The following is a 57,671-nucleotide window of genomic DNA, read 5'->3' as shown; positions in this document are numbered from 1 at the left end:
TGGCCTGGCAATGTGCGGGAACTGATTAACCGGGTTAGGCGAGCGATGGTTATGTCAGAAGGCCGTTTTATTTCACCGGGTGACCTTGGGTTGGATGTGGCTGACGAGATCCTGCGGCCGCAGGCAAAGCTGGAAGTTGTTCGCGCCGAGGCCGAAAGAAGAGCGATTGAAACAGCGTTGCTGCATTCCCATAATAATTTGTCGCATGCAGCGCGAGAACTCGGTATTTCACGTACGACTTTGTACCGTATGATGGATAAATTCAGCATCCATACCTGAGCAAAAGAGCCTTAGACACTATTCCATATTGTGCCAGCTTATTGCACTAAGGTGTTTGCTGCTGGTTATTGCTTAGTGGCCAGCAGCCCTTCCACGGTTTTGCGAAAAACATTATAGCCAACCGCTCCGCGAATCATCTTCTCGCCCTTGACTGAGTTGCCGTTATCTAAGGTGAAACCAATGACGAAGCTGGGGGTTCCCTTTACGCCCAGTTTGCGCCCGTCACCCATATTGGCATTAACGCGTGCTTGGTGGCTATTACCCGATAGGCAGGCATTGAATTTTTCGGTATCTAGGCCGATCGCTTTGGCATGCGCTGGTAGTTTGCTCTTGCCAAGCGCGCGCGGGTTTTTGAACAATATATCGTGCATTTCCCAATACTTACCCTGATCGCCGGCACAGTGAGCAGCGTATGCGGCCACGGTGGCGTTTTTGTGAAAGGATAGCGGGAAATCACGTAATACATAACGTACCTTGCCGGTATCAACATAATTTTTGATAAGCAAAGGTAAAACGGATTTGAAATGCTTTGCACAGTAAGGGCATTGGTAATCGACAAATTCAACTATCGTCAATGGCGCTGTTTTATTTCCTTTGGAGGGTGCTGCTGAAATATCTAGCACTTGGTTAACATTGCTGACTTGTTGAGCTCTTTTTTTGGGCTGAAGCAGTTTCTTAATGTCTGCCAAATCTTTGCGAATTTCTGCCTGCCCCGCCTTCAGCGCCTCGATTTGGGACTGTGTTGAAACGGGTTCTTTTATGGCCTGTACTTCATTAGAAGCCGTGAATGTGATGAGTAAACCTAATACAGCAATATTGAAATAGTGTTTCATTTTCTGACACTCCCTTCCATTGATGCGTTGAATTGTTAATTAACTCCCCCTGCACCCAGTGATATTGGTACAGAAAATCATCACTGTCAATGATCATTTAAAGTATTAATGCGTTTTGGCTAGCCAGCCGAGTTGGGCATTCAAACCAGTTTTCTTCTCCATAAATTAATTAAAGTGCACGGCACACAACGAGAGTATGTTCTGCACAACTGTCCATAATTGAAACAAATTTGAACAGTTAATTTTCTCCTTAAAAACAATAGCTTGCTGAGTTGTTGATGAAAGCTGTATTGCAACTGTTACAGCTAGCCAATGAGTTGTTAGGTTAGTCATTCAATTTTCCAATAAAAAACAAAGAGTTACAGGTTTGGCATGCTCCGTGCTCTGCGAACAGTGTGCGGGCGCTTTAGTTTGTTGCATTGTGTTTTGAATGCGGTTGTCTATTGCAACAAGGTATTTCAAGTATCCGCACAGGGACTCTACGTCAACGTAGAAACCTATGGAAATGGAAAGCCATGCCTTGCGATCTTTTCTGTTATTGGTCGTCTGATAGGTGATGGCAAATCTATAGCAGAAAAAACAGCAAGGAGAAATATCATGAAAAAGTCATGTAGTAATTCATTTATTAGCACGGCCTCGGCTTTTATGCTGGGGCTGTTGCTTTGTATAGGGATGGCCGCAACACCGGTGTGGGCGGTGCATAATATAGGTCTGTTTGAACTCGAAGGGAATACAACTACTGAAGGAGTCGATGACTGGGATACCCTGCATGGTGGTGGTGGTAATGCCAATCTATTCGAGTTTACTGGGATAAATCCAGACCGGAATGGTGTGGATGATGTCTTTACCGGTGGTGGATCAAAAGACACGCGGGATACCGCGACGGGCGGTGTGAGCAGTTCGGTTTGGTTGCATAAAACTGTCACAGACGCATCGCCACCAAAGGACGATATTACCAACGCATATGCCGCAGCTTATACCTGTCCGGCAGGTTATACCTTCGGGGTTAATGGCTGTGATGATGGCGACCTGATTATCTATTTTGGTCTCGATCGATTCAAAACCGACGGCACTGCGCAGATGGGTTTCTGGTTTTTCCAGAATGATGTGCAGAAAGCCAATGGCGGCGTTTTTAGCGGCATCCATAAGGCTGGTGAGGTACCCAGTAACCCAATGAATACAGGTGATATCCTCGTGTTGGTGGAGGTTGCAAAGGGTGGTACGGTACCACTGATTAAAGTGTTTGAATGGGTTGGATCCGGTGGTGACGGCAAACACGGCGGAACACTGAATACTCTCTTCGCACCTGGTTCAGCTGAATGTACTGGCGGTTCCGACGATGTTTGTGCTGTCACCAATGGTGGTTCGGCAACGCCGAGTTGGCCTTATTTGGACGACGATGGCAATACCAGTTTCCAAGCACAGGCTTTCTTCGAGGGTGGTGTTAACATTACCCGGTTGCTCGGTAGCACACCTTGTTTTTCTGCATTCTTGGCAGAAACACGCTCTTCAGGTGCGCCATTAACTGAGACCGCGCAACTTAAGGATTTCAGTGGCGATGGTTTTCCACTTTGTGGTGTAGACGCTACGAAGGCTTGCTTGGCTGATCCGGTCGCATTGCAATGTGAAGACGGTAGCTCTTGCACCGACAACGGTGATTGCGTAGGTGTTGGTTTTAGCGAAAGCTGTGCGGACACGAATCCACGCATTGATGATGACGGCGCAACCTTCGTTGTGCAATTCAATGTAGGCATCACGGCGGATGGCTTTGGCGCGTTGCATGATCCTGTAATTCGAGAAGACATTACCTATGTAGGAACGAATGTACTTGCCGACAACCCCGGCAATTTGGAAGAATGTTTCATCACGGCAATTGGGGGCACGAGTGTTACGCCCGAATACTTGCCCAGTGGAACGTATGTCGAGCTCGATGACGTGGGTACTTTTGGCGGCGCAGCCGTGCCATATATTGATGCAGGCGATACGCTCAATATCGAGGTTACCTGCGACACGCCGCGAGAATTGGCCAACATTGTGACTGTCGGTGTTAATGTCACTGATGAGGTTGATAGCTCACGAATCACGGAACAGGCTGTAATGCAAAGTGGTGTTGATACCTGCGGGTTGGCCCCAGCGGGTAGCTTGATAATCACCAAAGACTGCGTTGAAACGCGTCTAATGGCTGAATCCGGTTCGGGTCCATTGGTCGTCGAGACTATTGTTGAATTTACCATCGAAAATGATGGCAATGAATTGTTGCAATCAGTCAAGGTGACGGATGATCAAATCTGCTCGGGTCCTACGGACTTTTGTATCACTTCAGGCGATACACTGTTACCTGGTGACATTAAAACGTTTAGAGCCGCTTATATGCCTTCGGCTCCCACGACAGGGACTATTACAACTTGTCAGGGAACGGATGATGTTGGTGAGGCTTGCGACGTTGATGCGGATTGCAGAAGTAATGGTCTGCCCCACGAGGAAGCAGGTGTTTGTTTGTCGACGACTGACAAGTACGTGGCAAGTAGTGCTGCCTTCTTAGATACGGCGTATCTTCAAGGTACGGGCGCGCTTTCCAACGACATACTTGGTGACAACGATAACACCAACGGTGGTGAGGGCATGGACATTATTTCGGACACTGCGACTTGTCCGCTTTGTCCTGCAGATGAAATTTGCCAAGATTAGTTAGTATTGGCAACCCCGCCTTGTGCCTTACGGCATAAGCTGAAAGACACAAGGCAATAACTTGGAGCGATGGGTCTTTCCCCATCGTTCCTTTCTTTTTTTAGCAGGTTGGCTCTGTTGGTCTAAGGAAGCAATAGTATTATGATGGAACATCAGAATTACCCCGCCCCGTCCTTTTGAGAAAGAGGTTTTTATGAAGATAATGAGCGAATTTGCCGTTGCCTTGTTGGTGGTTATGCAATTGATTTCAGTCCCAATAGCCCATGCTGATAATGGTCAAACTGAAGGGTTGCTCCGCGGTTTGCTCGATCCTTATAAATTCTTTATTCAACGCATCGAATTACCACCTGACGAGGATGCAGGTGTCCACGACCATGACGGCCACGAGATTATCTACGTGCTCGAAGGCAGTGTTACGTTACACGTTGGGCAAACCGTGCGCACGTTAAAGACCGGCGAGGTATTTCATGTTACACCTGGAACCGTGATGGGTGTTGGCAATCCAAACAAGGAGACAGCGAGTCGGGTTCTGGTTTTCTACCTAACTGAAAAGTAAGGTCATTGCTGGTTGCCTGTCGACGCAGTTTTACAGTAAAGAAAAGTTTCTAATTTACTCTACAGAATCATGGTGCTTGATCCTTCTAAAGGGCCTTAATAAAAAAAGGCCCTACTGGGAATGAGTAGGGCCTGTGATTGGTATGGTCTTTGAGAGACTACTTACCGCCTTTGCCGCCGCCTTTACCACCGCCTTTGCCGCCCCCGCCATCGGAAGACTTCTGTAATGCAATGGTGACGGTTGCGGTTGTTATTGCGATACCGTCACTAATGGCATACGTGAAGCTGTCGTTGTTCTTGAAGCGCCGGCCGGGAATATAGGTCAGGCTGCCGTCGTTATTAATAGCGACTGTGCCTTTAGTGCCCTGAGATAAAGTTTCAATCCAGATGCTGTCATTGTCTGGGTCCCAGTCGTTGTTGAGCACGTTAATCACCACGGGTTCTACCTGTAGCAGGGTGGCGCTGTCGTTGACTGCCACCGGTGCGTTATTGGCCGGTGTGCCACCGGTGTCTGCACTGACTACGTAGGTGGCAATGGCCGAATCGCTATAGTTAGCGGCGCTATTGCTGGTACTGATGTCAACGTTGTAGAAGCCATCGGCTGCGCTGTTTGATGAAGTAACAGTCAGGTTGCTTGTAACGCTAGCGCCAGGTGCGAGAATTAAGGTGGAATCGGCAAAGTTTGCTGTCCAGCCGGTTGGTACGCTGGCCGTGCTATCGAAGCTGGCGTCGGCGCAGGAACCTCCATCGTTGTTGGTAACCGTCACGGTATAAGTAACGGGCATTCCTGGTTCAACCCAGGGGCCTTCGGCTGGCGATAGTGCAATGCTTGGGTTAGCGCGTAGGCAACTTTCTGAGTCAAAGTTTACGAGCACCGTGGCGCCGCTGCCATCCGACCAATCGGTCTTTATCGTAACACCCGTTACCGGGTCGGTGTAGCTCTGCCCAATGGTTAGTGCTGGGTCATAAAGATCTTCAAATGAACCCGTTGGGTTGCTGTCGGGGGTCATATCCAGCAGGAAGCTGCTAGATCTGTCACCTTCTGTGCCTAAGTGGAATACCACGCCGTTCAGTATATTACCCTGATCAAGCTGGGATGAACTTCCGATAGGGCTGTCGAAGCCGAGTGCTTGCCTGTATTCAAGATAGAACCAACGTTGCTGACCAGTCGTTGGATCGGGGTCGCGTGCAATCCGTAGAGCAAGCGGGGCATTACCGCCTGTTGTATAAGGTGCGATCTGGTAGCTACCGCCTGTATTAATTGTTGTGATCGGTGGTGATACGTCGTAATCCAACCAACCCAGTAGTTGTTTTTGGAAGCTGTTGATATGCAGAGCCACGCTACCCATGATGTCTAAGCTGTCGCCATAATCGAGCCATGGGCATCCAGAGCCGACCACAGTTCCGGTGCAGTTCATGCCGTGAGAATGCATCAGGCCAAAGTTGTGTCCTAGCTCGTGGCCAATGATTTTCAAGTTTAAATATCCCGCGATGAAGGCGCGTGATGGGGTGCCGCCCACGGTGGCTTTGCCGGCATAAAAACAGTTGTAGCGGGGATAAATGTAGACGATGCGATTATAAGCAGAAATGTCTATACCTTGGTTGCTAGCTGCTGTATCGGCCTCGTTTTGTATCGTCGTGGTGCTACAGGTGTTGCTCCCCACGGGAAGCGTAACCCAGTTATGGACATCACCAGTGAGCGAGGTTTGCTGGTAGGAGTTTTCGATGTAGAAATCGTTGACAGTGCCGAACACTAGGTCACGTACTTCGTCCACTGTCCACGGCATGTTGTTGGGGTCGTCCTGGAAATTAACCAGTAAAACGACAGTGTGCTGTTCGCCGAGGGTATTGGGCGTCGGTGCCGGTGTGCCGCCGTTACTGCCTCCATCGGATCCGCCGCCGGCGGCTAGCATTAAAATATTTTCGCTAGATTCCAGTGCTATAGAGCCGTCTGTGCCATCAGCACCTGCGAGATAGATTCCGTGCGCAATCACCGAATTACCGCTGAGTAGACCAGCTGGATTGGTTTTGAAATATAGCGAGATAAGTTCATCGTCAGCCTTGAGGGAGTGACGCAGGCGATGGCTGCCGTCTGTGTAGTCCTCATATAAAACTTCTAGTTCGCCTTCGAGTTCTAGCCGTTGCTCGATAAAGCTGGAAACTTCATCAGGCATACCGGCACGAACCTGAGCGGGTATAGCGACCCGCAGTACGGCGCCGGGATCTTCCTCAATCAGGCTGGAGAGCAGAGCGTGGCGTTCGGCGGCGACGCTGAGTAGTTCGTCTAGCGCATTGGCTTGGGCATTGGCTGCCGCGTGTTGATAGGCCTTATTGAGTCCGACCAATGAATGGGTCAGTGCTTCGGCCTGAGTAAGTGCGTTATCGTTGTTGGCCAGTGCTGGGCTGGACATTGACGCAAGCCCAAGCATGAAAATAAGCAAGGTAAAAAGGATGCCGTTAACGCGGCGTTTGGACGCTTGTCCTAGCTGTGTTTGGGCTGAAGTTCTTGATTCAGTGGCGAAACAAAAACGGTTGTTGAATTTAGCGTGTGTAAAATTGATATGTTGCATAGATATCCTCATCTCGGTTGATGAAAGATCCCCATGCTAATGGAAGGTCGTTTTCTCTCCTTCGGCAGTCTGGCAGCCCGCTGTAGGCGGGTCCGTGGCTTTGCGTCCCTCGATTACTCGGGGTTTGCTATTATCGGGATGAGATCTTTCTAATTTTTAATCGACGGGTGTGCGAGTAGGCACAGCCTCCAAGGTTGTGGTTAAAAAAATACTGCGCGCGCGCAGCAGTTAGCAGGTAATTATTTACTTGCATGTTCGGCCCCTTTATTCTTTGAATTATTATTTATTGTTCGACTTATTTTGGTACTGAAACTAACTAATCTGGCGTACAACTTTGAAATTATTGTTATGACCGCCAAGGTAGCTGGCGCACATACTAACATAAGTTTTTGATATTTCAAGCTAATATTTTGAGTGGTGAAAAACATAACAGTGTTGTGTTGCGATCCGTTGGTAATGACTAATGAAATAAAGTTTAGGCGAGGAGGCTTAATTATTTGTGAACTATGTCTCAATTCATTGGTAATGAGGCGAAATGGTAAGCTTGGCAAGTGTGGTTTTTGAATTAGGTCAGAACTCTTGTTTAATTTTCAATGTTCAATGAAAGGGACTAGGTGGCATGGAAAAGAGATGACCTGATATTTTAAGTCTTTCCAAGATACCCAAATGGTCGCGGGAGTAGGGGAACGAACTCTTTTATCTGCAGCCCCTTGCTATCATTTATTTAAGCAAATATTGATGAGTGGGTACTTTTATGAGCTTTTGAACGTCAGTCCTGTTTGGGCCTTGTTTTATTTATGTGCTCAGAGTCATTTCTTGATCCATATCTTGAATATCGGCGAGCATATATACAAAAACAGGCTATTATCAATGTAGGCTCTATATAAGAGGCTTATATGAAAGAACCTTTGCTACCAAAATTAACGAAAGAATCTCAGTCTGCTGTTTTAGAGATTGTCAGTGATGGCATATGGGATTGGGACGCTAATAGCGGCTATGTTTATCGAAACCCTGCTTGGTACTTGATGCTTGGCTATGACCTGAATTCTTTTGCAAACACGGTGTTCACTTGGGAGAATATCATACACCCAGATGATTATGCTCGTGTAATGGAGCACTTTGATCGTTATATTACCCATAAATCTGATGCTTATAAAATCCAGTACCGTTGTCGAACCTCCAGCGATGACTACGTTTGGGTAGAAGATAAAGCGCTAGTAGTTGAATGGAATGAAGACAATACGGTGGCTAGAATGATCGGCGCTCACCGTGACATAAATACTGAAAAATTACTCGAAGAGAAAAACAAACTGGAAAAATTATCTCTACAAGCGCTCATTGATGTACGGACAGATGAGCTCAATCAAGTAAATGAGGAGCTTAGGCAGAAGATGCTTGAGGTCGAAAGGTTGGTAAATACTGATGCACTTACATTGTTATCAAGTCGGTATTTTTTCGACAAAAAGATGACAGAAGAAAAAGCAAGGTCAAGGCGCTTTAATGAACCGTTATCCTTAATTGCTTTCGATCTGGATAATTTTAAGCCAGTTAACGATACTTACGGGCATGCGTCAGGTGATTTGGTTTTAACTAAAGTTGGCGACTTAGTGTTGAATAACATTAGGGAAGTGGATATTGCTGCTAGATGGGGTGGGGATGAGTTTGTGGTGTTATTACCAAATACAAGCGTGAGCAAAGCAGTTTTACTTGCTGAGAAACTTCGTGAGTTAATAAGTTCTCAGCCTGGTATTAAAGAGTTTTCTGTTACCGCAAGTTTTGGTGTGACGCAGTTATTAGATAAAGATGACTTGAAAGCATTTATTAAGCGAGTAGACGAAGCACTATATACCTCGAAAAATTTCGGGCGAAATCAAGTTAATTCGATGTAGAGGCTATTAAATGTAAAACGTTGTTGATTGTTGTCGGGTGGTTTGTATTAAGTTTCATTGTAAACTGGGCGTGATTTTGAATCGCGTTGTCGATCACCATCCCTTAGTTAAATTGATGTCTTTTATTCGAATTAACCATTACGCTGCTCTCTATAACTGGCTAATTCCTAATGGGTTGTTGTCTTAATTAAAGTCACCGTCTGTAGTTACAAGCTCAATTCCATTAGAAAAACATCATCAGCAAACCCATTTTTACCGGCATAAACAGTGAGCTCATCTACCGCATCTTCGAGCGGGCGATTAGTGTCCTGAATTAATGATAGCAAAGACTCAAGTCGTTTCATGCCATATGCTTCTCCGGCCTCAGAGACGGTTTCAAATAGGCCGTCTGAAAAGGAATAAATTTTGTCTCCGCTGATGATGGGCATGGGCTCATTAGCTGTGTCGATGGGAATTATTTCAAGCACGCCTAACATCGTTTCTTTTGAGCAGATACGTGATAAAAGCCTGTTGTTTCTATAATAAAATAATTCAGGGAAGCCAAAGTTATATACTTTCAGCTCAGATGTTTCTCTTTGATAAGCTATAAATGCGCAGGCCATAAATATTCCTGCAGGTAGTTTTTCCCATAAGGCATGGTTGATGCGCTTAATAATGCTTTCTAGGCTTTCTCCATTGGCGGCTGCCTCGTAGAAAATATGGGATATCAAAGGTCCGCCCACAGCGGCGGGTAGACCATGGCCTGTGAAATCTCCCATTAGCATGTATTGAGTTTTATCATCAGTGGCCAAAGTGGAAAGGAAAATATCACCATTTGTTGACTCTAGTGGGAGGATGATTTGTCGAATGCCTTCAGAATAAAAATTTTCAGCTGTTCTCATTCGCAAAATAATATTTTCTACAGTTTCTCTTTCATTTCTTAATAAGTCGTTTTGCTCAATAACCGTTTGAAGTGCATCACGCAAACTGAGATGTGTTTTTACGCGTGCTAGTAATATGGGTTTATGGATAGGTTTAGTTAGGTAGTCAACGGCACCTAATTCGAGTCCTTTAGCTTCATCATCGACATCATCTTTTGCCGTCGAGAAAATGATCGGGATGTCTGCTGTTTGTGGATTAGCTTTAATGATTGTGCATAGCTCATAGCCATTCACCTCTGGCATAATAATATCAAGCAAGATAAGGTCAACGGCCGAATTTTCTAGGTGTTCAAGTGCAGCTGAAGCGTTTAATGCGCTTAATAGACGGTAGTCATGTTGTAAGGCTAAGTTCAGTAGCGTTATATTGACCTGCTCATCATCAATAATGAGAATGGTTTTTAATGATGACGTCATGTTGATTTCCCTCTTTTCCTTGTTCCATTTGTATGATTATTAACATCTAACTGGCTAATATATTGCTCATTTTTCTGAGCGTGAATAGCATCGCTGTTTTTAATGTGCAGTCTTATTAATTAGTAGTTTGGCATGTTGTAAAAAGTCAATTATTTGTGCCCGTCCTCGGGCTGTTGAAGGGGCGTGCTGTTTAAGCTATTGCCTTTTTTCCACTTTTCATACCATGTTAATAGCTCAGACCCTTTCATCGGTCTGCTGATATGGTATCCCTGTATTACATCGGCCCCTAATTCTAATAACAGGTTGAGTGTTTCCTCATCTTCAACGCCTTCTGCGACTGTTTCCAAGTCCAGCCGTTTGGCGAGCAAAATACTTGATTCTAAGATGACCCTTGCTTCTAATTCTTTTGTGGCTTTACTGACGTAACCCAGGTCAAGTTTCATTTCACCAAAGGGGAGTCTTTGCAATTGCTCCAGTGTGGCGTAACCCGTGCCAAAGTCATCAATGGATAGCCCGAACCCATACAGACGAAGGCGGCTTAAAATTTCCATAACGATAGAGATATTGCCTTCCAAGGCGCTTTCCGTTAACTCGATAACAACCTGCGAAGGCTGAAGGTCACAGTCTTCAGCAATATGTTGAAGCTCTTCTGTCAGCTCAACATCATCCAGTGTTTTCATTGAAAAGTTTACCGATACCCTTGTTTGTAACCCCGCTTTTTTCCATTGAGCGACCTGTGTGAGCGATTGCAGATAGATTGATTCGGTCAGCTTTTTGATCAGTCCATGTTCTTCTGCGAGCGGGATAAATTGACCGGGTGATACGAAGCCAAACTCGGGGCTAAACCACCTTGCCAACGCTTCAACGCCGACTAATTCTCCGGTTTTAGCGTTCACTTGTGGTTGGAAGTGGGGCACTATTTCTTCATTGTTTAGGGCCGCGAGTAAATCTTCTGCGGTTATCTCATCGTTCTTAGCGTTTGTTTCATCGCTATCAGATAAATACTTGAAATTATTGAGTGCGTTTTTAAGTTCTTTAGCTTGTACCGGTTTTTCAAGCGCAGCCAGTAGGTTTAATTGATGGTTTTCCACCAAGCTTGCAACTGTTTTTAGAATTTTCTTATCTTCTCCGCTGATAATGATAATTCCTCCACTGAACTGACGTTCAGCTAGATGCCTTAAGAAGGCAATACCATCGACATCCGGCATATTGATGTCAATCACCATGATATCTACGTTAAGGTGTGCATTATCCAATCTCGTTAACACGTTTTCTGCTGACTTTGCCGTATCTACCTGACTGATACCAAACGATTTTAGTAGGGAAGAAAGGTGCGTCAGTACTACCTCATCGTCATCGATTAAACAGAGTTTGAGACTGTTGAAGTACGTATCGTTAACGATGGATGTTTGCTCAACCGAATTATCTTTCTCGTCGAAATGTTGTTTAAAAGCTTTTATGTACTCACTCAGTAGCTTTCTTATAGGCTGGCTTTGTTGTAAGGCGGCGTCTATATCTCTTTCTTTTCCCGCACATTCAATTTGCAGCACATGCTCGGCTAACTTAATGGCACCAACAGATTTTGAGGTGGACTTAAGTTTATGACTCTCCTGAATAATGTCGTCCCAAGATTGCGTTTCTATTGCCGCTATTAGCGTTTCAATATTCGCCGGTGCGGACTCCAAGAAGGCAGATATTAATTCTTTGTGCGCAGTGATGTCATCGCCTATATAGGCTGAAATAACAGAAAAGTTGATATCCTGCTTATTGCTGTTCTGTTTATCAGGTGATGATTCTGATTTAACAGGCGTTGCTGAGTTTGCTTTTTCGGTATCAAAGGGAGGGCACCATTCATCCAAAACCTTTGATAACTTAGAGATAGAAGTGGGCTTGGTGATGACCGCCGACATGCCAACGGCAAGGCATTTGTCCACATCACTGGGCATCGCATTGGCGGTAATAGCAATAATGGGAATGCGTGCGCCGCCTTTTTTTTCTTCAAGGCGTATTGCCTGAGTCATGTCATACCCGTCCATCACGGGCATCAAGCAATCTGTCATGATGAGGTCGAACTGTTTATCTCGCCACATTTGTAAACCTTGTTCACCATCTTTAGCAATCTTCAAATCAAAGCCGAGGTGAGCGAGTTGACGTTCAATCAGTAATTGATTGGGGCGATGGTCTTCAACGACTAAGATGCGCTTCGTTTGAACATCAGTCTTGGCGTCAGCTATGGGGAGAACCCTATCGTCCACTAACGTTTGCGCTAGTTCGGGTGGCTGTTTTAAATCAATAATGTCAGTATCTGCTCGATTGAGATCAAACAACTCGTTCGTCGGTTGAAGCAAATGTATGCCGACATTTTGCGCTATGAATTCATAAAAGTTAGCGAGGGCGGCGTCGTCCTCTAAGATAAGAACGGGGTATGATTCGGGGTGATGTACTATATTTAAACGCTCAATACAGTTAGTCAGCTCCAACGTATTAACAGGCTTTGTAATAAAGGTATCGCCTTTTGAACGGATGGTTTTCAGCTTTGATAGGAAGTCATGTTCACTGGTTATAAACACCATTGGGCAGGTTAATTCACCGTTATTTTTCAGTGATTTAACTGTATCAAAACCTGCATTGGGATCGTTGGGGGTAATGATGTCGACAATAAACAGGTCAGGTTGAAATTTTTTAAGAGCTGCTGACGCTTTTTCTGTGCCATCGGTTGCGTGAACCTGATAGCCATGATGTTTAAGAGTTATTTCCAGCAAAGACCTTTGATCAACATCATCGCCGGTCAGTAATATTTTTCTAATTTTATGCTGCTTAACGGTAGAACGAGGTATTACGGAAACGGCTAGGTTCGGTAAGGTTTCTGTCTGCGGCGTTTGAATATCATTCATTTCGTGCAGCTTACTATCGCAGTAAATGTAAGTCGTTCAATTGGTGTTATCAACATAAGTTTGCTCGTTACTTTTACCGTAATTAAGATGCGTTCTTTGCCTTACTGTGGGTTGTTAGACCAGTCTAGACTACTTGAAGCAGGGAGCCATAAACTAACGAGCTATAAAGTGACTAAAGTGGTTAATGCTAAGAATTTTAGGTGTTAACCTTTTTGACAATACTAAGGAATGGTAAAACTAGAAAACAATAATAAAAAGGGATAGCTAATGAATAAATCTTATTTAATTTATTAGCTAAAAAGGTTTGTATCATTCATTTATTAGTAGAGGTAGAGATGGGGAGCTCAGAACTTGGGTATGTGAAACGAGCAGAGGTGACTCTTGCAGATGAAAAGTTGGCTGTTGAGGCCTTTGCAAGGGATGTAGAACAGCAGGATATGGCAGGGGTCGTGTTTTTTTGCTCTGCCGACTATGATCTAAAAAAACTGGCGGATGGGCTGAAAGGTCGGTTTTCTTGTCCGGTGATTGGTTGTACTAGCGCGGGTGAGATAGGCACAAGGTATCAGAAGGGCGGCATGGTAGGTGCTAGCTTCTCGAGTGAAGTGTTTCGATTCCATACCGTGGCTATCCCGTCGTTGAATGAATTTGACGAAGAGCAAGCCCAATGTATTGCCGCTGAACTGGAAGGTAAGCTGGAATTTTCGGATCAACTGGATAGCGAGAAAATGTTTGGGTTAAGTCTCATTGATGGCTTATCAATGTTGGAAGAGCAAATTGTTGGGCCGCTTTATCACGCCTTGAGAGGCGTCTCCATTGTCGGTGGTTCAGCTGGTGATAGCTTGAAGTTTGAAAAGACACATGTTTATACCGGAGATGGTTTTTATTCTAATGCAGCAGCCTTTGCTTTGATTGAAACTAAAGTGCGGTTTCATACGCTCAAGTTTCAGCATTTTGAGCCAACTGGCATGGATATGGTTATTACTCGGGCTGACCCATTAACGCGTACCGTTTATGAGATTGACGGTGAACCGGCCGCTGAAGCGTACGCCAACCTACTGGGGCTGAACGTTAAGCAACTAGATCAAAGTGTCTTTTCACAACACCCTTTGATGATAGAAATGGGCAATGAGTGGTTCGTGCGTGCGATTAAACGGGCGAATGAGGATGGCAGCCTAGCTTTTATATGTGCAATTGATAATGGGCTACCGTTGACCCTTGCGAAACCCCTTGATTTTGTTGATAGCTTACGGCTGGGAATAAGTAGGTTAAAAAAAGAATTTCAGGGGGATACTATTGAGTTGGCACTGGGCTTTGACTGTCTGTGGAGACGGCTTGAAATGAAGGCGCTTGATGTACAAAAGCCGGTGGAAAGATTGCTCAAAGAGATTAATTTTCTCGGTTTCAGCACCTTCGGTGAACAATTCAACGCCAATCATGTGAACCAGACACTGACAGGTGTTGTGATTGGTAAAGGTCGCTGATGTCGTTGAGAGAAAAGCTACACGCTCGAATAGAAGAGCTTGAAATAAAGCACGAGAAACAGATCAAAATTATTAGCTCGCTGAAGGAACGGGTTAAGAAGACTATCCGCAACAGTGGTGATGCCTATTCTGTATTTGAGCGAAATATCGTTTTAAAGGAAGAGGTGAACCTTCAGAAGATTGGCCGTACTCATGCAGAAGCAACGGGTTTAGCTAAAACTCAATTCCTTTCCAGTATGAGCCATGAGTTACGCACCCCAATGAATGCGATTATAGGCTTCGGTGAATTATTGAGCCTAGATGAAGGTTTGAGTGTTTCTCAAAAGGAAAATGTAGGTGAAATTGTTAAAGCCAGTGACCACCTGATGGAACTTATTAACGAAATTCTGGACTTGTCTAAAGTCGAAGCAGGAGAAATGGAGCTCGTGCTAACCGCGGTAGAGGTAGACCCTGTTATTCGAGAATGCATGATGCTGATCGGTAAACAAGCGATGGAGCGGGGTATCTGTATCAAGCACAATGAACAGTCAACGGTATGCATTTATGCAGACCGAACTCGCTTCAAGCAGGTCATGTTAAATCTTTTGAGCAACGCAGTTAAATACAACAAAGATGCCGGCGAAATCATCGTTAAAAGTCACATAGTCGATCAATCGTATCTTTGTATTGAGGTGACGGACACAGGCCATGGTATCTGTACTGAACAATTCAAAGACCTCTTTAAACCATTTCGCCGTCTGGGTAAGGAGTATTCTAATGTCGAAGGCACCGGTCTTGGTCTCATGCTAACCAAACAGCTTGTTGAACTTATGAATGGCACGGTAGAGGTGCGAAGCGAAGTTGGAAAAGGCACCACATTCGGTATTAAGTTACCCCTAAGTAGCAGGCCCTTATAGTTTGCGGCAAAGTAGCCTTGATAACTTTTTCGACGCGCTCGTTAAGTGGTTGAATTTACCGGTGATTGAATCAATTGATCAACTGAGGAAGTATCACCAAACGAAAGTGCTGAAAACGGCTTAACCCTCGACTTTTAACCTCGATTATTCATGGGAGATGATAGTTACGTTAACGACTTTAGCGGCTCCAATCAAGGTTTGGTTTCGAAGGGGTGAAGAGTTCACGATGTAAGTTGAAAGAATAACAGCTAAACGTGTTACGTCAAAGAAATAGGAAAATCTAAGGTGAAGGTTACTCTGGCCCCAGTTGTTTCTTCGAGCGGAATATAATCCATCAAGAAAGTACGGGGGTACTTAACGTAACTAAGCATGTGCCCTATACGAATGTGTGGGATTTTGACACGGTGCGATGGTATGAGGGCAAGCACCCCTGTGAAAAACCGCTGGATTTAATGGAGCATATTATTAAAACCAGTTTGTTACCGGGTGATGTTGTTTTTGATGGTTTTGTGGGTAGCGGATCAACCGCGCTGGTTTGCCGATCTACTGGCCGCACGTTTATTGGTTGTGAAATGGGTGAGGCTGAATTTGAGTTGGCGGTTGGGAGGTTAGACGGGGGCGGCTGTTGATGGGGATTTAATCATTTCCATGGTGAGGTTTAATTCACTTTCGCTATAAATCATTAAGCCGAAACAGTCTTGTGCTCTTGATAATAAGCGCTCTTCCCAAGCTTTTTGTAAAATAGTACTGGCCAGCTTTGGTTTTAATTCTTGAAAGATCATCAGGAGCAGGTTCATATTGTTCTTTATTGAGTTCAGTTGGATTTTTTTGACTTTATCAATGTGTTCTGCCGGGCTGGATTCCATTAGTACTTTGATTCTTGCTAGATTGTGCTCAATGGTGGATTTATCGAGGTGCGTGACATTATAGAGCAGGTCGTACAGGCTATATTGGATGTGATTAAAGTTCAGGTAGTCATGGTTAATTAATTCATCAAATGTTTTTATAATCCGTTCGGCATTTTCGTTTAGTTGGCTAAGGTATAGGTCGTCTTTCAGTGCTTTTTGCTGTGCTAATTGACCGGCTTTTATTAAGTTTAGCTCGTTTTTGCTTGTTTCTACTTGTGCCTCCATAGCTGCTTGGCTGGCCTGTAATGCCTTTGTGCTATCGCCTAGTTCTTTCATTTGTATGTGAATGGAAAAGATCAGGAGTATGACGGTGGCAAAACCGAGTATTGGATTAAGTATGCCGCCTATGTAATCACCAAATTCACCAAACGCGGTTGTTCCACCAAGGCCATAGCCTTTGCTTATTGAGAACTGATACATATAAATAAAAATGACGCCGCACACGCAAAGGACGACAAATATTGCTATTACCTTTACGAGGCCGCTAAATTTTGATTCAGTCATTTTGTGTAATGCTTTGGTAGCTTCATGTCTTTTAATGTTAAGCCACAATTTTATTGCTATTAGAAATTGCTAGTGATTCTCTAAATTCAGCAGCTTCGGCTTTCATTGTCCAGTGCACGTCGGTTATGTCTTGCTCCGTTACAGCTTGTTTAATTAAAGGCAACGCTACCCTGAAAAATTCTTTTCTTGGATTTATTTTATTAACGCTGTTTTCAGAAAAAAATCTATGCAATTGCTTCTCTAATGCAGGAGCGTTTTCACTGTATAGCATGGCATGAACGTCAAACGAAAAAGGCACAGATGCATCACCAAGTTCTTTTACCCTATCAAGTGGTTCTAGCCGCCTTGTCATTCCTATTTTAAATACGTCTTCGCCAAAACTTCCTATATTGCTAATAACATATACATGGCCACGTTTAGTTTGTTGTGCCAATGACATAGCTCGTTGACCTCTTTTTTCGGCTTCCTCTAATTGGTTTTCTAGTTCTGTAAGTTTGCTTTGAAAAGCGTCTCTTTCTTGAGCGTTTGCATGTGACAGCTCGGCTCTTGCTTTCTCTAAAGCTTCTTGGATTATTTTTTCTTCTTTGGCGGCTTCTTTAATTGCCTTTGTCATTTCTCGTTGAGCTTTTTCTTCTTCTCGAATTTGTTGTTTTATCTCTCTTTGTTCGGCCATTTCTATTTGTCTTAGTTCGTGTGTGGCTACAGCCCATTTCAATTCATTAAGCCTCATATCAAGATAAGATTGGTTTATTCGAGCGTTTCTGAAAGCGGTACCGTTATGATTAACCAGTGAGTATGCGTCAATAATCTCTTGTTTTATTTTTCCATAGTTGTCGTGTTTAACTTTAGCTAATGCGGTGTCTACTTTTCCATTGAATGCATCAACAGCAAAGTGAATAGCGTATGTTTTTCGGTTTTGCTCGGCATAATCACAGGTTCCAGCATGGTTATTTTTTACTGTGCTTTTTACTAATGCTCGGGATTCTTTTAACTCACGGCCTGCTTCTTTGAAGCTGTATTCTTCTGCTAAATCGTCTAAAACAGAATGGTTAGGGACAATGTAGTCGTCGTTGTAGCCATTAATCGTGTTTTTCATTGCTTTAATAGCGGCTGCGTATGAGTCGGCTTTCTCTTTTGCTTCAAATGCATCTCCCGCTATCTCAACGGCTTCTTTTCTTGCGTACTCTATGACCCTTTGTCCCTTTATATGCGCTTCTTCTTTTATAGAGATTGCTTTTTCTTTTGCCTCTGCAAGCTTGTTTCTTGCGGCTGAATTTATTTGTTTGGTATCGGCTGTTATGTTGGCTATTTCTTGCTCGGCTTTCGCCTCGAGCATTTTAGACTCAGCCATTATTTTTGCGATGTGAGACTCGGCATCGATGATTGGCTTGTACTTTTTTTCTAGGTTATCGGTATCTGTTGTAGCTTTTTGTAGCCATAACTTAAGGGACTTTATTTTTTCATTTCGTTCTTTCAGTCTCTTTTTTAAAATCCATAAATAAATATAAGGAGCAAATAAAACAACTAAAAATATAATCGTGCCAATATTTCTTGATTCTTCCATGAATAATTTTCCTTAAATAGCGTTAAGCTCTGTTCGTTATCACTCTATAACTTTTATTTGGCAAAGTACAATACAGTCATTAGCCTATAATCTTACTGTCAAAATCAAGTGAACAGGCTTGAGACCCTGCGAATGAGTATTGAGCAAAAAGCGTGTTTCCATCGTGTTTTTTATGCCTGAATTTTATGGTGGATGTGTGTGGGGAGTTTCGCTTCACCGGTTTTACCAGCAATGCTCCTTCCGATCTTCCAATCTGCGTACATCCATCACCCTCGTTTGAGTTCGTTGGTGATGGTTCTTAATTTAAAAGAAGGTTAGGTTGGGCTGAAGTATGAACCCCAGCAAACTAGATCAAACGCATGATGGGCAATAAAATATTGTATGTGTCGTGTTGGGCTTGAAAAGCCCAACACGACATACGAGTTGTGGAATACTGCACCACTTGGTTTTTTATATTTTCGACAATCAATAAAAAACCCCATCACTAAAGTGATAGGGTTTACTTATTGGTGGGACGGCGTCAATCCAACTACAGGTTTCAAGGCATATAAATAAAGGGATTGTCTTTTGTAGAAAACTAAGTTGCCCCCATAGTTGCCCCCGCCTAATCATAAGTTTTTATTTCAATTACATCAAAGATATAACTCATTTGTCCGAAGTTCGAATTATCGTTTAGGCCTTTTCTGTTATGTAGATTATCGAAAAGCCTATCCAGAACTTTTTGTATGTTCACAATTCTAAGACAAAAGTTCCCATGGGTTTTGCTACAAAGAAGGATTATAGGTGTTGAGCTTTCGCAGTTGGGAAGAAGCAGGTAGCCTGCCGAATTAGTAAGGTTAAAACCTGTTAGGTTTCGGAGCTCAGGTTTACTTAAGTAAACTCAGAGTGTGAGTATGTTGGTATATACTTAATTAAGTGTGGGCGAAAATGATTGCCTATTATGCTGCCTTTTAATTATGCAATTGCACATGTGAGAATGTGAATAGAAATGGAAAACTACGTCCCATTAGATCGACAATTTTCACCTGTCCCCAAAAGCCAAGAAGAGGTCGAAAGCGATGAAATCCTCTCGGTTTGGGGCGTTGCCAATCCTAAGGTTTGGGGTGATATGGACCACGAATTTCGTTGCGTCATTTTGGCTGAAGCAGGCGCAGGCAAGACCGAGGAATTGCGGCAGCGCGCAAGTGTATTGGCGAGCCAAGGGAAGCCAGCTTTCTTTATTCGCATTGAGGATATTGAGGCTGACTTTTATGAGGCGTTTGAGATAGGCGAGGAAGCCCAATTCCAGACGTGGTTGCAATCGACAGAGGAAGCATGGTTTTTTCTAGATTCAGTCGATGAGGCACGGCTTGAAAGTCCGAGAGCTTTCGAAAAAGCACTACGCCGCTTTGCTAAAGACATATCAATAGGTGCACACAGAGCGCATATCTATATCTCAAGTCGACCCTACGCATGGCGTCCGAGGGAAGATCGAAGACTATTGGATGATATCCTATTCCTCGCTGCTCTGGAGGATGAGGGTAGTGAAGAAGTTAAGCAAGCAAAACCGAAAAGTTCGCTCACCATTTGCACCATGCGCCACTTGGATGAAGAAAGGATTCGGCGCTTTTGCGTGACTCGTGAAGCGAAGGATATTGATTATCTGTTACTTGAAATTGCACGTACCAACCTTTGGAGTCTAGCGGAGCGCCCATTTGACCTCGAAGGTATTCTTGCTAAATGGGCAGAGGACAAAGCTCTTGGCAGTCGTCTGGAACTGTTTCGCCACAACATCGACGCGCGGTTGCGCGATGCTCACAATAGTGACCGAGCCCAGCGTCAACCTCTAAACCTTGAACAGGCACGAGAAGGTGCTCGTCGTTTGGCCGCCGCCGTTGTGTTGACTGGTCAGGCTGGTCTCAATGTACCCGATGTAGCATCGGTCAAACCGGGTATTGAGGCAGAAACCGTCCTCGCTGACTGGGATCCAAAGGATGTTCGTGCACTACTAGAACGCGGAATTTTTAACGACATCATTTATGGCGGAGTGCGATTTCGACATCGGGGTGTGCGTGAACTGCTTGCTGCTGAGTGGTTTGGCGGGTTACTGAAGTTGGGCAACAGTCCCTATACGGTCGAAGCTTTATTCTTCCGTGAGCAATATGGACAAAAAATTGTTACTCCCTTACTTCGACCTGTCTTGCCATGGCTTATCTTGTTTGATGAGGGAATTCGTAGCAGGGCACTGGAAATTCATCCAGAAATTGCAGTCGAAGGTGGCGATCCATCCCGACTGCCTTTGTTAGAAAGGAAGAGGGTTTTGGTAGACATCGTTCGTCGAATCGTTTCGGACGAAGATGACCGTTCTGCACGAGACAACAGCTCAATTGCGCGAATAGCGAATCCAGACCTAGCGGAAGACACGCAACAGCTTATCAACGAATACGGTGACAATGACGATGCTATCTTCTTTCTTGGCAGGTTGGTCTGGCAGGGAGAAATTGCAAGCTGCGTAGCTCCTTTAGTTGCCATTGCGGAAGATAGTTCGCGAGGGATATATGCCCGAAGAGCATCGGCACGCGCTGTGATGACTTGTGGGTCTGTTGAGCAGAAACAAAGCTTGTGGCAAAGGCTTAATGAAATCGATGCCCAAATTCCGCGAGAATTGCTCGAGGAATTGGTTGAAGCAGAGGAGCCTGATAGCCACAGTGTCGAAAGGCTGTTGATATCACTGGGTAAATTGCCACCTTACGAACGATACAAAGCTAGCGGTCTCGGTCGTTCGCTTCATGCATTTGTCGAGCGCTTGCCTGTTGGTAGTAATCAAGAGGAAATCGCCCAACTGCTCGACGGACTGAACAGCTATCTCAACATGCCACCATATGTGGAACGTCGAGAATGTTATGTTTCAAAGAAATACGCATGGTTACTTAATCCCGCTACGCATGCGGTAGAAAGACTGGTCAAAGCTCGAAGCACTGTGGCGCTCGGGGTGACGTCCTTGTCCATTTTGTTGAAGGTGCCTGCTTTGCGCCATTTGTCTGGCAGTGATTACAGTGATTACTGCGATTACAAGGGAGATTTACAGACACTCGTCCCCGGTTGGCCAGAACTAAATGACCAGCTTTATTGGGCCAGCATCGAACAGGCGCGAGCTGCTAAAAAGGTAGCGAAATCAGGTGAACCGATGGCCGATGATTGGTCAGTTTCATGGCTAGGCCACTATTGGGCCTTCGACACGACGAGCCTACCTAGGTTGTTCGACTACATGAGTTCCCGCCAACTGCATGATGACAGATTGGTCGCACTTAGTACGGCACATAGGGTTTATATGCAAGCCGACAAACCAGCAAATATTCTAACAAGCTTGCAAGATGCCGTGACCAATGATTCTGTCTTGCGAGACCAGTTGGAGGTTTTGTGCAATCCGCCAGTGTCAGAGATGATGCGAAAATATGAAGAAGAACACGCAGAATATAAACGAAAGCGGGATAAGGAGGAAGAGCGAGGAAACCAAGCTCGCGACACCTGGATAGCGGGGTTACGCTCTAATCCGGGTCGCGTTCGCAATCCACCAAAACTGGAGTCAGCCGAATTTACTAAGGATCATTATTGGCTGATGATTGAATTGCAGGACAGAAATTCGGCAACAGGCCGCTCTAAGTACGCGGATTGGCGAGCTCTTATCCCTGACTTCGGTGATGATATCGCTTACGCGTATCGTGATGCTGCCGTAACTCATTGGCATAATTATGTTCCGACCCTACAATCTGAAGGAGTTAAAAGAGATAACACCACACCGTATTCAATGATATTCGCAATAGCTGGTCTTGAAATAGAAGCAAATGAGCACTCTGATTTTCTAGGTAATCTGAACGAAGCACAGGTATGTCATGCTTTACGCTATGTCACATGGGAGCTTAATGGGTTTCCATGTTGGTTTGAGCGTATGCATCAGGTATTTACAACCTTGGTTGAAGAGGCTGTGATTAAGGAACTACTTTGGGAGCTTGATAACACTGCTCCGGACGAGCCGATGAACTATATTTTGCACGATTTGGTTTACCATGCGCCTTGGCTGCATGCATCCATGGCTCTTGTGATAATGGAGTGGTTGAGGTCCAACCCCACACGTATCAATACCAACCGATACTATTGCCTGCGCATATTGGTCAATGGAGGAACCGCCCCAGCAAGGCTGGCGGTGTTGGCTAGCCGACAGATGGAGCAGACAAGTGACTCGGACATTATTGCATGGTGGTACGCGCTTCGCGTCGATTGCGAGCCGCTAACTGGTATTCCAGAAGTCGAAAAGTGGTTGTCATGTCTTGATAGAGATGTTGCAGAGCGCGCTGCCCAAATCTTCATTACAACGCTGATGGAAGGTAGGCACGTGAATGATGGTGGCCCTTATACTGGTGGTTTCCGCAGAGCTGAGCACCTGAAATCGCTATATCTCCTGATGCACCGTTATATTCGGGCAAAAGAGGACATCAACCGTGCAGGTGGAGGCATGTATTCCCCAGAGCTGCGCGATGATGCACAGGATGCGCGCAACAGGCTATTTAACCTTCTATCGGAAATTCCGGGGAAAGAGAGCTATTCAGTCATCAAGCAACTCATTAATGACCACCCTGACCCCGATTATCGCCCTTGGATGTCCAGGCAGGCCTATAAGCGAGCGGAAGAAGATGGCAATCTGGAGCCTTGGACGGCTGAGCAGGTCAGTGACTTTGATAAGGCGCAAACAATCACTCCCGCAACACATCATCAGCTTTTTGACCTTACGATAAATCGTCTACTAGATTTGAAGTACTGGCTGGAGCGAGGAAACGATAGCCCTTGGAAGACTTGGAAGCGTGCCGGTTGTGAAAACGAGGTGCGTACCTTGGTAGCTGGTTGGCTTAACATGAAGTGTCGCGGTCAATACACGACTGCACAAGAACCAGAACTTGCCAATAGTCAGCGCATGGATATTTGGATGCAAAATACACGCGTACACTCACCGGTACCTATCGAACTAAAGTTGCTTGACAAAGGGTGGTCTGGTCCAAATCTTTGCGAGCGGTTGCGCAATCAGTTGGCGGGCGATTATTTACGAGAAGAAAGCGCGAGGTGCGGCGTGATGCTGTTGGTATGGCAGGGGAAAAACCAAGACAAAACTTGGATGATCAATAAACGCAAGGTTGGGTTAAATGGGCTAGCGGAAGCCTTGGAATGTTATTGGCAGACGATTGCTGCTGAATTCCAAGGTGTTGAGGAGATAAAAGTGGTTGTCATTGACCTAACTATGAGGAAGCACAAGTCTGCGACTTAATTCTTTCGTACAGTTATTGACAGAACTCCAAGTGTTTTAGGCCCCAATTCATAGAGATTTAGAAATTTTCCACTCATGTTTGCGAGTGATAACGCGGGCAGATTTATGTTGAAGCCCTAAGATCTTAGGGGCGCTGATTTCATCGTATTGGTTCTGCTTTAATTCGCCTGTAGAGATGTTCACACTGTCTTTATACACAAGCTTAATAGGCCGTTCTTTTCTTGGGCATATAACGCCACCCATGGCCTCTTGATAGCCTGACCAATCAGATGTGTCTGCGGCATGTCTTGCTTTCTCAATAACAGGTTCAGTTTCTACTAAGGTTTCAAGCCGTCGAAGCTCTCTCCAAATGCTAACCTGAGCACCTCCAATTTGCTGAAACTGCCTAATAGCCCATATTGAGGCCCATGTTTCAACGCGTTCGGCTGCAACTATTGGGTTTTCTCCATACACGCCTTCATCTAAATCTTTTCCATCAATATTCTTCGATATGTATTTCGCTATATAGCCTGTGGCGCTGCCTTTCTTAGGGTCTATTTCAACGATTTCAAACCGATGCTCAATAGCTCCTTTTTCGTCTCCATCTTCTTCAAAACAGTAACGTTTCATAATATCGAGAAGCTGAGTTTTGTTTTCTGGTTCTACAAAAAGCAATAAGTGCCAGTGGGGCGTTCCATCATGGTGAGGTTCGGCAATTCTAAAGCCGTAGGGCTTGATGTTACTTCTTTCGAAAGAAGCTCTAATCCTTTTCCATGTATGGCCTAGATACTCTTGGCCCTCAATAGGTCTAGCTCCATTCCAGTTTGGGGAAGCGTCTCCGCTTTTGCTATAAGCTCGGTGGTATTTAGAAGGGCAGGTCATAGTAAGGAATAATGAAATATGCCCAGCATGTTTTGCGTAGTCTTCAAACCCTCTGCACCGAACCATCAATTCTGATTTTCGTATGTAAGGATTCGATACGCTTTTTTCTTTAAGTTCACTTAATTGAAATTGATCGCCAAGCTCATTCGTTGCAAACATTTTTTCAAGATATTCTTTTTGCTGTTCTTTTTGTTTTTTACGGCGAAAAACACTCATATCGCTGGCGTAAATCTCTTTATGCTTGCTTATAAGGTTTAGCACCCTAGCCATTGTTTCTATATCTCGGCTTTGCACCTTTCTAAGGTTACGCAACCACCATGATGAATCTTGAGATTTTCTTATAAGAAATCTGTAGTCATTTTCGGTCGGATTTTCTTTGAGAAAAATAGGTTCTATACCGTGTTTTCGAATAAAGATAAGAACTTTCTTATAAGGAGATTCTAGTTTTCTGGGGTCTTTTGATTTTGCGAGATACCAAAGCTCAGTACATTTTTTAGCTTTTAATATAGATAATTTCTTTAAGTCATCTTCATCACAGTTTAATGATGATTTGTTAAGGCGATGTCTGATTGAAGTTGAAACCATTTCTTCAATATCAAGTAAATAAAGGTTGGCTGCTGTGCGGCCCTTTTTAGTGGCTATCTCCCCATAATCACGTAGAACATTTTTCCTGAAAGGTTTCGGAAGTAAGCGAAGTTTTTCTTTAACAAAGGCTTCATCGTGTGGATGAATATTATTTTTATTCATTGTTACTTTCCAATAGGTTCAAGCCTTTTTGGTTTATGAAAAGGTTTGCCCACCGAATGCCAAAGCTGTATTCCTCTTTAAGGTTTAAATAGCCATCACGTAGTAAATTTAAGATAGCCCTATGATTTGTCTTAAAAGTTGGCGGTGTTGAATAAACCATTTCACCTAATTGATTAGAAACTTCAGTGCAGAAGTGAATCGAATGCCCTTCTTTTATCCATTGAAGGTAATCAAGTTGTGTAGGAGTTAATTTGCGAGGCATTAAGCTGCCCCCATGTTGCGAGAAAAAGCGATGCGTTCATCAATCCATTGGTCTACTTCGGATTTAATCCATCCACTGGAAAATGTAGTTAGCTTGATTTGCTTTGGAAAATTATTTTCACTGATGAGTTTATAAATCGTAGATCGTGCTAAGCCAGTTACTTTTGTAACTTCTGGCAGTTTTAGTATTTGCTCGGACATAGTTGTCTCCCTGTGATTGCTAATGAATACAGGGGGTAATGTTCCGCCCATCAAGCATTGAATACACCCAACGAGATTTATGTAAAAAGTTCCCTAGGAAGTTTTTTACCTGGTTTTCTTCCGGTCTATATCAGATAATAGTTTAAATACTCTTTTTAAGAAGTCAGGTGATGTTAACTCCTGCGCATACTGCTGTATTGTATCCTCGACTTTTTTTTCTTTACTCCTTATGTCTCTTGGGTCAGGGAAGAGTATTTTCCCATAAATATTGTTCGTAACATCAGTACCGTTTAATTGGTTCCACATTGCCAAGTCTATATACGCAAGAACTCTTTCATCGTGCCATTTTCTAAAAGTAACCTTATTAAGATTCTTAAGTTTATGATCTCTTCTTTTGGGTTTTTTTTCGGCTTTTTGTTTCTGTCTAGAGCGTTTCAACCAATCAGAAAATGCTTCATTTATCTCACTATCTGAGCAATCCATATCTAGTTCTAACCAAGCAAAACTATGCTCATTTATCGAGCCGTTAAGCCTGACAGGTTCAGTTAATTTTCCATACCGATCTTGATCAAGCATAGGTGTGACAAAAGAACTTGTTTCAACATAAAGCTTCGCTAATTCATCTGTTTTAAGAAGATCGGCTTTATGAAACAAATCTATATAACTTATATCCCTAACTACTGATGTTTGTGTGGTTTGATCAAGTCCAAATATTCCATACATGATTTTGTAGAAAGGGCCGTCAATCACTAAACCACGGCTAATATTTATTTGATTTAGTGTTTTTAAAGCTTGTGTTTGCTCTTCGTCTTCTACTGTCTTAATGGACCTGTATCCTCTTCTTACCCATAAGTTTTCAAACCAGTCAGTTAACTCCATATTAGCTGCTGACTCATACTTGGCTAGATCAAACTCTGGTGGAATATATTTTTGTAAACTCTCTGGGTACACGCTATAACTCCATCTGTTTTGTTATTTTTATCATGAATTTCTATATTAAATAATTTAGCTAGATCTTTTTATTTCTATTTATAGGAATAATGTCTGCACCAATTGTTAATTTTTCCAAATAGTCAGCCCATGCTTGCATCATCTTTTTACGTTCAGGCATGTATTGAGCATAGTTATAAGCGGCTCTTACGCCATCTCTTTCACTGTGTGCAAGTTGTCTTTCTATTGCGTCTCTATTCCAGCCCTGTTCATTTAAGACAGTAGAGGCCATGCTTCTAAAGCCGTGAGCTGTCATTTCTTTTTTGGTATATCCAAGCCGCCTTAAGGCTGCGGTTATAGTATTGTTGCTCATTGGTCGTGTTACGGTTCGAGTGCTTGGGAAAACGAATTTACCTCTACCTGTTAATGGTTGTATTTCTTCCAAGAGGTCAACAGCTTGGGATGATAAGGGTACGATATGAAGTGTTCTCATTTTCATTTTTTCAGGTGGTATGCGCCATTCGGCAATTTCTAAATCAATCTCTGACCATTCCGCCTGACGTAATTCACCGGGGCGAACAAAAAGTAATGGAGATAGTTTCAATGCTGTTGAAGCTATGAAAGAACCTGAATACCCATTTATCGCACGCATCAGCTCGCCAATTTTTTCAGGTTCAATGATAGAAGCGTGATGTTTGGTCTTAGTTGGTGGTAGGGCGCCTTTGAGATCAGCCGCTGGATCACGTTCAGCTCTTCCCGTTGCAATTGCATATCGAAAAATTTGACCACAAATTTGGTTGATGCGATGAGCTGTTTCTAATGCACCTCGAGATTCAACTCTTCTTAAAACGGTCAATAACTCTGGAGCAGTAATGTCATTAATGTTTTTATTACCAATCCATGGAAAAGCATTTTTTTGAATTCTGGTAAGTGTTCTAGCAGCATGGTCCTGTGTCCAGTTTGCGCTAAATTTTGTGTGCCACTCATGTGCGACAACTTCAAAGCTATTTTGATCACCTATGGATTGTTTTTCTGCTTTTCTCGTGTGAGAGGGGTCTATTCCATTAGCAATTTGTTTCCTAAGTTCATCTCTACGCTCTCTGGCATTTTTCAAACTAACGTCAGGATAAACACCAAGTGATAACCTTTTTTCCTTGCCATTTATCCTGTACTTCAATCGCCACCATTTTCCACCACTGGGGGCAACTTCAAGATATAAACCTTTTTCATCTGACAGACGGTAAGGTTTTGTTGTCGCACTGCCGTCTGGTTTTATACATGGCTTAGCGTTCTTTACTTTTATATTGGTTAATGGCATCTGGGGGGGCAACTCCATTTTGAAAAGACTTGTTGCCCCTAATATTGCCCCCATTGGGCATAAGATGTCAATAGATGGAGGTGGACAAGTTAGGACGTTAGATGCAAGAAACCCCGCAATTAAGCAGGGTTTCATGGACTTTCTTGGTCTGTGTTAGACCGGTAAATGGTGGAGACGGCGGGAATCGAACCCGCGTCCGCAAGCACTCCGCCCTTGGCTCTACATGTTTATCCTATAACTTTTAGTTTAATCAGTGGCTACCCGATAGGCTAGGAAGACCAAAAACGATTCCGGTAAAGTTTTAGTAGATCCGCCCCGAACAAGCTTCACTGCGATCTTATGAGCTATGATGCCTGAATGACTCGAAAGTCTCTGGACGCATAAGCACGGCTCCAGTCAGACAGCAATCTACTGGTTCTTAAGCAGCGATTGCGTAGTTGTCGTCGTTTGCAACTATAATTTTTCAGATGTTTTACGAGGTTCCTGAAAGCTCGACATGCACCTTAGGTTTTGCTACCCACGTCGAAGCCAGGTCGTCCCCTTTGGTAAGATTTTGATACTATACCGGATGATTAGTTCATTAAATAGAGGTTAATGGTGTTATCAAACAAAATGCTTCCTGTGGTGTTCATTATTTTGTTTTTAATGTTAGGCGTGATTTGGGTTCCTAGTTTTTTAAGCTTAGGTGATCTGTTCTTGTATGCTGAAAAGGCGAAATATCATAATATTTCTATGCTGAGTTTTTTTAAGGCTGAGTTGGTAGTCATTATCGTTGTTTGGCTGGTGTTGATCAGTTATTCAAAGAAGACGGAAAGAATTGATGGAGATACTTATGTCAGGCGGCATTTGATATTAGTGATGTTTTATCTTGGACAAGTTTTCGTTGGCTCTTTAGCCGGCGGATTTTTGGTGCACCAAGACGCTTCTTGGTATGAAGTGTTGCATAATAGTAATGAGGTGATGCCTGCTCAGGCAATTATTTTATTGATTTGTTATCCCATGTATTTGTTTTGGGGGGGGAGTGCGTTTCTTTATGCGAAGACGCGTTTACCTCATTTTGTAAAAAACAAAGAAACATCCTTTATGGTTCTGACGTTTGCGCCGCTGGCCTTTTTACCTTATTACGACTCAAATATGATGGCTGGTGGAGTGGATGCTATGGAGTTGGTTTATTTAGCCGCTTATTGGATATTAAGCATAAGCTGGATTATTTGGGGTGTTGGGTTTTTAATTCTTAAGTCAGTGCAAGAAATTCTCAAAGGGGTGATCGAGCCTTAGGGTGATATATAGTGAGACACTAGGGATATAAGGCCAGTTGACGGATGAAGTGCTTTTTACTATTTGGTATTAGCCTGCGTGCTTCATAATGCGTTGTTTTTCACGCTGCCAGTCCTTATTCTTTGATGAGGCTCGCTTATCGTGTAATTGTTTACCTTTAGCTGAGCCTATTTCAAGCTTCACACGGCTTTTTACCCAATACATGGATAAGGGAACGATGGTATAACCTTTGCGCTCAACAAGGGCGACAAGGTTAATAAGTTCTCTACGGTTGAGTAACAGCTTCCTCAAGCGTGTTTGGATTGGGTCAATATGTGTTGAGGCTGATAACAGAGGAGAGATGTGCGCACCAGCAAGCCACGCCTCGCCATTTTTTATTACCACGTAGCTTTCTTTTAATTGTACTCGTCCATCGCGGATGCTTTTTACTTCCCAGCCTTCTAATACCATACCCGCTTCAAAACGTTGCTCGATAAAATAATCGTGCGTTGCTTTTTTGTTGGATGCGATGGAATTTGGGTGTGCTTTTTTCTTTTTACCTGCCATAACGGTATTCTAAGCGAGCAGGCAAAATAGCGCTATAAAAGTCAGTTAATAACTTGGTTAAATGTTGAAGTTGGGTTAGTTTATGAACGATAAAAATTAGATTTATTGTTTTATGAGAAATGCATCGCAACATGGTCAATGGTCATCCCGTTTAGCCTTTATCTTGGCCGCAACAGGCTCGGCCGTAGGTTTGGGTAATATCTGGAAGTTCCCTTATATTGCGGGTGAAAATGGTGGTGGTGCCTTTGTCTTAATTTACTTGTTGTGTATTTTGGCGATTGGTATACCCATCATGATGGCTGAAATTATGTTGGGCCGCCGGGGACGGCAAAGCCCCATTAATACCATGAAAGACTTGGCAGCAGAAGCGGGCGCTAGCCGGTTTTGGTCTTGGTTGGGTTGGCTTGGTGTGATCGCAGGTTTTTTAATTCTATCTTATTACAGCGTGATTGCCGGTTGGGCGATGGCGTACGTTGTGCGCTTAGCATCGGGTGTTTTTGAAGGAGCTACCGCTGATGGCGTTAGTAACATCTTTGGGCAATTTATTGCTGACCCCGAGAAGTTATTAGCTTGGCATAGTTTGTTTATGATCTTGACGATGTTAGTGGTTGCTCGCGGGGTTAAAGGGTTGGAAAGGGCGGTAAAATTTTTAATGCCAGCGTTGCTCGTTATTTTGATCTTATTGGTTGGTTATGCGATGGATCAAGGTGCGTTTGAACAAGGTGTGTCTTTTTTGTTTAAAGCAGATTTTAGCAAAATCACCAGTGAAGGTGTTTTAACCGCTATGGGGCATGCGTTTTTTACGCTAAGTTTGGGTATGGGCGCCATTATGGTGTATGGATCATATTTACCATCAAAAGTGTCGATTGGCTCAACAGCTGTCATCATTGCTTTGGCCGATACAGCAGTCGCTTTGTTAGCAGGGTTGGCTATTTTCCCGATTGTTTTTGCCAACGGTTTGGAGCCCAGTAGTGGCCCAGGGCTTATTTTTCAAACCTTACCGATTGCCTTTGGTCATATGGCGTACGGTTCTTTCTTTGGATGCTTGTTTTTTGTACTGCTTGTTTTCGCTGCATGGTCATCATCAATATCATTAATAGAACCCGCAGTCGCTTGGTTGGTAGAAAATAAAAACATGAGCCGGATGCGCGCTTGTATTTGGGCGGGTCTAGTGACGTGGGTTGTAGGCATAGGCACTGTGTTGTCTTTTAACCTTGCCGCTGATATTAAAATCTTTGGCAAAACATTTTTTGATGTTTTGGATTATTTAACAGCCAATATTATGTTGCCACTGGGTGGCTTATGTATTGCTGTTTTTGCCGGTTGGGTGATGAGCAAAGAAAACAGTGCGGGTGAATTAAATTTAAAACGGCCACTGATATATAGCGGGTGGAAGATTTTAGTGAAGTTTATATCCCCAGTAGCGGTTATTATTGTGTTTTTAAAAGCGATTGATTTGATTTAGAGTCATGCATAAAATTGAACGCAGTGCGCTAGTACGTCACGCAGCCAAAGACATGTTCGATCTTGTCAACGATGTGGCTTCATATCCCGCCTTTTTGAAGTGGTGTAAGACCAGCAAAGTCTTGTCTGAAACGGCTGAAGAAATGACGGCTGAATTAGAGGTCGCTTGGAAGGTCTTGCATAAAAAATTTAGTACTAAAAACCTTTTAAAAGAGGGCGAAAGTATAAAGCTTGAGTTGTTAGATGGGCCGTTTGAATCGATGTATGGTGAGTGGCATTTTAAGCACCTGCGTGAAGATGCCTGTAAAATAACAATGGAAATTGATTTTGAGTTTAAAAATTCCGTGAGTAATTTTGTTTTTTCAGCTATTTTCAGCCAAATTTGCGGATCTTTAATGGACTCTTTTATAAAACGAGCAGACGATATTTATGGGTAAAGTTGAGGTCGCTTACGCGACACCGGAAAAACAATTAATTTTAGTGGTGCCTTTCCAAGACGCTCTAACGGCCGAACAGGCGATAAAGGAGTCGGGTATTTTGCAACGGTTCCCTGACATAGATATAGCAACCAGTTCGGTTGGAATATTCAGTAAGCCTTGTAAATTGGATACGCCGTTACGAGAAGGTGACCGAGTTGAAATATACCGCCCGCTGATAGCGGATCCGAAAGAAGTGAGGCGGCAACGTGCTGAAGCAGGGAAAGTGACTAAGAAAGGCGCGCGTTCAGCAAATAGCTGATATGGCTTGAAATAACAGGGAAATAGATTATATTAATGACATGAATTTCAATGATGACAAAATCGCATTTACTATCACGTTAAGTGAGGCGTCTTCATGTTCATTTGTAACGCATATTGCCTGTCTGCGTACCCTCCCTCGACTGCCGCTGCGCGGCTAACAGTAAATCCTGGCGAGGTGAAACGCGTTTACCTATTGAGTAAATATTTGTCATAAAGTTATGACACGTGGAGTATAGAAATGAGTAAAGAAAAATTAATAATTTTTGATACAACCTTGCGCGATGGCGAGCAAAGTCCCGGTGCGGCGATGACCCCCGAGGAAAAATTGCGTATTGCCAAGGCGTTGGAAAAAATGAAGGTAGATATCATTGAGGCGGGTTTTCCCATTTCAAGTAATGGGGACTTCAGCGCAGTCCAGGGTATCGCTAGAGCCGTTAAAGATAGTGTTGTGTGTGGTTTGGCGCGTGCCAATAAAGGAGATATTGAACGCGCTGGTGAAGCATTGAAAGATGCCAATGCGTCGCGTATCCATACCTTCATTGCGACCTCGCCACTACACATGAGAGAGAAGTTGCAATTAACACCGGATCAGGTATTTGAACAAGCGATTGATGCGGTAAAGCTTGCAAGAAACTTCACCAATGACGTTGAATTTTCACCTGAAGATGCGGGTCGTTCAGACCTTGATTTTTTATGTCGTGTGATTGAAGCGGTGATTGATGCTGGTGCAACAACCATTAATATCCCCGATACAGTGGGGTATAATTTGCCGGGGCAGTATGGCAACACCATTCGACAATTAATTGAAAGAGTACCAAATTCTGCTAATGCTATCTTTTCAACGCATTGCCATAATGATTTAGGCTTGGCTGTAGCTAATTCGTTGGCGGGTGTTATGAATGGCGCGAGACAAGTTGAATGTTCTGTTAATGGCTTGGGTGAAAGGGCAGGTAACGCGGCGCTTGAAGAAATTGTTATGGCGGTGCGCACAAGACAGGATTTATTGCCTTGTGATGTTAGATTGGATACCACTCAAATAATGACTTGTTCAAGGTTGGTGTCGAGCATTACGGGCTTTGCGGTGCAGCCGAATAAAGCGATTGTGGGTGCAAACGCATTTGCACATGAATCCGGCATTCACCAAGATGGTGTGCTAAAGGCACGCGAAACCTATGAAATTATGCGGGCAGAAGATGTTGGTTTAAGCTCTAATAAATTAGTATTGGGTAAATTATCAGGGCGCAGTGCTTTTAAAGACCGCCTAGAGAAATTAAATATTACGGTTGATAGCGAAGAGCAGTTAAATAATGCTTTTCGCCGCTTTAAAGATTTGGCGGATAAGAAATCAGAGATTTTTGATGAAGATATCCAAGCCTTATTATCAGACTTCCAAATGGAAGAAACTTTTAGTGAAGCGATTAAATTAGTCTCAGTTAAGGCCTGTTCTGAAACGGGTGAAATGCCAGAGGCCAGCATTACCTTGATGGTGGAAGATGCTGAGAAGTCAGCAACTTCTCAAGGGAGCGGGCTTGTTGATGCAACGTTTAAAGCTATTGAACAAGTGATGGCTAGTGACGCTACGTTACAGCTTTACTCGGTGAGTAATGTGACCGAAGGGACAGATTCTCAAGGTGAGGTTGCTGTGAGGTTAGAAAAAGGTGGGCGTATCGTTAACGGTCATGGTTCGGACACGGATATTGTTATAGCATCTGCAAAAGCTTACGTGAATGCACTTAATAGGTTGTTTAACCCCAATCAGCGTATTCACCCTCAAGCGCATCAGGGAGTTTGATAGTTAGGCTTTATTAAAAAGATAAGCTTAGCTCGTTAGCTTAAAGGCGCACTACTGTTAGAAGTAGTGCGCCTTTTTTATACTGTGCATTTTAAAAGTAGTCTTTGTTGATCATCATGTTTTTAATATGATGATGCATGCGATGCTCGTTTATGGAATATTGTTAGGCAGGTTCTTTTATGTGGCGGTTTGCTGGCCGTGGTAAACCAAGATTTTCTCGTAATGTTTTACCTTCGTACTCAGTACGGTATAGGTTTCTTTTTTGCAGTACAGGCACTAGCTTATCAACAAAATCATCGAGTCCATCGGGCAAGTAAGGAAACATGATATTGAAACCATCACAGGCATCAGACACTAACCATTCTTCCATTTGGTCGGCAATCATTTCAGGCGTGCCGAGCATTTCCAAACTACCAAAAGAGCCGCCCACGTGCTGAGCCAGTTCGCGTACGGTCATATTCTCTTCTTTCGCCATATCAACGAGTTTTTGACGGCTTGTTTGTGTGGCGTTTGATTCGGGAATTTCTGGTAAAGGGCCATCTAGATCAAATTTGCTGGTGTCACAACCGAGCAGCACAGAAAGGGAGCCCATGCCAGAATTTGGGTTTACCATACTGTCTAAGCAGCGCTTTTTATCTTTTGCTTCTTGTAAGGTATCGCCAATATAAACAAAACAGCCTGGAAAGACCTTAAGGTGATCAGGGTTGCGCCCATAAGCTTTTGCTCGCCTCTTCACGTCTGCATAATATTCTTGAGACGCTGAAAGGGTGCTTGCAGCAGAAAAAACCATCTCTGCTACTTCGGCGGCAAATTGCCTGCCTGCTTCGGAGGCGCCTGCTTGGACGATTAGCGGCCAACCTTGTACGGGGCGTGCAACATTTAGTGCGCCTTCGACAGAGTAAAATTCACCTTTATGTTTCGCTGGATGAAGCTTTTCCAAATCAACAAAAATGCCGCTGTCTACATCGCGAACGATGGCGTCATCCTCCCAGCTATCCCACAGTTTAGTAACGACTTCGTAAAATTCACGTCCTCTACGGTAACGAGTGTCGTGTTCAACCGCTTCATCTAGGCCAAAATTTAGTGCTTCAAGTGGGTTTGCCGATGTGACAACATTCCAGCCTGCGCGGCCATCACTGATGTGATCCAGCGAAGCAAATTTACGTGCAATATGGTATGGCTCATTATAGGTGGTTGATGCGGTCGCTATTAGCCCTATGTGTTCGGTGACGGCGGCTAAAGCAGGTAATAAAGTTAAAGGTTCTAATGAAGTGACTGTGGCGCTACGCTTCAGTGCTTCTGCAGGCATATTCATCAGAGCAAGGTGATCGGCCATAAAAATGGCATCAAAGAGTCCTTTTTCTAAGGTTTGTGCAAAGCGTACATGATGTTTGAAATTAAAATTGGCATCAGAAAAAGAGCCGGGGTAACGCCAGCTTGAACTATGAATACTGGCGGGGCGCATGAAGGCGCCGAAATGTAGTTTTTTTGTTGTGCTCATCTTGGGAATTTTCAGTTATTTATCCCTTAACTATCTCATAACCGGGTTATAAGTACAGCTTTTTGAGAAAGATAACTGACTTACTCTGAACAAGCTCTTTAGCCATTAGCTGAGAGCCTGAGTAGGTTAATGTTGGTGGGTGAGCAGCTAAAATAAGCGTACGACTTCTCGTTATCACGGCGATGAGAAGTCAATCAAGTAATTGGGGTAAGAAAGCGAGTAGATTTACTGCCTGTGTGATTAAATTATAGCGCTCACTTGAAAAAGCGAGGGTTTAGACCGGCTTATTTTCTGATAATAGAAAGTGCCCTCTGGCCTGTGCAATAGGGTTGTTAATATCTTCTTGCCAAGCGACGACGTTGCATAAAGCGACTCGGCTTCCTAGGCGAATAATGTCACATTTCGAGTAGGTTGTGGATGTTTGGCCGGGGCGTAGATAGTCAATAGAAAAATCGACTATTTTAGGAATGTTGATAAGTTCTATCTCCCAAATTAAATGTAGCAACGCCGCATTTTCCATAAACCCAGCGATGACACCTCCATGCAGTGCAGGCAGAGCGGGGTTGCCAATATTGCTTTCCATAAAACGCAGGCTAGAGACAAGGCTTTCACCAACCATACTGGTTTCTACGCCAATCGTTTTAGCATACGGAATCAAATCAACGATGGCCTCGTAGTCATAACGTAATTTTATTTCATTTATTTTTTTGACCAAGTGCATTAGCTTATTGGGAATTCTTTGTTGGAACGCATAAAGGTGCCGATGGCTGTTGCAATCGGGGTGTTTATATCATCGGTATAGGCGGTGGCACGTACAAAAGCGATGGTATGTGTTAAGTGGTAACAATCTGCGAACACGTTGACATCGACGCCTGATGCGGCGGGGCAAACATGGTCTACTCTCAGGTCCAGTGTTGCCAAAGCGCGTAAATTGTTTTGCAGTTGAAAGATAGCGGCGCCACAAGCAGTATCGATAGCGGTAGTCACAGCGCCACCATGAATGTAGTTATTAACCGAGTCACCGATAATGTCGCTGCTAAACGGTAGTTTTAATATCACAGAGGATTTTTCTGCAGAGACCAATTGTAGCTTTAGCTTTTTGGCGTGAGGCGTCTGACTTATTTTTTCTAAATAGGGGTTGATAGCCATTCTAATATTTTTCTTCGTACTCGATGCCAACAGCCTGTAGTGCTTTTTCAATAGCGCTTTTCTTCTTCTCTTCCCGTTTAGGTACGTCAACCACCTCTGTGTTAATGGTCATCGGCTTAAACTCATTACTTGGTTTGAAGTTACCTTTTATACTAACGAGTTCGTCCGCGTTGAAAATGACGGTCACGCGTTCTTTTTTCTGCTGTTTACCGGCGATGTTTAAATAATAAAAATAGTCCCAACGGTTTTTGTGGAAAGGGTCAACCAATAAGGGTGTGCCGAGTATGAATTTGACTTGCCTTTTATCCATGCCAGGGCGAAGTTGATTAATCATTTCTTGGGTGACAGAATTGCCTTGGCGAACATTAACTTTATATACGCCAGGCAAGTTATCAGCAACGTCAAGCATCTTGTCGTTTAGGCTTTTAGTCGTGGAGCAAGCTAATAAAAGTGAGCTCGAAATAAGTATCATTAATGAAATGAGAAGCTTTCGCATTTAGGGTCTTCTGTGTATGATTGTGAATTAGTGATGATACATTATCTCACTTTTATATCCCACCATAAATTCGAGGTTGAAATGGAGTCGAAAGATATAAGGGCTGCAGGCTTAAAGGTTACTTTACCTCGGTTGAAAATTCTTTCTATGTTAGAAAGCAGTGGCAATAAGCACTTGTCTGCTGAAGACATGTATAAAGCGCTTTTAGAGGAAGGCGAAGAAATTGGTTTGGCAACGGTTTACCGTGTGTTAACCCAATTTGAAGGCGCGGGCTTGGTCAGTCGACACCACTTTGAGGGTGGACATTCGGTCTTTGAGTTATGCCAAGAAGAACACCATGACCATATTTTATGTGTTAAATGTGGCCGTGTGGACGAATTTTGTGACGAAGTGATAGAGCAGCGTCAAAAAGCAATTGCAAAAGCGCAAGGTTACCAGATGACCGACCATAGCTTATATATCTATGGTGTTTGTTCTGAGTGTACTAAATAGTTTTTTCCACCATTTCTTTCGCATGTGCGATGGTCTTGTCTGACATGTCGATGCCACCCAGCATGCGAGCGACTTCATTGATGCGCTCCATTTGACTAAGTGAGTCTATTTGAGTTTTAGTCTGCTTATTATCTTTGTGTTTGCTGACGAATAAATGTTGATGGCCTTGGGCTGCAACTTGTGGAAGATGGGTGACACAAAGGACTTGTCGGTCGGATGCAATGTCACGCAAGCAAAGACCAACTGTTTCTGCTACGCCGCCGCCAATGCCGGCGTCAACTTCATCAAAAACTAGAGTGGGGGTTGTGTTGCTTTTTGTGGTGACCACCTGGATGGCGAGGCTAATACGAGAAAGCTCTCCGCCAGAGGCAACTTTTCCGATTGGAGATGCAGGCATTCCAGGGTTCGTCGTCACTAAAAACGAGACATCGTCCAGTCCGTTTTTTTGCGGTTTCTGTTGTTTGGAATACGCTACGTCGATGTTTAGGTGGCCATCAGGAAGTCCAAGTGTTTTTAATGTTTTTGTAATATCAGCGCTGAGTTTCAATGCGGCTTCTACTCGTTCGTGATGGAGTAGTTTAGATACCTTTTCATAGTGTTTTTCAGCGCTAGCAATGTCCTGTTGAATACTCTCTAGGCGTTCATTACGGTGCTCAAGTAATTCCAACCGAGAGCTCAATTCATCATATTTCTCAACGAGCTGCTGTGGTTCAATATGAAGTTTTCGTGCAAGTTCGTGTATGACGCTTAATTGGTGGTCAAGTAAGCTGAGTCGCTCAGGATCGTCTTCCTGTTTATCAATTAAGGCTCTTAAATCTCTACAGGCTTCTTGAACTTGAATCGCTGACTCTTTGACCTGTTCCGAGACAACTGAAAACTCAGCAGATAACTCGGTTAGCACTTCTAATTCATGTGATACGTTGCTGAGTTGGCTATGAATGGAGCTGCTTTCCGCTTCATAAAGTGTGTGAATCTGGTTTTCTGAAAGCTCAATGATTTTACTCATGTTCGATGCAAGCGAATGCTCTTGTACTAATTTGTCGTAGTCGAGATGAATGATGTTAGCTTGCTCTAACTCATTAATTTGATACGCTAGAAGTTGTTTCTCGCTGTCGTTATCTTCATTGCCATCGGTTAAATTGAGAAGCTCGTTATTTAATATTTTCCACTGCTCAAAACTATCGCGACAGTTATGCAAGGTCGTTTGTGAGGCCAGTGATGCGTCTAGCAGGTGACATTGTTTGTTTGTATGGAGCAGGTCCAAGTGCGCGTGTTGACCGTGAATACTGATGAGGTGTTCAGATAGTTGTTGCAGTGTTTTTAGGTTAACGGCTTGGCCATTGATATAGGCTTTTGAGCGACCATCTGCGCTAATTGTTCGGCGAATTAAGCAATCACGGTCATCGTCGAGGTCGTTTTCAACCAACCACTGATAAGCAGTGGCCGTGTTATTGATGTCAAAATCTAAACTGATGTCAGCCTTGTTAACGCCGGGTCGTAGTAAGTTAGCATCGGCCCGTTCGCCAATACAGAGCTTCATTGCGGTGAGTAAAATAGACTTACCGGCGCCGGTTTCTCCGGTTAAGGCGGTCATGCCTTGTTCAAGCTCAAGGTTTAATTGATCAACAACGGCAAGTCCTTTTATGTCAATTGATTTAAGCATGTACTATTAAGCTTGAGGGGCTTTGCTCCAGTCAAGTTTTACACGCAAGATGTTAAAAAAGTCATGGTCAGTTGGGTGTAATAAACGTATTTTCTTGCTGTGTTGCTTGATATTAATAAAGTCGCCTTCGAGGATGCTCGGTAGGATGACGTTATCGCAGGTTAACTGAGCTTTGTGTTTATCTCGTTGGCTGAATCTGACGCCAATTTCACTTTTCCCATCAACCACGATAGGGCGATTACTGAGGGTGTGTGGGTTAATGGGTACAAGTACCAAGGCGTCCAATGAGGGGTGCATTAATGGGCCGCCGCCAGAAAGCGCATACGCTGTAGAGCCGGTGGGTGTGGCAATAATGAGCCCATCTGAACGTTGGGCGTTTACAAAATTATTGTTAACGTATGTCTCAATATCAATTAAACCGGGTGATTGTAATCGGTGAATGGCGACTTCATTAAAGGCGGATTGCTCGTGAATCACAACGTCGTCACGAATGATTTGTGTGTTTAAAATAATGCGTTCTTCTTCGTGATACTCGCCCTGTAAGATTTGCTGAATTTCGACGTCCATTTCTTCAGGTGAGATATCCACCAAGAAGCCAAGTCGACCAAGGTTTATTCCTATAAGAGGTACGTCTGTGTTGACCAATGCACGGGCTGCTGACAGCAAGGTGCCATCACCACCGATTGACATAATGAGGTCGCATTTTTCGGCCAATGAATCGGTCGCCATGATTTGATCGCTAGGCAGCGAAATATGCTGAGCAGTTTCTGGGTCTATGTAGACGGTAATATTAGCCTGCTTTAAAAGCGTGTGTAGCGCTTGTACAGTGTCGGAGATGTCGGTGGCGTCGGGTTTTGAAATAAGCCCGATTCGTCTAAATTGCGTATTCATTTTGCTCCTCTTTTAGAGCTGAAAAGTGTACACGAAGTCGGCTAGTTTGCGCCTAAAATGTAAAACTTAAATCAATAATTATTTTTAGCGCTCTCTGTTTTTGAGTGCTAAATTCAATCATAATATGCTTATTATGAGTCCTTTAAAGCAAGAATTGAATGAACGTTCACGTCACTTATTGAAGTTACTGGTCGAGCGTTATATTGCAGATGGACAGCCAGTTGCGTCGGCTGTGCTTTCTCGTGACAAAAGTTTAGGCGTTAGCCCAGCAACCATTCGTAACGTGATGGCGGATTTAGAGGAGCTTGGCCTCATTCATTCTCCGCACACATCAGCTGGACGTGTACCTACCAATAGCGGCTATCGCTTTTTTGTTGATTCGTTGTTGACGGTTAGGCAGCCGGAACAAGAGCAATTAAGCCAGCTTAAAATAAATGTTGAAAAAGAGCGGGGGAGTAGCCAAATTATTACCAACGCTTCGCAGCTATTGTCTGGCATTACACACTTGGCGGGTGTGGTGAGTATGCCGAAACGAGACAGTGCTAATTTTCGGCATATTGAATTTATGCCGTTATCAAAAGGGCAGGTGTTGGTCATCTTGGTCACAAATGATGACGAGGTTCATAACCGTGTCATCCAAACATCAAAAGATTTCTCTACGGCCGATTTACAGCAGGCGTCTAACTATTTAAATTCTTTATTTGCTGGCCAAAGCCTTAGTCAGGTAACGTCAATTATTGCTTATGAGATGAGCGAGACACGTAAGCAAGTTAATCAAATGATGATTGATGCGATTAATTTGGCGCATCAAAGTGTGCCAAGTGCGCAAAATGAAGATGTGGTTTTGTCCGGTGCAACCAATTTAATGGATTTTGAAGAACTGGCTGATGTTGATAATATGCGTCACTTATTTGAGGCGTTTAGTCAAAAACAAGACATCATGCACTTGCTCGATCGCTGCATGAATGCGGATGGCGTTCAAATATTTATTGGCGAAGAGTCAGGCTACCAACCCTTTGGAGGGTGTAGTTTAGTGACGGCGCCTTATACAGTTGATGATAAAATGGTCGGTGTTTTAGGTGTTATCGGCCCAACACGTATGTCGTATGACAAGGTTATTCCGTTAGTTGATGTCACCGCTAAAGTTTTAGGCGAAGCCTTGAAATCATAAAGTTCGTCACCATTTAAGCAAGTACCATCGTTGTGCTTGCACAGAGTAGGTTGACGATAACCATTCCAGTTTAAAAAATAATGAGGAAAGACTATGGGGTCTGAAGAACACACAGATCAAGAAAATATTGAACAAGCAGCCGCTGATAAAGACGAGAGTATTGTTGGCGAGCTGGTTGATGAAACGGCGACTGTAGAGGAGCCAGCAGAGGCTGTCGATTTGCAGTCAGAACTAGATGCGGCAAATGCTCGAGCTGACGAAAACTGGGAAAAGGTTTTATTGGCTAAAGCAGAGGTGGAAAATATACGTCGACGCACGCAGAAAGATGTCGAAAAAGCGCACCGCTTTTCAATAGAAAAGTTTGCAAAAGATATGTTGCCAGTGGTTGATAGCTTGGAGATGGGTTTGGCCTCAGCGGCGACTTCTGAGGGCGACGTGACGGCCATTAAAGAGGGTATGGAGTTAACTTATAAACAGTTACTTTCTAGCTTAGAGAAGTCGGGCGTTAAACAAGTTAACCCTGAGGGAGAAAGCTTTAGTCCGGATTTTCATCAAGCAATATCGATGGTTCCTAGCCCTGATCACGAGCCTAATACCGTTATCCAAGTCTTTCAGAAAGGATACACATTAAATGACCGTTTGCTGCGTCCTGCAATGGTTATTGTGTCGCAACCTTCGGCACCGGAAGACACAAAGAAAATTGATGAGCAGGCTTGAAAACTCTATTTAGAGCCCGCATATCATAACTAACAAAACTTAATGATTAAATTTCGGAGATATTCAAATGGCTAAAATTATTGGCATTGACTTAGGAACAACAAACTCGTGTGTGGCCGTGTTAGATGGCGACAGCGCGAAAGTGCTTGAAAACAGCGAAGGGGCAAGAACAACGCCTTCTATTGTTGCGTTTACAGCGGAAAATGACGTGCTTGTTGGTCAATCAGCAAAACGTCAAGCGGTAACAAACCCAACAAATACAGTGTTTGCGACGAAGCGTTTAATTGGACGTAAATTCAAAGATGACGTGGTTCAAAAAGACGTCAGCATGGTGCCTTATAAGATTCTAGCGTCTGATAATGGCGATGCTTGGATTGAAGCACAAGGCAAGAAAATGGCGCCACCTGAAATTGCTGCGCGTATTTTGATGAAGCTTAAAAAAGATGCCGAGGCGTACTTAGGTGAAACCGTTTCTGAAGCGGTGATTACAGTGCCGGCTTATTTTAACGATTCACAACGTCAAGCAACAAAAGATGCTGGCAAAATTGCAGGTCTCGAAGTTAAGCGTATTATCAATGAACCAACGGCGGCTGCTTTAGCGTATGGCATGGATAAAAAGACCGGTGATCGTACCATTGCTGTGTATGACTTAGGTGGTGGTACATTCGACGTTTCAATCATTGAAATTGCAGAAATTGATGGCGAGCACCAGTTTGAAGTGTTATCAACTAATGGTGATACATTCCTAGGTGGTGAAGATTTCGATTTGCGTATTATTGATTTTCTTTCAGATGAATTTAAGAAAGAAAATAGCGTGGACTTACACAACGACCCACTAGCACTTCAGCGTTTAAAAGAAGCTGCTGAAAAAGCAAAAATCGAATTATCGTCTAATCAACAAACTGATGTAAACCTTCCATACATTACTGCTGATGCGACAGGTCCTAAGCATTTAAACGTTAAATTGACGCGTGCAAAACTTGAATCATTGGTTGATGATCTTGTGCAACGCACGATTGATCCCTGTGCAACAGCACTTAAAGACGCTGGACTATCGGCCTCTGAAGTTGATGATGTGATTTTAGTGGGTGGTCAAACACGTATGCCAAAAGTTCAGGAAGTTGTTGCTGAATTCTTTGGTAAAGAGCCGCGTAAGGACGTTAACCCTGATGAAGCGGTTGCCGTAGGCGCAGCGATTCAAGCGGGTGTGCTAGCAGGTGATGTTAAAGACGTTCTTTTATTGGATGTAACACCTTTATCGCTAGGTATTGAAACAATGGGCGGCGTAATGACGAAGCTGATTGAAAAGAATACAACTATCCCTAGTAAAGCGGGTCAAACGTTCTCAACAGCCGAAGATAATCAAACAGCAGTAACAATTCATGTTCTACAAGGTGAGCGTGAAATGTCTTCAGGCAATAAATCATTGGGCCGTTTTGACCTTCAAGACATCCCACCAGCACGTCGCGGTACGCCACAAATTGAAGTCTCATTTGATATTGATGCGAATGGTATTTTAAATGTGTCGGCTAAAGACAAAGCAACAGGCAAAGAGCAATCGGTTGTTATTAAAGCGTCTAGTGGTTTATCTGATGAAGAAGTAGATGCAATGATTAACGATGCTGAAGTGCATGCTGAAGAAGATAAAAAATTGCACGAACTTGTGACCGCAAGAAACCAAGCTGATGGCATGATCCACGCAACTGAAAAATCTATTGAAGAAATGGGTGATAAAGTTGACGATTCTGAGAAAGCAGAGATAGAAGCAGCGATTGCTGAGCTTCAAGAAGTGATCAAAGGCGACGATAAAGAAGCGATTGAAGAGAAAACTGAAGCGTTAACGGCCTTATCAGGAAAGTTGGCTGAAAAAATGTACGCTGATGCGGGTGCAGAAGGGGCGGCTGAAGGTGCCTCTGCAGAAGCAGAATCTGACGCAAAAGCGGATGATGTTGTTGACGCCGAGTTTGAAGAAGTGAAAGAAGACGATAAGAAATAAGCCTTAAAACATTAGTTTTAAGTTACTTAATATAGCCCGATTTAGGGCTGCGACATGGCCGCCGATTTATCGGTGGCTTTGACGTATTCAAGATTTGAGAATTATGGAAAAAGCAGATTTTTATAAAACACTAGACGTTGCACGTAATGCCAGCGAGCGGGAAATAAAGAAATCATACCGCCGTTTAGCGATGAAGCATCACCCTGACAGGAATACCGATAATCCGGAAGCGGAAGAGAAGTTTAAGGAAATCCAAGAGGCTTACGCGATTTTAAGTGATGAGCAAAAACGCGCGGCTTATGACCAGTTTGGTCACGCCGGTGTAGATCAGTCGATGGGTGGCGGGCGTGGACACCCAGGTGGTGATTCTTTCAGTGACGTGTTTGGTGATGTGTTTGGTGATATTTTCGGTGGAGGCGGTGGCGGCCGTCGTAGCCAAGTAACGCGTGGCGCCGATTTGCGCTACAACTTGGATTTATCATTAGAAGATGCGGTTTCCGGGATGGAAACTAAAATTAAAATACCAACGTCTGTTAATTGCACAGGTTGTAAGGGTACGGGTTCAAAAAGTGGTAAGTCTGGTATTTGTTCAACCTGCGGAGGCCATGGGCAAGTTCGTATGCAACAAGGCATGTTTTCTGTTCAGCAAACATGTCCTACATGTCGTGGTTCAGGCTCTGAAATTAAAGACCCTTGCGGAAAATGCCGAGGCAGCGGTAAGACAAAAGAGCAAAAAACGTTGGCGGTCAAAATCCCAGCGGGTGTGGATACTGGGGACAGAATTCGCTTAGGTGGTGAAGGTGAAGCTGGCGAACACGGTGGGCCATCAGGTGACTTATATGTCCAAGTCAATGTTCGAGATCATGCTATTTTTACCCGTGATGGTGCAAACTTGTATTGTGATATGCCGATTAGCTTTGCCGCAGCAGCGTTAGGCGGTGAGCTTGAAGTACCAACGCTGACCGGGAAAGTAAAATTAAAGATTCCAGCTGAAACGCAAACAGGCAAATTATTTAGATTGCGCGGCAAAGGGGTGAAGCCTGTGCGAGGTGGCCCTGTTGGTGACTTAATGTGCCGTGTTAATGTCGAAACACCTGTTAACTTAACAAGTGAGCAAAAAAGCCTAGTTGAGCAATTGGAAGCATCCTTTAAAACGGGTGGTACACGACATAATCCGCAAGAGGACTCTTGGTTGGACGGTGTTAAAAGTTTTTTTGATAAGATGAAGTCTTAACTGCTTAAAGCTGAAATAACGGAAGTGAATATTCTTTCGTTGCAATGAGGCAAAGGTTGTTTGAGTATAAATTATGTTTAGGCTGAAAAAGAGATTGGGGTAAGGAAAAGAGATGGCGAAAATAGCAATATCTGGAGCTAGCGGACGAATGGGGCTTAATTTAATTAAAGCTTGTCAACAAAACAAAACGGCAACGCTTGGCGTGGCAATTGAACGTGATGGTTCACCTGCGATAGGTAAAGACGCGGGTGAAATAGCGGGTATAGGCGCTCAGCAGGTGCATGTTGTGTCCGTGTTTCAGGATGAAGCCGCTCAGTTTGATGTCTTGGTTGATTTCACGCGCCCTGAGGCTTGTTTAGAAAAACTGGCTTTTTGTAAGGAGAATAAAAAAGCGATTGTCATTGGCACGACGGGTTTTACTGACGAGCAGAAAGATCAAATAACCTCCGTATCCAAATCAATACCGGTTGTGTTTGCACCGAATATGGGTATTGGTGTGAACGTGACGCTGAAGTTACTTGAATTGGCGGCTAAGGCGATTGGTCAATCAGTTGATATTGAAGTTATCGAAGCACACCATAAACACAAGGTTGATGCGCCATCGGGCACTGCGCTTAAAATGGGTGAAGTAGTGGCGGAAGCGATGGGCAAGAGCTTGAACGATTGTGCCGTATATGCGCGCGAAGGGATTACCGGAGAACGTGAGGAGGGAACCATCGGCTTTTCTACCATTAGAGCGGGCGATATCGTAGGGGAGCATACGGTGATGTTTGCTGATGAGGGTGAACGCATTGAAATTAGTCATAAAGCAACCAGTAGAATGACATTTGCCACCGGCGCTATAAGAGCGGCTTGTTGGGCTGCGACACAGCCAGCGGGTTTGTATGATATGCAAGACGTGTTGGGTTTGAACGATTAAATGCGTGTTTCACAATAAAGATTTTCTGTTAGTATTCAGAGGAATAGAAATTTAGAGTAAGTACTAGTATAAAAAAATTAAAATTTCGGGGGAGGTTAACGATGGGTATTTTTTGTAAAATAGCGTCAATGTTTGGCTTTGGTCCATGTGAAAAAGAAGTAACACCGGAACCCGTTGAACAGGAGAATGAAGATATGTCACAAGTAAAATCATCCGAGTCAGCGGTGCAGGTAGCAGTATCAAGTGCAAAAAAATACGTATTGATTGGTGCGGGCCCTGCATCTGTCCGTGCGGCCGAAACGCTTCGCAAAGCAGACGCCGAATGCGTCATTACGATGATTGGCTTAGAAGTAGAGTCGCCATACTCTCGCATGGCGTTACCTTATTACCTTAGCGGTATGATTGAAGAGCAAGGTACGCACTTGAGGAAAAGCGAAGGGCACTTTGAAGAATTGAACATTGACCATGTTCATGCCAAAGTCGAAAAAATTAATTCCGATAGCCATCAAGTGACGCTAGATAATGGCGAGACTCATACTTACGATAAATTAATGATCGCGACAGGGTCTCGGCCGGCTAACTCGCCTTTTCCAGGCGCTGATAATGACGGCGTTGTTAACTGCTGGACTTTAGCAGATGGCAGGGAAATTCTTGATACGATTAAACCAGGTTCAAAAGTCGCCTTGTTGGGTGCGGGCTTTGTGGCGTCTATTATTATTGAAGCGATGCTTAAAAGGGGCGTTGATCTGACAGTGATGTTGGGGCGAACAGGGCGAATGGTTAGTCGCATGATGGATGAGACCGCTGGTGATATGATTAAGTCATGGTGTGAAGCCAAAGGCGTAACAACGATATTGCCATCAAGCATTAAATCAATTGAGCCTGGTCCAGCATTAAAACGTGACGATGGAAGCTTGACTGAGTTTGACTTGGTTATCGTTGCAACAGGTGTTTATTCAAATATTGAATTTCTTGAAGGCAGTGGCATTGAAACCGATAACGGTATTATTGTAGATTCGGCTTTGCGCACCAATGTTGACGATATATATGCAGCAGGTGACGTTGCTCAAGGTGTTGATTTCTCAACAGGTGGTCAGTCTGTACACGCTATTCAGCCGACCGCAGTTGATCACGGCCGTATTGCTGCGGTCAACATGATGGGGGGGTCGGCACACTATAAAGGCAGTTTGAGCATGAATGTACTTGATACAGCCGGCTTAGTGTCAACCTCATTCGGTAGTTGGGGTGGTGTAGAAGGTGGCGAAACAGCTACGTTAGTGGATAATGATAATTACAAATATGTTCGACTGAACTTTAAGGGTAATTTATTAGTAGGTGCAATCACTGTCGGCCGGACTGATTATATTGGTGTGATGCGTGGTTTAATTCAATCGGAAGTACCCCTAGGCGATTGGAAAGAAAAATTAACTGAAGACCCAACGTTGATTATGAGCGCGTATTTAGCTCAATCACTCGATATCGCGCGGTAATGCAGTAAAAATATGCTCGTGTTGTAATGGACAATAAGGTACTAAATCCAGTAAAATTCGCGGTCATACATATTAACAATCAAAACGGGTAGCGCCAGAAAAAGGCGCTTCCCGTTTTGCATATCTAAAGGTGGTGTAATTTGTCTGACATAGCAATACTGGTTCTCGAAGACGGTAGTGTTTTTCACGGCCAATCAATTGGCGTTCAAGGTCTTACGACAGGCGAAGTCGTTTTCAATACGTCGATGACGGGTTATCAAGAAATACTCACAGATCCGTCATATTCACATCAAATAGTGACGCTAACTTACCCGCACATCGGTAATGTGGGCGTTACTGCTGAAGATGAAGAGTCAACAGCGGTGCATGCGCGTGGTCTAGTTATTAGGGACTTGCCGCTAGTGCATAGCAATTGGCGTTCAGAAGAGTCGTTATCTGACTATTTGATTCGCCACAATATTGTTGCAATTGCAGATATTGATACGCGCAAACTGACTAGAATCTTACGTGAGAAAGGTGCGCAACGCGGCTGTATTATTGCGGGCCCAGAGGTTGATGAAGCCTTGGCCTTAGAATCTGCTAAAGAGGCAGCTTCATTAAAAGGCTTGGATCTCGCTCAACTTGTTAGCTCTGATGTTGCGTACGACTGGACAGATTCAGTGTGGCAACTTGATCCTAAAGAAAGTGTGCAAACGAAGAAGCCCAGTTTTAAAGTAGTGGCTTACGATTTTGGCGTTAAACGTAATATTTTGCGCTTATTAGTCGAATCAGGCTGTGAAGTACATGTGGTGCCTGCAAAAACACCGGCATCTGAAGTGTTGGCGATGTCTCCTGACGGCGTGTTTTTATCCAATGGCCCAGGTGATCCAGAACCTTGCGATTATGCCATTGATGCGATTAAAACTATTCTCGAGAAAAAAGTACCGACCTTTGGGATTTGCTTGGGGCATCAATTATTAGCCTTAGCCAGTGGCGCATCTACCGTCAAAATGAAGTTTGGTCACCACGGTGCCAACCACCCAGTACAAGATTTGGCGACACAGCGCGTAATGATCACCAGTCAGAACCACGGTTTTGCAGTGGATGCAGATTCATTGCCCGATAATTTAACAGCAACACACCTGTCGTTATTCGATAAAAGCTTACAAGGTATTGAACGTACCGATTGTCCAGCGTTTGGATTTCAAGGCCACCCTGAAGCCAGCCCAGGGCCGCAAGACATTGTGTATTTGTTTGAACGATTTACAGCGATGATGCAGTCGCACAAGAATTCATAAAAGAGAATTATGCCAAAAAGAACCGACATAAAATCAGTTTTACTCCTAGGTGCTGGACCAATTGTTATTGGACAGGCTTGTGAGTTTGATTATTCAGGAACACAAGCGTGTAAGGCGCTAAGAGAAGAGGGTTATCGCGTTATTTTGGTTAATTCCAATCCGGCAACCATTATGACGGACCCAGAAACAGCCGATGCAATTTATATTGAGCCGGTTGATTGGCAAACGGTTGAAAAAATCATTGAGAAAGAAAAACCAGATGTTTTGTTGCCGACGATGGGTGGTCAGACTGCGCTTAATTGCGCCTTAGATTTGGATCGTCACGGTGTGTTAGCCAAGCACAACGTTGAAATGATTGGCGCCTCTAAAGAGGCGATTGATAAAGCCGAAGACCGTGCTTTATTTAAAGAAGCGATGACCAAAATTGGCCTATCAACTCCTCGTTCGTTTGTTGCCCATAATATGGAAGAAGCGTTTACTGCGCTTGATGATATTGGCTTCCCAACCATTATTCGTCCATCGTTCACCATGGGTGGTAGCGGCGGTGGTATCTCGTATAACCGTGAAGAATTTATAGAAATCTGTGAACGTGGCTTAGACCTTTCACCGACGAATGAATTGCTGATTGAAGAATCTGTGCTCGGTTGGAAAGAATACGAAATGGAAGTAGTTCGCGACCACAAAGACAATTGTATTATTATTTGCTCCATTGAAAATTTTGACCCAATGGGTGTGCATACAGGTGATTCGATAACCGTAGCACCAGCTCAAACCTTGACTGATAAAGAATATCAAATTCTTAGAAATGCCTCGATTGATGTATTGCGTGAAATTGGCGTTGATACGGGTGGTTCAAATGTTCAATTTGCCATTAATCCAGAAAATGGCGCGATGATTGTCATTGAGATGAACCCGCGTGTGTCGCGCTCATCTGCGTTAGCGTCAAAAGCAACGGGCTTCCCAATTGCAAAGGTGGCGGCAAAATTAGCGATTGGATACACGCTAGATGAGCTAAGCAACGAAATTACAGGCGGTGCTACGCCAGCATCGTTTGAACCGTCTATTGATTACGTGGTAACAAAAGTGCCGCGTTTCACGTTTGAAAAGTTTCCGACAGCCGATGACCGTTTAACGACACAAATGAAGTCTGTAGGTGAAGTAATGGCGGTAGGGCGAACGTTTCAGGAGTCGTTGCAAAAAGCATTACGTGGGCTTGAAACGGGTATGAATGGGTTAGACCCCATCGTCGATTTAAACGAAGAAAATGTAGATGCAGTATTGCGCCACGAGATCCAACAACCAGGCGCGGACCGTATTTGGTATTTGGCGGATGCGTTTAGAAAAGGGTTTGGCCTAGAAAGCATTTTTGAACAAACCAAAATTGACCGTTGGTTCTTGGTTCAAATTGAAGATTTACTGAATGATGAAGCGGCCTTATCAGGTAAGGCATTAAGCTCTATTGATAAAAAAACCATGTTCGGGCTTAAGCGTAAAGGCTTTTCCGATGCTCGTCTTGCAGCGCTGCTAGAGATTGATGAAAGCGCGGTTAGGCAAGCTCGTCATGCAATGGGTATTCGCCCAGTTTATAAACGCATTGATTCTTGCGCGGGTGAATTTGCATCATCTACTGCGTATATGTATTCAACGTATGAAGAAGAGTGCGAATCGCAACCAAGCCAGCGTGAAAAAATCATGGTGTTAGGTGGCGGACCCAACAGAATTGGGCAAGGTATTGAGTTTGATTATTGTTGTGTGCACGCTGCTTTAGCAATGCGTGAAGACGGTTACGAGACCATTATGGTCAACTGTAACCCTGAGACCGTTTCTACCGATTTTGATACATCCGACCGGCTATATTTTGAGCCGTTGACATTAGAAGACGTGCTGGAAGTTGTTCATATTGAAAAGCCAAAAGGCGTGATAGTTCAATACGGTGGGCAAACACCACTTAAATTGGCCGAAGACCTTGAGGCGGCTGGCGTACCGATCATTGGTACATCACCTGAAGCGATTGATTTGGCAGAAGACCGTGAACGCTTCCAACAATTAGTTGAGAAATTAGGTTTACTCCAACCACCAAACAGAACGGCGCGTGAACCTGAGCAAGCTGTTTTATTGGCTGAAGAAATTGGTTATCCGTTGGTTGTTAGGCCGTCTTATGTATTAGGTGGTCGTGCAATGGAAATTGTGTACAACGAAACTGAATTGCGTACTTATATGCGCGAAGCAGTAAGCGTGTCGAATGACTCACCTGTGTTACTGGACCGTTTCTTAGATGATGCGGTAGAAGTGGATGTTGACGCTATTTTTGACGGTGAAGAGCTGTTGATTGGCGGCATTATGGAACATATCGAACAAGCGGGTGTGCACTCAGGCGATTCTGCGTGTTCATTACCACCCTTTGATTTGAGCCAAGATGTGCAGGATAGAATGCGCGTTCAAGCTAAAGATTTGGCGCGTGAACTTGGGGTGCTTGGCTTAATGAATATTCAATTTGCCATTAAAGGCGACGATATATACATATTGGAAGTTAATCCGCGCGCTTCACGTTCGGTACCGTTTGTCTCTAAAGTAACGGGCTATCCATTAGCAAAAATTGCCGCACGCTGCATGGCGGGTCAATCGTTGGCAGAACAAGGTACAACAAAAGAAATTATTCCAGATTATTTCTCTGTTAAAGAATCTGTATTCCCGTTCGTTAAATTCCCAAATGTTGATCCTTTATTAGGTCCAGAGATGAAGTCAACTGGTGAAGTGATGGGCGTTGGCGAAACATTTGGCGAAGCGTTTGGTAAATCACAACGTGCTGCGGGCATTGAGTTATCAAACGAAGATAAAGTGTTATTTAGTGTTAGAGAAGCCGATAAAGTGAAAATGCTTGAGTTGGCGAAAACACTGGAGTTTCGTGGCAAGCAAATTTTAGCAACGAGAGGTACCGCTGAGGCATTAAAAGCCGCGGGTATTGAATGTGAAGTAGTTAATAAGGTTAACGAAGGTCGCCCGCATATCGTCGATATTATTAAGAATGAAGGCATTCAGCTAGTTGTTAACACCACAGAAGGGAAGCAGGCGATAATGGATTCATTTTCAATTCGCCGAGAATCCTTACAAAAAAAAGCCACTTATTGCACCACCATAGCCGGTGCAAAAGCAACGATTGATGCCTTAGCTGATATTACTGTAAAAGAAGTAAGAGAGCTACACGCTTTACAGGCACGCACTAAGAAGTAAAAATTGAGAGTTACTTATGAGTAAGACACCATTAACGAAGAAAGGCGCACAAAGTTTAAAAGATGAACTTGATGAGCTGAAGAATGTAAAACGTCCAAGAATTACTGAAGCGATTGCAGATGCACGTGCGCACGGCGATTTAAAAGAAAATGCAGAATATCACGCGGCTCGTGAGGAGCAAGGCTTAGTAGAGGCGCGCGTTAGAGATATTGAAAGCAAGTTGGGCAATGCTCAAATTATTGATGTATCGACAGTTAATGCTAATGGTAAAGTCGTTTTTGGCTGTACCGTCGAGCTGGAAAATATCGAAACAGAAGATGCCATCACCTATACCATCGTGGGTGAAGATGAAGCAGATATCAAAAACAATTTAATCTCGTATGCATCGCCATTTTCAAAGGCACTAATTGGTAAAGAAGAAGGGGATATTGCCGAGGTGAGAGCACCAGGCGGCATCACGGAATTCGAAATTATAGACGTTCGTTACGAATAGTTCTTTTTGTCGTTGTTTTCTCTATAAAAAACGGCCGTAAAACCGATAGTTTGGACAATATCCGATTGAGTCTGCTCGGCAATCTTCTGGATGATAGTCTTTTTATCTTCACGATCAGCAGCGGATACTTTAACTTTAATGAGTTCATGATGATCTATCGCTGACTCAATCTCATCAAGTACAGTATCTGTTAAACCTGCTTGACCTACACGAACGACTGGCTTCAAGCTATGTGCGTGCACCTTTAATTTCTTTTTCTGTTGGTTTGATAATGCCATGATGTTTAATTAAATAGGAGTTGGGTTAGGACGGGCATTTTACACATAAATGGTTGTCTTGACTGACTTTAAAATAATGACTATGACAAAACATAAGAATAAGCAAAAATGGCTGGATGAACACTTTAACGATGAATACGTTAAAAAGGCTCAGCAAATGGGTTTACGTTCGCGTGCGGTTTTTAAGCTAGAAGAGATCGATAAAAAAGACAAGCTGTTGCGTCCGCACCAAATCGTTGTCGATCTAGGTGCTGCGCCTGGCGGCTGGTCTGAATACGCAACTAAGAAAGTGACCGGCAATGGACGTGTTATTGCATTAGACCTATTGGATATTGAGCCAATTAATGGCGTAGATTTTATCAAAGGTGATTTTAGTGATGATGGGGTGTTCGATGAGTTGCAAAACCTAATTAACAATCAGCCTATTGATGTTGTGATGTCTGATATTGCACCTAACATGAGCGGTAGCAAGGCTATTGATCAACCAAAATCGATGTATTTAGCCGAATTGGCATTGGATTTTGCGAAAAATGGTTTAGCCAATAAAGGTGTCTTTTTAATAAAACTTTTTCAAGGCGAGGGCTTTGACCAGTATATTAAAGAGGTCAAGGGTATATTCTTGAGTGTTGCCATTCGCAAACCAAAGGCCTCGCGGGCACGCAGTCGAGAGGTCTACCTTTTGGCAAAGGGCTTGAAATTGTAGTAACCTAACCCCATACATATAGTTGAACGAAATCTATATGTAGCAGTCCGATAATTGCTACTGTTATAAAATAAACGAGGAGTATCGCTTTGAACGAAATGGTTAAGAATATTATTATGTGGGTGGTGATCGCCTTCGTATTAATGTCGGTATTTAATAATTTTGGTGGTTCTAAACAGTCATCTACTAATAACTTAAGTTATTCGCAGTTTATTAATTCTGTTAATGCTGGTCAGGTTAGTAAGGTTTCTATTGATGGGCCTAATATTATCGGTCAAACAGCGTCAGGTGAACGGTTCAAAACACGTAGCCCGGGTGATATTCACTTAGTTGATGATCTGCTTAAAAATGGTGTTGAAGTTGTTGCAAAGCCACCTGAAGAGCAGTCGGTAATCATGTCAGTTTTGATTTCTTGGTTCCCAATGTTGTTATTGATTGGTGTTTGGATTTTCTTTATGCGTCAAATGCAGGGCGGCGGCGGTGCTGGTGGCCGTGGTGCAATGTCTTTTGGCAAAAGTAAAGCGAAGCTACTGACCGAAGATGAAATCAAAGTAACGTTCGATGATGTTGCTGGTATTCAAGAAGCTAAAGAAGAAGTTGCAGAGGTGGTGGATTTTCTAAGAGAACCTGCTAAATTTCAAAAGCTAGGCGGTATGATTCCTCGGGGCATTTTAATGTCGGGTTCACCGGGTACGGGTAAAACCTTACTGGCTAAAGCAATTGCTGGTGAAGCAAAAGTACCATTTTTTAGTATTTCAGGTTCTGACTTCGTAGAAATGTTTGTCGGTGTTGGTGCCTCGCGTGTTCGCGATATGTTTGAACAAGCGAAGAAAAGTGCGCCATGCATTATTTTTATCGATGAAATTGATGCGGTAGGTCGTTCCCGCGGTATCGGTATAGGCGGTGGTAATGATGAACGAGAGCAAACACTCAATCAATTATTAGTTGAAATGGATGGTTTTTCAGGTAACGAAGGCGTTATTGTTATTGCGGCAACCAACCGGCCTGACGTATTAGACCCTGCTTTACTTCGTCCCGGTCGTTTTGACCGTCAAGTGGTTGTTCCATTGCCTGATATTAGGGGGCGTGAGCAGATCTTAAAAGTGCACCTTAAAAAAGTACCTGCTGGTGACAGTGTAAGTCCTAATGTTATTGCGCGTGGTACCCCTGGGTTTTCAGGCGCTGATTTAGCTAACCTTGTTAACGAGGCGGCCTTATTTGCCGCGAGAGCAAACAAGAAGGTCGTTGATATGAACGACATGGAAAACGCTAAAGATAAAGTCCTAATGGGCGCTGAACGTCGCTCTATGGTCATGAGTGACGAAGAAAAAAGATGTACGGCATATCATGAGTCAGGGCATGCGATTGTTGGTCGTTTAGTGCCAGAGCACGACCCAGTTTACAAGGTGACTATTATTCCTCGTGGCCGTGCGTTGGGCGTGACTATGTTTTTGCCCGAGCGTGACGCTATTAGTATTAGCAAGCAGAAACTAGAAAGTCAGTTATCTAGTTTGTATGGCGGGCGTTTGGCAGAAGAAATTATCTTTGGTGAAGAGGCGGTAACAACGGGCGCATCAAACGATATTGAACGTGCTTCTGCAATTGCTCGTAATATGGTGACTTTATGGGGTTTCTCAGAAAAACTAGGCGCGTTAAATTACGGTGAAGATGAAAATGCGATGGGTCATTCTGGCGGCAGAGCTAAAATGATTTCTGATGATACAGCGGAGCTTATCAATCAAGAAGTCCGAGTATTTATCGATCGCAACTATGCTCGTGCAGAGGCATTGCTAAAAGATAATATTGATATTTTGCACTCGATGACCGACGCCTTAATGAAATACGAAACACTGGATAGCGATCAACTCGATCAATTAATGGCGCGTACTACCGTGAGTCCACCTAAAGATTGGGAAGACGGTGATGCATCAGGTTCTGGCAATGCGGCGGCATCAAAAGAAGAAGAGGTTGAAGATAAAGTAAGCAAACCAACTGTGGGTGGCCCGGCTGAGCAGCCTTAATTTAGTACAGGCTACCAATACGATTCCATTGTTAAATAATAAGTCCCCCAGCATTATGGGGGTTCTTAATGTTACCCCAGATTCTTTTTCTGATGGAGGGCGTTTCACCATTGTAGAAACGGCTGTTCAACAGGCGTTAGCGATGGCTGACTTGGGCGCATCAATTATTGATATTGGCGGTGAGTCTACGCGTCCTAATGCGATGCCGGTTTCTATTGAAGAGGAAATAAATAGAGTTATTCCGGTTATAAAAGGTATTCGATTAAAGTCAGATATCGCTATTTCAATAGACACTAGCAAGCCCGATGTTATGAAAGCGGCGGTAGATGCGGGTGCTGATCTGATTAATGATGTGTATGCCTTAAGAAAGCCGGGTGCTCTTGAAATGGCAGCTACTTTAGGCGTTTCCGTGTGTTTGATGCACATGCAAGCTCGTCCCGAAACAATGCAAGATAAGCCGAGTTATTCAAATGTGGTTGAAGAAGTTAATGACTTCTTTAGCCAACAAATATTGGCTTGTGAAAATGTGGGTATTGCACGAAATAAAATTATCTTAGACCCGGGGTTTGGCTTCGGCAAAACGCTACAGCACAATTTAAGTTTATTGGCGAACTTAGACTCTTTTAGTCGTCACGATTGTCCAATACTGGCGGGACTATCAAGAAAATCGATGCTCGGTGAAATACTAGACAAACAAGTTGAAGAAAGAACGTTTGGCAGTGTGGCGGCTGCATTATTAGCGGTGACGCGAGGTGCCTCTATCGTGCGTGTTCATGATGTAGCTGAAACCTCGGATGCACTAAAAATATATAATGCCGTTCAAAACGCGGATTGAGAAAAATATGACAAGAAAGTATTTTGGCACGGATGGTATTCGAGGTTTGGTCGGTGAAGGTGTGATTACGCCTGAGTTTATTTTGAAACTTGGCTGGGCAACAGGCAAGGTGTTTGAAGAGCGGGGTCATTGCAAAATAATTATAGGTAAAGATACGCGTATATCAGGTTATATGTTCGAGTCTGCGTTAGAAGCTGGCTTAGTTGCCGCTGGAGCCGATGTGCAATTATTAGGGCCGATGCCAACACCTGGGATAGCCTATTTAACCAGAACGCTGCGTGCTAATGCAGGTATTGTTATTAGTGCCTCCCATAATCCACATTATGATAATGGTATAAAATTTTTTTCTAGTGAGGGTAAGAAACTCGCTGATGATATTGAGCAAGCGATAGAGCAGAAAATGGATGAACCTCTGGTCGTAGTCGAATCATCACGCTTAGGGAAGGCTAGTCGAGTGGAAGATGCAGCTGGTCGCTATATTGAGTTTTGTAAGAGCAGCATCCCACCAATGATGGATCTATCCAAGTTGAAGATGGTTGTTGACTGTGCTCATGGCTCGACTTATCACATTGCCCCGTTTGTATTTAGCGAACTGGGTGCAGACGTTATTAAAATTGGTGCTGAGCCAAATGGCATTAATATTAATGACGGTTGTGGAGCCACTAGCCCTAATGCGTTAATAGAAGCGGTGTTATCAAATTCAGCAGACTTTGGTGTGGCACTGGATGGTGACGGTGACCGTTTAATTATGGTTGACCATTTAGGTGAGGTTTTAGATGGTGATGAGATACTGTATATCTTGGCTAAAACTAGGCAAGATCAAGGTTGCCTTGGCTCATCCGTTGTCGGCACATTAATGACTAATTTAGGTGTTGAACACGCATTGAATAGGTTAGGTGTGGATCTATTGAGATCACCAGTGGGTGACCGGCACGTTCTTCAGCTAATGAATGAATCAGGATCAATTCTGGGCGGCGAAGGCTCTGGCCATATTATTTGCGCTGATAGAACAACTACGGGTGACGGTATTATATCGGCCTTACAAGTTCTTGAAATAATGGCGCGCGAATCAAAATCATTAAATGAGTTAAAAAGCGACATACAAAAATATCCTCAATGCATGATCAATGTGCGGCTCAAGGGAGATAAAAAGTTTGTAATGAGCGATGAACTTGATAAAGCCGTTGCTTTGGTTGAAGGTACCTTGAATGGTACTGGCAGAGTGTTGTTAAGGCCGTCTGGTACAGAACCACTCGTTAGGGTTATGGTGGAAGGTGAAGACATA

Annotated in this window: 46 protein-coding genes, 1 other RNA gene and 1 riboswitch (2 of these 48 only partly in view); of the genes, 27 read left to right on the top strand and 20 right to left on the bottom strand. The window is 43.7% G+C overall.

The features are described from left to right. Positions 1–279, top strand: partial view of a sigma 54-interacting transcriptional regulator gene (locus tag AB1Y31_07370; GenBank protein MEW4982985.1) — the final stretch only. Its footprint begins 1,146 nt before the window's first position; 279 of the gene's 1,425 nt are visible here — the last part of the coding sequence; its start codon lies beyond the left edge, outside the window; it ends in the stop codon at positions 277–279. A gap of 65 nt (positions 280–344) precedes the next feature. Here the strand turns inward: AB1Y31_07370 and AB1Y31_07365 are convergent, their stop codons facing one another. Then, positions 345–1,112: a DsbA family protein gene (locus tag AB1Y31_07365; protein MEW4982984.1), complete on the bottom strand. Its 768-nt coding sequence runs from the start codon at positions 1,110–1,112 to the stop codon at positions 345–347. A 597-nt stretch (positions 1,113–1,709) separates the two neighbouring features. On the opposite strand from AB1Y31_07365, the gene AB1Y31_07360 reads away from it, so the two are divergent. Both AB1Y31_07360 and AB1Y31_07355 read left to right on the top strand, forming a co-directional pair. After that, on the top strand, positions 1,710–3,800 hold the full coding sequence (locus tag AB1Y31_07360; GenBank protein ID MEW4982983.1) for a hypothetical protein: 2,091 nt from the start codon (positions 1,710–1,712) through the stop codon (positions 3,798–3,800). A gap of 193 nt (positions 3,801–3,993) precedes the next feature. Then, positions 3,994–4,356, top strand: a complete 363-nt coding sequence (locus tag AB1Y31_07355) for a cupin domain-containing protein (GenBank protein ID MEW4982982.1) — start codon at positions 3,994–3,996, stop codon at positions 4,354–4,356. Positions 4,357–4,513: 157 nt separating this feature from the next. Here AB1Y31_07355 and AB1Y31_07350 read toward each other — a convergent pair whose 3' ends face one another. Further along, positions 4,514–6,925: an Ig-like domain-containing protein gene (locus AB1Y31_07350; GenBank protein ID MEW4982981.1), complete on the bottom strand. Its 2,412-nt coding sequence runs from the start codon at positions 6,923–6,925 to the stop codon at positions 4,514–4,516. A gap of 60 nt (positions 6,926–6,985) precedes the next feature. After that, a riboswitch (cyclic di-GMP riboswitch) is annotated at positions 6,986–7,064 on the bottom strand. Between the two features lie 757 nt (positions 7,065–7,821). Between AB1Y31_07350 and AB1Y31_07345 the strand changes: the two genes are divergently transcribed. Continuing rightward, a complete protein-coding gene (locus AB1Y31_07345) occupies positions 7,822–8,814 on the top strand; it encodes a diguanylate cyclase (GenBank protein ID MEW4982980.1) in 993 nt (330 codons plus the stop codon). Between the two features lie 206 nt (positions 8,815–9,020). On the opposite strand, the gene AB1Y31_07340 is transcribed toward AB1Y31_07345, so the two are convergent. Together AB1Y31_07340 and AB1Y31_07335 are read right to left on the bottom strand one after the other, a co-directional pair. Further along, positions 9,021–10,148 carry a fused response regulator/phosphatase gene (locus tag AB1Y31_07340; GenBank protein MEW4982979.1) on the bottom strand — a complete coding sequence of 376 codons (1,128 nt, stop codon included), beginning with the start codon at positions 10,146–10,148 and terminating at the stop codon, positions 9,021–9,023. A 149-nt stretch (positions 10,149–10,297) separates the two neighbouring features. Further along, positions 10,298–13,042 (bottom strand): EAL domain-containing protein, encoded by a 2,745-nt coding sequence (locus AB1Y31_07335; protein ID MEW4982978.1) that lies wholly within the window; start codon positions 13,040–13,042, stop codon positions 10,298–10,300. 335 nt (positions 13,043–13,377) lie between these two features. On the opposite strand from AB1Y31_07335, the gene AB1Y31_07330 reads away from it, so the two are divergent. The 3 genes from AB1Y31_07330 (at position 13,378) to AB1Y31_07320 (ending at position 16,048) form a co-directional block, all read left to right on the top strand. After that, positions 13,378–14,523, top strand: a complete 1,146-nt coding sequence (locus tag AB1Y31_07330) for an FIST N-terminal domain-containing protein (protein ID MEW4982977.1) — start codon at positions 13,378–13,380, stop codon at positions 14,521–14,523. After that, positions 14,523–15,419, top strand: a complete 897-nt coding sequence (locus AB1Y31_07325; GenBank protein ID MEW4982976.1) for a HAMP domain-containing sensor histidine kinase — start codon at positions 14,523–14,525, stop codon at positions 15,417–15,419. Before AB1Y31_07330 ends, AB1Y31_07325 begins: the two co-directional genes overlap by 1 nt. Before the next feature lie 326 nt (positions 15,420–15,745). Beyond that, positions 15,746–16,048, top strand: a complete 303-nt coding sequence (locus AB1Y31_07320) for a site-specific DNA-methyltransferase (protein MEW4982975.1) — start codon at positions 15,746–15,748, stop codon at positions 16,046–16,048. Here the strand turns inward: AB1Y31_07320 and AB1Y31_07315 are convergent. Both AB1Y31_07315 and AB1Y31_07310 read right to left on the bottom strand, forming a co-directional pair. Further along, entirely contained in the window at positions 16,028–16,831 is an 804-nt protein-coding gene (locus AB1Y31_07315) for a hypothetical protein (protein ID MEW4982974.1), read from the bottom strand. The genes AB1Y31_07320 and AB1Y31_07315 overlap by 21 nt on opposite strands. A gap of 37 nt (positions 16,832–16,868) precedes the next feature. Then, the gene (locus AB1Y31_07310) at positions 16,869–18,395 is read right to left on the bottom strand and encodes a DUF4041 domain-containing protein (GenBank protein MEW4982973.1); all 1,527 of its coding nucleotides are present in this window, start codon (positions 18,393–18,395) and stop codon (positions 16,869–16,871) included. A gap of 988 nt (positions 18,396–19,383) precedes the next feature. Between AB1Y31_07310 and AB1Y31_07305 the strand changes: the two genes are divergently transcribed. Next, positions 19,384–23,691 (top strand): hypothetical protein, encoded by a 4,308-nt coding sequence (locus AB1Y31_07305; GenBank protein MEW4982972.1) that lies wholly within the window; start codon positions 19,384–19,386, stop codon positions 23,689–23,691. A gap of 48 nt (positions 23,692–23,739) precedes the next feature. Here the strand turns inward: AB1Y31_07305 and AB1Y31_07300 are convergent, their stop codons facing one another. The 6 genes from AB1Y31_07300 to ssrA form a co-directional block, all read right to left on the bottom strand. Further along, the gene (locus tag AB1Y31_07300) at positions 23,740–25,299 is read right to left on the bottom strand and encodes a replication endonuclease (protein ID MEW4982971.1); all 1,560 of its coding nucleotides are present in this window, start codon (positions 25,297–25,299) and stop codon (positions 23,740–23,742) included. Continuing rightward, positions 25,292–25,561 (bottom strand): hypothetical protein, encoded by a 270-nt coding sequence (locus tag AB1Y31_07295; protein MEW4982970.1) that lies wholly within the window; start codon positions 25,559–25,561, stop codon positions 25,292–25,294. The genes AB1Y31_07300 and AB1Y31_07295 overlap by 8 nt, the downstream gene beginning before the upstream one ends. Further along, positions 25,561–25,761, bottom strand: coding sequence for an AlpA family transcriptional regulator (locus tag AB1Y31_07290; GenBank protein ID MEW4982969.1), 201 nt, complete (start codon positions 25,759–25,761; stop codon positions 25,561–25,563). Before AB1Y31_07290 ends, AB1Y31_07295 begins: the two co-directional genes overlap by 1 nt. Positions 25,762–25,866: 105 nt before the next feature. Further along, complete coding sequence (locus AB1Y31_07285) at positions 25,867–26,712, bottom strand: DUF6387 family protein (GenBank protein MEW4982968.1); 846 nt, start codon at positions 26,710–26,712, stop codon at positions 25,867–25,869. Positions 26,713–26,770: 58 nt separating this feature from the next. Next, on the bottom strand, positions 26,771–28,009 hold the full coding sequence (locus tag AB1Y31_07280) for an integrase arm-type DNA-binding domain-containing protein (GenBank protein MEW4982967.1): 1,239 nt from the start codon (positions 28,007–28,009) through the stop codon (positions 26,771–26,773). 166 nt (positions 28,010–28,175) lie between these two features. Next, positions 28,176–28,550: a transfer-messenger RNA gene (gene ssrA / locus AB1Y31_07275) on the bottom strand. Positions 28,551–28,606: 56 nt separating this feature from the next. On the opposite strand from ssrA, the gene AB1Y31_07270 reads away from it, so the two are divergent. Then, entirely contained in the window at positions 28,607–29,287 is a 681-nt protein-coding gene (locus tag AB1Y31_07270) for a methane monooxygenase/ammonia monooxygenase subunit C (protein MEW4982966.1), read from the top strand. Between the two features lie 69 nt (positions 29,288–29,356). Here the strand turns inward: AB1Y31_07270 and smpB are convergent, their stop codons facing one another. Beyond that, the gene (gene smpB / locus AB1Y31_07265; GenBank protein MEW4982965.1) at positions 29,357–29,833 is read right to left on the bottom strand and encodes an SsrA-binding protein SmpB; all 477 of its coding nucleotides are present in this window, start codon (positions 29,831–29,833) and stop codon (positions 29,357–29,359) included. A 112-nt stretch (positions 29,834–29,945) separates the two neighbouring features. Between smpB and AB1Y31_07260 the strand changes: the two genes are divergently transcribed. The 4 genes from AB1Y31_07260 (at position 29,946) to AB1Y31_07245 (ending at position 33,829) form a co-directional block, all read left to right on the top strand. Continuing rightward, positions 29,946–31,298, top strand: a complete 1,353-nt coding sequence (locus AB1Y31_07260; GenBank protein ID MEW4982964.1) for a sodium-dependent transporter — start codon at positions 29,946–29,948, stop codon at positions 31,296–31,298. Positions 31,299–31,302: 4 nt separating this feature from the next. Next, entirely contained in the window at positions 31,303–31,734 is a 432-nt protein-coding gene (locus AB1Y31_07255; GenBank protein MEW4982963.1) for a type II toxin-antitoxin system RatA family toxin, read from the top strand. Next, complete coding sequence (locus tag AB1Y31_07250; GenBank protein ID MEW4982962.1) at positions 31,727–32,035, top strand: RnfH family protein; 309 nt, start codon at positions 31,727–31,729, stop codon at positions 32,033–32,035. Before AB1Y31_07255 ends, AB1Y31_07250 begins: the two co-directional genes overlap by 8 nt. 240 nt (positions 32,036–32,275) lie before the next feature. Further along, positions 32,276–33,829, top strand: coding sequence for a 2-isopropylmalate synthase (locus AB1Y31_07245; GenBank protein MEW4982961.1), 1,554 nt, complete (start codon positions 32,276–32,278; stop codon positions 33,827–33,829). A 163-nt stretch (positions 33,830–33,992) separates the two neighbouring features. Here AB1Y31_07245 and AB1Y31_07240 read toward each other — a convergent pair whose 3' ends face one another. From AB1Y31_07240 to bamE, 4 genes are all read right to left on the bottom strand, one after another. After that, positions 33,993–35,330, bottom strand: coding sequence for an LLM class flavin-dependent oxidoreductase (locus AB1Y31_07240; GenBank protein ID MEW4982960.1), 1,338 nt, complete (start codon positions 35,328–35,330; stop codon positions 33,993–33,995). Between the two features lie 274 nt (positions 35,331–35,604). Further along, on the bottom strand, positions 35,605–36,051 hold the full coding sequence (locus AB1Y31_07235; protein ID MEW4982959.1) for a PaaI family thioesterase: 447 nt from the start codon (positions 36,049–36,051) through the stop codon (positions 35,605–35,607). Further along, positions 36,051–36,479, bottom strand: coding sequence for a PaaI family thioesterase (locus tag AB1Y31_07230; GenBank protein MEW4982958.1), 429 nt, complete (start codon positions 36,477–36,479; stop codon positions 36,051–36,053). The genes AB1Y31_07235 and AB1Y31_07230 overlap by 1 nt, the downstream gene beginning before the upstream one ends. A gap of 1 nt (position 36,480) precedes the next feature. Then, positions 36,481–36,975: an outer membrane protein assembly factor BamE gene (gene bamE, locus AB1Y31_07225; protein MEW4982957.1), complete on the bottom strand. Its 495-nt coding sequence runs from the start codon at positions 36,973–36,975 to the stop codon at positions 36,481–36,483. An 81-nt stretch (positions 36,976–37,056) separates the two neighbouring features. On the opposite strand from bamE, the gene fur reads away from it, so the two are divergent. Next, a complete protein-coding gene (gene fur, locus AB1Y31_07220; protein MEW4982956.1) occupies positions 37,057–37,467 on the top strand; it encodes a ferric iron uptake transcriptional regulator in 411 nt (136 codons plus the stop codon). On the opposite strand, the gene recN is transcribed toward fur, so the two are convergent. Together recN and AB1Y31_07210 are read right to left on the bottom strand one after the other, a co-directional pair. Next, entirely contained in the window at positions 37,460–39,130 is a 1,671-nt protein-coding gene (gene recN / locus AB1Y31_07215; protein ID MEW4982955.1) for a DNA repair protein RecN, read from the bottom strand. The two genes, fur and recN, sit on opposite strands and share 8 nt — an antisense overlap. A gap of 6 nt (positions 39,131–39,136) precedes the next feature. Next, positions 39,137–40,021 carry an NAD(+) kinase gene (locus AB1Y31_07210; protein MEW4982954.1) on the bottom strand — a complete coding sequence of 295 codons (885 nt, stop codon included), beginning with the start codon at positions 40,019–40,021 and terminating at the stop codon, positions 39,137–39,139. Between the two features lie 133 nt (positions 40,022–40,154). Here AB1Y31_07210 and hrcA point away from each other — a divergent pair, with 133 nt between their 5' ends. The 9 genes from hrcA (at position 40,155) to greA (ending at position 52,549) form a co-directional block, all read left to right on the top strand. After that, positions 40,155–41,192 (top strand): heat-inducible transcriptional repressor HrcA, encoded by a 1,038-nt coding sequence (gene hrcA / locus AB1Y31_07205; GenBank protein ID MEW4982953.1) that lies wholly within the window; start codon positions 40,155–40,157, stop codon positions 41,190–41,192. 93 nt (positions 41,193–41,285) lie between these two features. Continuing rightward, positions 41,286–41,909: a nucleotide exchange factor GrpE gene (grpE, locus tag AB1Y31_07200; protein MEW4982952.1), complete on the top strand. Its 624-nt coding sequence runs from the start codon at positions 41,286–41,288 to the stop codon at positions 41,907–41,909. 67 nt (positions 41,910–41,976) lie between these two features. After that, the gene (gene dnaK, locus AB1Y31_07195; GenBank protein ID MEW4982951.1) at positions 41,977–43,905 is read left to right on the top strand and encodes a molecular chaperone DnaK; all 1,929 of its coding nucleotides are present in this window, start codon (positions 41,977–41,979) and stop codon (positions 43,903–43,905) included. Between the two features lie 103 nt (positions 43,906–44,008). After that, positions 44,009–45,139: a molecular chaperone DnaJ gene (gene dnaJ, locus AB1Y31_07190; GenBank protein ID MEW4982950.1), complete on the top strand. Its 1,131-nt coding sequence runs from the start codon at positions 44,009–44,011 to the stop codon at positions 45,137–45,139. A 112-nt stretch (positions 45,140–45,251) separates the two neighbouring features. Beyond that, positions 45,252–46,058: a 4-hydroxy-tetrahydrodipicolinate reductase gene (gene dapB, locus AB1Y31_07185; GenBank protein MEW4982949.1), complete on the top strand. Its 807-nt coding sequence runs from the start codon at positions 45,252–45,254 to the stop codon at positions 46,056–46,058. 101 nt (positions 46,059–46,159) lie between these two features. Further along, positions 46,160–47,548 (top strand): FAD-dependent oxidoreductase, encoded by a 1,389-nt coding sequence (locus tag AB1Y31_07180; GenBank protein MEW4982948.1) that lies wholly within the window; start codon positions 46,160–46,162, stop codon positions 47,546–47,548. A 140-nt stretch (positions 47,549–47,688) separates the two neighbouring features. Next, positions 47,689–48,825, top strand: coding sequence for a glutamine-hydrolyzing carbamoyl-phosphate synthase small subunit (gene carA, locus AB1Y31_07175; protein MEW4982947.1), 1,137 nt, complete (start codon positions 47,689–47,691; stop codon positions 48,823–48,825). 9 nt (positions 48,826–48,834) lie between these two features. Next, positions 48,835–52,056, top strand: coding sequence for a carbamoyl-phosphate synthase large subunit (carB, locus tag AB1Y31_07170; protein MEW4982946.1), 3,222 nt, complete (start codon positions 48,835–48,837; stop codon positions 52,054–52,056). A gap of 16 nt (positions 52,057–52,072) precedes the next feature. Continuing rightward, complete coding sequence (gene greA / locus AB1Y31_07165) at positions 52,073–52,549, top strand: transcription elongation factor GreA (GenBank protein ID MEW4982945.1); 477 nt, start codon at positions 52,073–52,075, stop codon at positions 52,547–52,549. Here the strand turns inward: greA and yhbY are convergent. Then, positions 52,540–52,827 (bottom strand): ribosome assembly RNA-binding protein YhbY, encoded by a 288-nt coding sequence (gene yhbY, locus AB1Y31_07160; protein ID MEW4982944.1) that lies wholly within the window; start codon positions 52,825–52,827, stop codon positions 52,540–52,542. The genes greA and yhbY overlap by 10 nt on opposite strands. A gap of 82 nt (positions 52,828–52,909) precedes the next feature. On the opposite strand from yhbY, the gene rlmE reads away from it, so the two are divergent. The 4 genes from rlmE to glmM all read left to right on the top strand — a co-directional run. Continuing rightward, on the top strand, positions 52,910–53,530 hold the full coding sequence (rlmE, locus tag AB1Y31_07155; protein MEW4982943.1) for a 23S rRNA (uridine(2552)-2'-O)-methyltransferase RlmE: 621 nt from the start codon (positions 52,910–52,912) through the stop codon (positions 53,528–53,530). Positions 53,531–53,628: 98 nt separating this feature from the next. Continuing rightward, positions 53,629–55,551: an ATP-dependent zinc metalloprotease FtsH gene (gene ftsH, locus AB1Y31_07150; protein ID MEW4982942.1), complete on the top strand. Its 1,923-nt coding sequence runs from the start codon at positions 53,629–53,631 to the stop codon at positions 55,549–55,551. A 55-nt stretch (positions 55,552–55,606) separates the two neighbouring features. Next, on the top strand, positions 55,607–56,386 hold the full coding sequence (gene folP, locus AB1Y31_07145) for a dihydropteroate synthase (GenBank protein ID MEW4982941.1): 780 nt from the start codon (positions 55,607–55,609) through the stop codon (positions 56,384–56,386). A gap of 7 nt (positions 56,387–56,393) precedes the next feature. Next, positions 56,394–57,671: the 5' portion of a phosphoglucosamine mutase gene (glmM, locus tag AB1Y31_07140; protein MEW4982940.1), read on the top strand. Its footprint extends 63 nt past the window's final position; the window shows 1,278 of its 1,341 coding nt (coding positions 1–1,278); its start codon is at positions 56,394–56,396; its stop codon lies off the right edge, out of view.

This window comes from Cycloclasticus sp., from assembly GCA_040743155.1.
Lineage (GTDB): Bacteria > Pseudomonadota > Gammaproteobacteria > Methylococcales > Cycloclasticaceae > Cycloclasticus.
Note: the sequence above shows the minus strand (reverse complement) of the source record. Positions and strands in the feature narration are given on the sequence as shown.

Excerpts from the sequence above, each read along its gene's own strand:
- dapB (MEW4982949.1), top strand. The coding sequence starts at position 45,252 with ATGGCGAAAATAGCAATATCTGGAGCTAGCGGACGAATGGGGCTTAAT.
- recN (MEW4982955.1), bottom strand. The coding sequence starts at position 39,130 with ATGCTTAAATCAATTGACATAAAAGGACTTGCCGTTGTTGATCAATTA.
- AB1Y31_07305 (MEW4982972.1), top strand. The coding sequence starts at position 19,384 with ATGGAAAACTACGTCCCATTAGATCGACAATTTTCACCTGTCCCCAAA.
- hrcA (MEW4982953.1), top strand. The coding sequence starts at position 40,155 with ATGAGTCCTTTAAAGCAAGAATTGAATGAACGTTCACGTCACTTATTG.
- rlmE (MEW4982943.1), top strand. The coding sequence starts at position 52,910 with ATGACAAAACATAAGAATAAGCAAAAATGGCTGGATGAACACTTTAAC.
- AB1Y31_07245 (MEW4982961.1), top strand. The coding sequence starts at position 32,276 with ATGAGTAAAGAAAAATTAATAATTTTTGATACAACCTTGCGCGATGGC.
- AB1Y31_07350 (MEW4982981.1), bottom strand. The coding sequence starts at position 6,925 with ATGCAACATATCAATTTTACACACGCTAAATTCAACAACCGTTTTTGT.
- AB1Y31_07330 (MEW4982977.1), top strand. The coding sequence starts at position 13,378 with ATGGGGAGCTCAGAACTTGGGTATGTGAAACGAGCAGAGGTGACTCTT.
- AB1Y31_07255 (MEW4982963.1), top strand. The coding sequence starts at position 31,303 with ATGCATAAAATTGAACGCAGTGCGCTAGTACGTCACGCAGCCAAAGAC.
- ftsH (MEW4982942.1), top strand. The coding sequence starts at position 53,629 with ATGGTTAAGAATATTATTATGTGGGTGGTGATCGCCTTCGTATTAATG.
- AB1Y31_07365 (MEW4982984.1), bottom strand. The coding sequence starts at position 1,112 with ATGAAACACTATTTCAATATTGCTGTATTAGGTTTACTCATCACATTC.
- AB1Y31_07210 (MEW4982954.1), bottom strand. The coding sequence starts at position 40,021 with ATGAATACGCAATTTAGACGAATCGGGCTTATTTCAAAACCCGACGCC.
- AB1Y31_07260 (MEW4982964.1), top strand. The coding sequence starts at position 29,946 with ATGAGAAATGCATCGCAACATGGTCAATGGTCATCCCGTTTAGCCTTT.
- AB1Y31_07290 (MEW4982969.1), bottom strand. The coding sequence starts at position 25,761 with ATGTCCGAGCAAATACTAAAACTGCCAGAAGTTACAAAAGTAACTGGC.
- grpE (MEW4982952.1), top strand. The coding sequence starts at position 41,286 with ATGGGGTCTGAAGAACACACAGATCAAGAAAATATTGAACAAGCAGCC.
- folP (MEW4982941.1), top strand. The coding sequence starts at position 55,607 with ATGGGGGTTCTTAATGTTACCCCAGATTCTTTTTCTGATGGAGGGCGT.
- fur (MEW4982956.1), top strand. The coding sequence starts at position 37,057 with ATGGAGTCGAAAGATATAAGGGCTGCAGGCTTAAAGGTTACTTTACCT.
- AB1Y31_07315 (MEW4982974.1), bottom strand. The coding sequence starts at position 16,831 with ATGACTGAATCAAAATTTAGCGGCCTCGTAAAGGTAATAGCAATATTT.
- AB1Y31_07340 (MEW4982979.1), bottom strand. The coding sequence starts at position 10,148 with ATGACGTCATCATTAAAAACCATTCTCATTATTGATGATGAGCAGGTC.
- AB1Y31_07235 (MEW4982959.1), bottom strand. The coding sequence starts at position 36,051 with ATGCACTTGGTCAAAAAAATAAATGAAATAAAATTACGTTATGACTAC.
- carB (MEW4982946.1), top strand. The coding sequence starts at position 48,835 with ATGCCAAAAAGAACCGACATAAAATCAGTTTTACTCCTAGGTGCTGGA.
- smpB (MEW4982965.1), bottom strand. The coding sequence starts at position 29,833 with ATGGCAGGTAAAAAGAAAAAAGCACACCCAAATTCCATCGCATCCAAC.
- dnaJ (MEW4982950.1), top strand. The coding sequence starts at position 44,009 with ATGGAAAAAGCAGATTTTTATAAAACACTAGACGTTGCACGTAATGCC.
- AB1Y31_07310 (MEW4982973.1), bottom strand. The coding sequence starts at position 18,395 with ATGGAAGAATCAAGAAATATTGGCACGATTATATTTTTAGTTGTTTTA.
- yhbY (MEW4982944.1), bottom strand. The coding sequence starts at position 52,827 with ATGGCATTATCAAACCAACAGAAAAAGAAATTAAAGGTGCACGCACAT.
- AB1Y31_07325 (MEW4982976.1), top strand. The coding sequence starts at position 14,523 with ATGTCGTTGAGAGAAAAGCTACACGCTCGAATAGAAGAGCTTGAAATA.
- AB1Y31_07180 (MEW4982948.1), top strand. The coding sequence starts at position 46,160 with ATGGGTATTTTTTGTAAAATAGCGTCAATGTTTGGCTTTGGTCCATGT.
- AB1Y31_07335 (MEW4982978.1), bottom strand. The coding sequence starts at position 13,042 with ATGAATGATATTCAAACGCCGCAGACAGAAACCTTACCGAACCTAGCC.
- AB1Y31_07280 (MEW4982967.1), bottom strand. The coding sequence starts at position 28,009 with ATGCCATTAACCAATATAAAAGTAAAGAACGCTAAGCCATGTATAAAA.
- AB1Y31_07230 (MEW4982958.1), bottom strand. The coding sequence starts at position 36,479 with ATGGCTATCAACCCCTATTTAGAAAAAATAAGTCAGACGCCTCACGCC.
- AB1Y31_07295 (MEW4982970.1), bottom strand. The coding sequence starts at position 25,561 with ATGCCTCGCAAATTAACTCCTACACAACTTGATTACCTTCAATGGATA.
- AB1Y31_07345 (MEW4982980.1), top strand. The coding sequence starts at position 7,822 with ATGAAAGAACCTTTGCTACCAAAATTAACGAAAGAATCTCAGTCTGCT.
- AB1Y31_07250 (MEW4982962.1), top strand. The coding sequence starts at position 31,727 with ATGGGTAAAGTTGAGGTCGCTTACGCGACACCGGAAAAACAATTAATT.
- dnaK (MEW4982951.1), top strand. The coding sequence starts at position 41,977 with ATGGCTAAAATTATTGGCATTGACTTAGGAACAACAAACTCGTGTGTG.
- AB1Y31_07360 (MEW4982983.1), top strand. The coding sequence starts at position 1,710 with ATGAAAAAGTCATGTAGTAATTCATTTATTAGCACGGCCTCGGCTTTT.
- bamE (MEW4982957.1), bottom strand. The coding sequence starts at position 36,975 with ATGCGAAAGCTTCTCATTTCATTAATGATACTTATTTCGAGCTCACTT.
- AB1Y31_07240 (MEW4982960.1), bottom strand. The coding sequence starts at position 35,330 with ATGAGCACAACAAAAAAACTACATTTCGGCGCCTTCATGCGCCCCGCC.
- AB1Y31_07355 (MEW4982982.1), top strand. The coding sequence starts at position 3,994 with ATGAAGATAATGAGCGAATTTGCCGTTGCCTTGTTGGTGGTTATGCAA.
- greA (MEW4982945.1), top strand. The coding sequence starts at position 52,073 with ATGAGTAAGACACCATTAACGAAGAAAGGCGCACAAAGTTTAAAAGAT.
- AB1Y31_07300 (MEW4982971.1), bottom strand. The coding sequence starts at position 25,299 with ATGAATAAAAATAATATTCATCCACACGATGAAGCCTTTGTTAAAGAA.